At 51.5% G+C, this 57,671-nt stretch carries 45 protein-coding genes and 2 pseudogenes (2 of these 47 only partly in view); 30 read left to right on the top strand and 17 right to left on the bottom strand.

Annotated features, from left to right (window positions below; all coding sequences use genetic code 11):
• A protein-coding gene (locus B1H58_RS09435) for a DUF485 domain-containing protein (RefSeq protein WP_085069725.1) crosses the window boundary here: on the bottom strand, positions 1 to 190 show its 5' portion. The gene continues 119 nt to the left of window position 1, outside the view; the window shows 190 of its 309 coding nt (coding positions 1-190); it begins with the start codon at positions 188 to 190; its stop codon lies off the left edge, out of view.
• 130 nt (positions 191 to 320) lie between these two features.
• Complete coding sequence (acs, locus tag B1H58_RS09440) at positions 321 to 2,276, bottom strand: acetate--CoA ligase (protein WP_085069727.1); 1,956 nt, start codon at positions 2,274 to 2,276, stop codon at positions 321 to 323.
• Positions 2,277 to 2,787: 511 nt separating this feature from the next.
• Here acs and gltP point away from each other — a divergent pair.
• From gltP to B1H58_RS09460, 4 genes are all read left to right on the top strand, one after another.
• Positions 2,788 to 4,089, top strand: a complete 1,302-nt coding sequence (gltP, locus tag B1H58_RS09445) for a glutamate/aspartate:proton symporter GltP (RefSeq protein ID WP_085069728.1) — start codon at positions 2,788 to 2,790, stop codon at positions 4,087 to 4,089.
• 161 nt (positions 4,090 to 4,250) lie between these two features.
• Entirely contained in the window at positions 4,251 to 5,168 is a 918-nt protein-coding gene (gene murQ, locus B1H58_RS09450) for an N-acetylmuramic acid 6-phosphate etherase (RefSeq protein ID WP_085069730.1), read from the top strand.
• A 295-nt stretch (positions 5,169 to 5,463) separates the two neighbouring features.
• Complete coding sequence (locus B1H58_RS09455; RefSeq protein WP_085069732.1) at positions 5,464 to 7,008, top strand: methyl-accepting chemotaxis protein; 1,545 nt, start codon at positions 5,464 to 5,466, stop codon at positions 7,006 to 7,008.
• 159 nt (positions 7,009 to 7,167) lie between these two features.
• Complete coding sequence (locus B1H58_RS09460) at positions 7,168 to 8,805, top strand: dihydroxyacetone kinase subunit DhaK (protein WP_085069734.1); 1,638 nt, start codon at positions 7,168 to 7,170, stop codon at positions 8,803 to 8,805.
• Here the strand turns inward: B1H58_RS09460 and B1H58_RS21160 are convergent.
• Together B1H58_RS21160 and sbmA are read right to left on the bottom strand one after the other, a co-directional pair.
• On the bottom strand, positions 8,798 to 8,929 hold the full coding sequence (locus B1H58_RS21160; RefSeq protein ID WP_257788822.1) for a hypothetical protein: 132 nt from the start codon (positions 8,927 to 8,929) through the stop codon (positions 8,798 to 8,800). The genes B1H58_RS09460 and B1H58_RS21160 overlap by 8 nt on opposite strands.
• Before the next feature lie 54 nt (positions 8,930 to 8,983).
• Entirely contained in the window at positions 8,984 to 10,210 is a 1,227-nt protein-coding gene (sbmA, locus tag B1H58_RS09470) for a peptide antibiotic transporter SbmA (RefSeq protein WP_085069738.1), read from the bottom strand.
• Positions 10,211 to 10,522: 312 nt separating this feature from the next.
• On the opposite strand from sbmA, the gene B1H58_RS09475 reads away from it, so the two are divergent.
• Genes B1H58_RS09475 through B1H58_RS09485 form a run of 3 tightly spaced genes read left to right on the top strand, consistent with a single transcriptional unit; the run spans position 10,523 to position 14,384 of the window.
• Complete coding sequence (locus B1H58_RS09475; RefSeq protein ID WP_085069740.1) at positions 10,523 to 11,263, top strand: gluconate 2-dehydrogenase subunit 3 family protein; 741 nt, start codon at positions 10,523 to 10,525, stop codon at positions 11,261 to 11,263.
• A 2-nt stretch (positions 11,264 to 11,265) separates the two neighbouring features.
• Positions 11,266 to 13,047 (top strand): GMC family oxidoreductase, encoded by a 1,782-nt coding sequence (locus tag B1H58_RS09480; RefSeq protein ID WP_085069742.1) that lies wholly within the window; start codon positions 11,266 to 11,268, stop codon positions 13,045 to 13,047.
• A gap of 11 nt (positions 13,048 to 13,058) precedes the next feature.
• Complete coding sequence (locus tag B1H58_RS09485; RefSeq protein ID WP_085072274.1) at positions 13,059 to 14,384, top strand: c-type cytochrome; 1,326 nt, start codon at positions 13,059 to 13,061, stop codon at positions 14,382 to 14,384.
• 70 nt (positions 14,385 to 14,454) lie between these two features.
• Here the strand turns inward: B1H58_RS09485 and B1H58_RS09490 are convergent, their stop codons facing one another.
• Both B1H58_RS09490 and B1H58_RS09495 read right to left on the bottom strand, forming a co-directional pair.
• Positions 14,455 to 14,778, bottom strand: coding sequence for a cupin domain-containing protein (locus tag B1H58_RS09490; protein ID WP_085072275.1), 324 nt, complete (start codon positions 14,776 to 14,778; stop codon positions 14,455 to 14,457).
• 4 nt (positions 14,779 to 14,782) lie between these two features.
• Complete coding sequence (locus tag B1H58_RS09495; RefSeq protein WP_085069744.1) at positions 14,783 to 15,967, bottom strand: oligogalacturonate lyase family protein; 1,185 nt, start codon at positions 15,965 to 15,967, stop codon at positions 14,783 to 14,785.
• 325 nt (positions 15,968 to 16,292) lie between these two features.
• Here B1H58_RS09495 and B1H58_RS09500 point away from each other — a divergent pair, with 325 nt between their 5' ends.
• Entirely contained in the window at positions 16,293 to 16,931 is a 639-nt protein-coding gene (locus B1H58_RS09500) for an RpiB/LacA/LacB family sugar-phosphate isomerase (protein ID WP_085069746.1), read from the top strand.
• 90 nt (positions 16,932 to 17,021) lie between these two features.
• Here B1H58_RS09500 and B1H58_RS09505 read toward each other — a convergent pair whose 3' ends face one another.
• Complete coding sequence (locus B1H58_RS09505; RefSeq protein WP_085069748.1) at positions 17,022 to 17,891, bottom strand: nucleoside-specific channel-forming protein Tsx; 870 nt, start codon at positions 17,889 to 17,891, stop codon at positions 17,022 to 17,024.
• A 445-nt stretch (positions 17,892 to 18,336) separates the two neighbouring features.
• Between B1H58_RS09505 and B1H58_RS09510 the strand changes: the two genes are divergently transcribed.
• The 7 genes from B1H58_RS09510 (at position 18,337) to B1H58_RS09540 (ending at position 23,926) form a co-directional block, all read left to right on the top strand.
• Complete coding sequence (locus B1H58_RS09510; RefSeq protein WP_085069750.1) at positions 18,337 to 18,918, top strand: TetR family transcriptional regulator; 582 nt, start codon at positions 18,337 to 18,339, stop codon at positions 18,916 to 18,918.
• Positions 18,919 to 18,930: 12 nt separating this feature from the next.
• Positions 18,931 to 19,287 carry a helix-turn-helix domain-containing protein gene (locus B1H58_RS09515; protein ID WP_237172467.1) on the top strand — a complete coding sequence of 119 codons (357 nt, stop codon included), beginning with the start codon at positions 18,931 to 18,933 and terminating at the stop codon, positions 19,285 to 19,287.
• Between the two features lie 327 nt (positions 19,288 to 19,614).
• Positions 19,615 to 19,797, top strand: coding sequence for a con-10 family general stress protein (locus tag B1H58_RS09520; protein ID WP_085069752.1), 183 nt, complete (start codon positions 19,615 to 19,617; stop codon positions 19,795 to 19,797).
• A gap of 323 nt (positions 19,798 to 20,120) precedes the next feature.
• Positions 20,121 to 20,627: a ferritin-like domain-containing protein gene (locus B1H58_RS09525; protein ID WP_085069754.1), complete on the top strand. Its 507-nt coding sequence runs from the start codon at positions 20,121 to 20,123 to the stop codon at positions 20,625 to 20,627.
• 72 nt (positions 20,628 to 20,699) lie between these two features.
• Positions 20,700 to 21,599, top strand: a complete 900-nt coding sequence (locus B1H58_RS09530) for a manganese catalase family protein (protein WP_085069756.1) — start codon at positions 20,700 to 20,702, stop codon at positions 21,597 to 21,599.
• Positions 21,600 to 21,706: 107 nt separating this feature from the next.
• Complete coding sequence (locus tag B1H58_RS09535) at positions 21,707 to 22,615, top strand: LysR family transcriptional regulator (RefSeq protein WP_085072277.1); 909 nt, start codon at positions 21,707 to 21,709, stop codon at positions 22,613 to 22,615.
• 93 nt (positions 22,616 to 22,708) lie between these two features.
• Positions 22,709 to 23,926: an MFS transporter gene (locus tag B1H58_RS09540; protein ID WP_085069758.1), complete on the top strand. Its 1,218-nt coding sequence runs from the start codon at positions 22,709 to 22,711 to the stop codon at positions 23,924 to 23,926.
• A gap of 106 nt (positions 23,927 to 24,032) precedes the next feature.
• Here B1H58_RS09540 and B1H58_RS09545 read toward each other — a convergent pair whose 3' ends face one another.
• The 10 genes from B1H58_RS09545 to tssF all read right to left on the bottom strand — a co-directional run bounded on the left by B1H58_RS09545 (position 24,033) and on the right by tssF (position 35,949).
• Positions 24,033 to 26,426, bottom strand: a complete 2,394-nt coding sequence (locus B1H58_RS09545) for a glucose/quinate/shikimate family membrane-bound PQQ-dependent dehydrogenase (protein ID WP_085069760.1) — start codon at positions 26,424 to 26,426, stop codon at positions 24,033 to 24,035.
• Between the two features lie 350 nt (positions 26,427 to 26,776).
• Positions 26,777 to 27,181, bottom strand: coding sequence for a hypothetical protein (locus B1H58_RS09550; RefSeq protein WP_085069762.1), 405 nt, complete (start codon positions 27,179 to 27,181; stop codon positions 26,777 to 26,779).
• Positions 27,182 to 27,244: 63 nt separating this feature from the next.
• The gene (locus B1H58_RS09555) at positions 27,245 to 27,736 is read right to left on the bottom strand and encodes a DcrB-related protein (protein WP_085069764.1); all 492 of its coding nucleotides are present in this window, start codon (positions 27,734 to 27,736) and stop codon (positions 27,245 to 27,247) included.
• A gap of 20 nt (positions 27,737 to 27,756) precedes the next feature.
• On the bottom strand, positions 27,757 to 28,041 hold the full coding sequence (locus B1H58_RS21015) for an OmpA family protein (protein ID WP_335671929.1): 285 nt from the start codon (positions 28,039 to 28,041) through the stop codon (positions 27,757 to 27,759).
• The gene (locus B1H58_RS09560; protein WP_237172468.1) at positions 28,014 to 29,582 is read right to left on the bottom strand and encodes a DotU family type IV/VI secretion system protein; all 1,569 of its coding nucleotides are present in this window, start codon (positions 29,580 to 29,582) and stop codon (positions 28,014 to 28,016) included. The genes B1H58_RS21015 and B1H58_RS09560 overlap by 28 nt, the downstream gene beginning before the upstream one ends.
• Positions 29,576 to 30,940, bottom strand: coding sequence for a UDP-N-acetylglucosamine-transferase (locus tag B1H58_RS09565; protein WP_237172469.1), 1,365 nt, complete (start codon positions 30,938 to 30,940; stop codon positions 29,576 to 29,578). Before B1H58_RS09565 ends, B1H58_RS09560 begins: the two co-directional genes overlap by 7 nt.
• A 12-nt stretch (positions 30,941 to 30,952) precedes the next feature.
• Positions 30,953 to 31,939 (bottom strand): fimbrial protein, encoded by a 987-nt coding sequence (locus tag B1H58_RS09570; RefSeq protein WP_085069766.1) that lies wholly within the window; start codon positions 31,937 to 31,939, stop codon positions 30,953 to 30,955.
• A gap of 3 nt (positions 31,940 to 31,942) precedes the next feature.
• Entirely contained in the window at positions 31,943 to 33,019 is a 1,077-nt protein-coding gene (locus tag B1H58_RS09575; RefSeq protein ID WP_085069768.1) for a type VI secretion system protein TssA, read from the bottom strand.
• A 51-nt stretch (positions 33,020 to 33,070) separates the two neighbouring features.
• Positions 33,071 to 34,072, bottom strand: coding sequence for a type VI secretion system baseplate subunit TssG (tssG, locus tag B1H58_RS09580; protein ID WP_085069770.1), 1,002 nt, complete (start codon positions 34,070 to 34,072; stop codon positions 33,071 to 33,073).
• Positions 34,069 to 35,949, bottom strand: a complete 1,881-nt coding sequence (gene tssF / locus B1H58_RS09585; RefSeq protein WP_085069772.1) for a type VI secretion system baseplate subunit TssF — start codon at positions 35,947 to 35,949, stop codon at positions 34,069 to 34,071. Before tssF ends, tssG begins: the two co-directional genes overlap by 4 nt.
• 470 nt (positions 35,950 to 36,419) lie before the next feature.
• On the opposite strand from tssF, the pseudogene tssH reads away from it, so the two are divergent.
• The 15 genes and pseudogenes from tssH to B1H58_RS09660 all read left to right on the top strand — a co-directional run.
• Positions 36,420 to 39,005 (top strand): annotated as a pseudogene (gene tssH / locus B1H58_RS09590) (type VI secretion system ATPase TssH); the annotation flags it as partial.
• A gap of 199 nt (positions 39,006 to 39,204) precedes the next feature.
• Positions 39,205 to 39,759, top strand: coding sequence for a fimbrial protein (locus B1H58_RS09595; RefSeq protein WP_085069776.1), 555 nt, complete (start codon positions 39,205 to 39,207; stop codon positions 39,757 to 39,759).
• Positions 39,760 to 39,860: 101 nt separating this feature from the next.
• On the top strand, positions 39,861 to 40,634 hold the full coding sequence (locus tag B1H58_RS09600) for a fimbria/pilus periplasmic chaperone (protein ID WP_085069778.1): 774 nt from the start codon (positions 39,861 to 39,863) through the stop codon (positions 40,632 to 40,634).
• 163 nt (positions 40,635 to 40,797) lie between these two features.
• Positions 40,798 to 43,365 (top strand): fimbria/pilus outer membrane usher protein, encoded by a 2,568-nt coding sequence (locus tag B1H58_RS09605; RefSeq protein WP_237172470.1) that lies wholly within the window; start codon positions 40,798 to 40,800, stop codon positions 43,363 to 43,365.
• Positions 43,356 to 43,943 carry a fimbrial protein gene (locus B1H58_RS09610; RefSeq protein ID WP_085069782.1) on the top strand — a complete coding sequence of 196 codons (588 nt, stop codon included), beginning with the start codon at positions 43,356 to 43,358 and terminating at the stop codon, positions 43,941 to 43,943. Before B1H58_RS09605 ends, B1H58_RS09610 begins: the two co-directional genes overlap by 10 nt.
• Before the next feature lie 89 nt (positions 43,944 to 44,032).
• A complete protein-coding gene (tssB, locus tag B1H58_RS09615) occupies positions 44,033 to 44,560 on the top strand; it encodes a type VI secretion system contractile sheath small subunit (RefSeq protein WP_085069784.1) in 528 nt (175 codons plus the stop codon).
• 15 nt (positions 44,561 to 44,575) lie between these two features.
• The gene (gene tssC, locus B1H58_RS09620) at positions 44,576 to 46,075 is read left to right on the top strand and encodes a type VI secretion system contractile sheath large subunit (RefSeq protein WP_085069786.1); all 1,500 of its coding nucleotides are present in this window, start codon (positions 44,576 to 44,578) and stop codon (positions 46,073 to 46,075) included.
• 185 nt (positions 46,076 to 46,260) lie between these two features.
• Positions 46,261 to 46,746, top strand: a complete 486-nt coding sequence (locus B1H58_RS09625; RefSeq protein ID WP_085069788.1) for an Hcp family type VI secretion system effector — start codon at positions 46,261 to 46,263, stop codon at positions 46,744 to 46,746.
• Positions 46,747 to 46,913: 167 nt separating this feature from the next.
• On the top strand, positions 46,914 to 47,384 hold the full coding sequence (tssJ, locus tag B1H58_RS09630) for a type VI secretion system lipoprotein TssJ (RefSeq protein ID WP_237172471.1): 471 nt from the start codon (positions 46,914 to 46,916) through the stop codon (positions 47,382 to 47,384).
• 2 nt (positions 47,385 to 47,386) lie between these two features.
• Complete coding sequence (gene tssK / locus B1H58_RS09635; RefSeq protein ID WP_085069792.1) at positions 47,387 to 48,733, top strand: type VI secretion system baseplate subunit TssK; 1,347 nt, start codon at positions 47,387 to 47,389, stop codon at positions 48,731 to 48,733.
• A complete protein-coding gene (tssL, locus tag B1H58_RS09640) occupies positions 48,733 to 50,100 on the top strand; it encodes a type VI secretion system protein TssL, long form (protein WP_085069794.1) in 1,368 nt (455 codons plus the stop codon). The genes tssK and tssL overlap by 1 nt, the downstream gene beginning before the upstream one ends.
• Positions 50,101 to 50,147: 47 nt before the next feature.
• Positions 50,148 to 53,945, top strand: a complete 3,798-nt coding sequence (gene tssM, locus B1H58_RS09645; RefSeq protein ID WP_237172472.1) for a type VI secretion system membrane subunit TssM — start codon at positions 50,148 to 50,150, stop codon at positions 53,943 to 53,945.
• A 28-nt stretch (positions 53,946 to 53,973) separates the two neighbouring features.
• The gene (locus B1H58_RS09650) at positions 53,974 to 54,663 is read left to right on the top strand and encodes a T6SS protein Cts1T (RefSeq protein ID WP_085069798.1); all 690 of its coding nucleotides are present in this window, start codon (positions 53,974 to 53,976) and stop codon (positions 54,661 to 54,663) included.
• Positions 54,664 to 54,690: 27 nt separating this feature from the next.
• Positions 54,691 to 57,353, top strand: a pseudogene (locus B1H58_RS09655) (type VI secretion system Vgr family protein).
• 68 nt (positions 57,354 to 57,421) lie between these two features.
• Positions 57,422 to 57,671 carry the 5' portion of a PAAR domain-containing protein gene (locus B1H58_RS09660; protein ID WP_085069800.1) on the top strand. It continues 14 nt past the right edge of the window, so only the first 250 of its 264 coding nucleotides appear in the window; its start codon is at positions 57,422 to 57,424; the stop codon falls past the right edge of the window.

Consider the following 57,671-nt stretch of genomic DNA (forward strand, 5'->3'; position numbering starts at 1 on the left):
CGCGCGTGACGTTGGTGCCTTCATGCAGCGGGGTTCCCAGCCAGTCGGGCGCGAAGGCGATAAGCAGAATAAAGCCGACATACAGGATGAGCATGATAATGGTGAGAAGCAGCGCAAAACGCTGGCGCTTTTGCACCAGCAGTTTAAAGCGCGCACTCTTCTCTATTCGGGCATAGATAGCGTCGTTCATTACAGCGTCTCCAGAGGTAAGAAAAGCGCAAAGGATTTTTTATCGTGTTATGACGTCTGTTTTTTCCCGGCGGGCAGAACCCGCCGGGTCGCGTGCTGACTACGCCGGGCGGCCCTGAACCGCCCGCCGATTATGGCATGGTAATCCCCTGTTTTTCCTCGAGCAGTTTTTCCACGACGCCGGGATCGGCAAGCGTTGAGGTATCGCCCAGGTTACTGGTATCGCCCGTGGCGATTTTGCGCAGGATACGTCGCATAATCTTACCGGAGCGGGTTTTTGGCAGTGAATCAGTCCAGTGCAGGATGTCGGGCGTAGCGATAGGCCCAATCTCTTTACGCACCCAGTTGCGAACCTCCGCATAAAGCTCCGGCGTGGGTTCCTCACCGTGGTTCAGCGTGATATAGGCGTAAATCGCCTGTCCTTTAATTGAATGAGGAATACCCACCACGGCCGCTTCGGCGATTTTGGCATGGGATACCAGCGCCGATTCGATTTCAGCGGTGCCCAGACGATGCCCGGAAACATTCAGCACATCATCCACGCGACCGGTTATCCAGTAATAGCCATCTTCATCGCGTCGCGCGCCGTCGCCGCTGAAGTACATATTTTTAAAGGTAGAGAAGTAGGTTTGCTCGAAGCGTTCATGATCGCCGAACAGGGTGCGCGCCTGGCCTGGCCAGGAATCAACGATAACCAGGTTGCCCTCGCAGGCGCCTTCTTGTGAATGACCCTCGTTATCTACCAGCGCAGGCTGAACGCCAAAGAAAGGTCGGGTGGCCGATCCCGGTTTCAGTTCAGTAGCGCCGGGCAGGGGAGCGATCATAAAGCCACCGGTTTCGGTCTGCCACCAGGTATCCACTATCGGACAGCGGCTGTCGCCGATTTTTTTGTAATACCACTCCCAGGCTTCCGGGTTAATAGGTTCCCCCACCGATCCCATGATACGCAGCGAAGCGCGACTGGTACCGGCAATCGCCTTGTCGCCTTCCGCCATCAGGGCGCGGATCGCTGTTGGCGCGGTATAGAGTAGCGTGACCTTATGTTTATCAACCACCTCCGCCATGCGGCTTGGCTGCGGCCAGTTGGGCACGCCTTCAAACATCAGCGTCGTTGCGCCACAGGCCAGCGGACCGTAAAGCAGATAGCTGTGACCCGTGATCCAGCCGACGTCAGCGGTACACCAGTAAACATCGGTCGGATGATAATCAAACACATACTTAAAGGTCGTGGCGGCATAGACCAGATATCCGCCGGTGGTGTGCAGCACGCCTTTCGGCTTGCCGGTAGAGCCGGAGGTGTAAAGGATAAACAGCGGATCTTCAGCGTTCATCTCTTCCGGCTGATGGTGGGCGCAGGCGCTGTTCATCAACTCATGCCACCAGCAGTCACGGCCGTTTTGCCAGTTAATTTCATTACCGGTGCGCTTCATCACTACCACATGATTAATGGTGGTAACGCCCGGATTTTTTAGCGCGTCATCAACATTTCTCTTTAAAGGAATGGTGCGGCCTGCGCGCACACCCTCATCGGCAGTGATCACCAGTTTCGCGCTGGAGTCGATAATACGACCCGCCACCGCCTCTGGCGAAAAGCCACCGAAAATAACTGAATGCACCGCACCGATGCGCGCGCAGGCCAGCATCGCGATCGCCGCTTCGGGCACCATCGGCATATAGATAGCGACGACATCGCCTTTGTTAATGTTCAGTTCTTTAAGAACGTTAGAGAAGCGGCAAACCTCGCGATGTAGATCGCGATAGGTCAGGGTTTTACTTTCACTGGCGTCATCGCCTTCCCAGATAATCGCCGGATGATCGCCACGCTCATGCAGATGCCGGTCAAGGCAGTTGGCGGCCAAATTCAGCGTGCCGTCTTCGTACCAGCGAATACTGATATTTCCGGGGGCAAAAGAGGTATTTTTAATTTTGCTGTAGGGCTTTATCCAGTCCAGAATCTTGCCCTGTTCGGCCCAGAACGCGTCGGGGTCCTGCACCGATTGTTGGTACATTGCCTGGTACTGTTCCGCATTAATCAGGGTGTTTTCCGCAATATTGGCGGGAACGGGATGCTTAATTATTTGGCTCATGGCTGATCTCCTTGAAGTTGTTAATAATATGTCAATCAAAGGTTAATGACAGCGAGGAGCAGCGCTTTGTTTCCTTTTTGCGCGACAGATCACGGGAATAGTAAATGCGATGAAAAATGCAGGGTTTTTATCAGTCTGATGGCAAAACGATAAGGCTTCGCCTTCTGATTAAGTGTAGGTAATGGCGCGCCGAATTGTTGAAAAAAACAGCAAACGGTATCGCTGCGTTAATGCATAGCTATGCTAAAAGTGCAGCCTATATTACTTTTTATAACATAGAGTTAGTGTATCAATAACTTAAAGGCATTTATCCTGCCTTAGCATAATCAGACGAAACAGCGTGTCGGAAAGGTTGCTTTTCGCCCGTTGATAATGGTACTTATCAACGGCCCTTTTCCGGGCGATACCATCAATAACCCTCGATTTTACCGGACTTTGTCCCTTTCTCTTATATGTGTCAGCGTCCGCGCTTCCCAGGCGGGATCAGGGTTTGTTAAGGAAATGAAACACTATGAAAGGTTTTAAAATCAGCCTTGCCTGGCAAATACTGATTGCATTGGTGCTGGGTGTCATCGTTGGTGCGATTTTGCATAACCAGCCTGAGGATCGTGAATGGTTAATCACCAATATCCTCTCGCCCGCCGGTGATATCTTTATTCATCTGATCAAGATGATTGTTGTGCCTATTGTTATCTCTACCTTAGTGGTGGGTATTGCTGGTGTAGGCGACGCAAAGAAGCTTGGACGCATCGGCGTCAAAACGATTGTCTACTTTGAAGTGATTACCACCATTGCCATCGTGGTAGGGATTACCCTGGCGAACGTGTTTCAGCCTGGCACCGGCATTGATATGTCGACGCTGGCAACGGTGGATATCTCTAAATATGAAGCCACTACCGAACAGGTACAGAGTGGAGCGCACAGTCTTGTTGTCACCATTCTGTCACTGATCCCGCAGAATATTTTCGCTGCGATCGCCAAAGGCGATATGCTGCCGATTATCTTCTTCTCGGTGCTGTTTGGTCTGGGGCTTTCATCGCTGCCGTCCGAACATCGCGATCCGCTGGTGAAGGTGTTCCGTTCGGTTTCGGAGACCATGTTCAAAGTCACGCATATGATCATGCGCTATGCGCCGGTTGGCGTATTTGCGCTGATTGCCGTGACCATTGCTAACTTTGGTTTCTCCTCGCTCTGGCCGCTGGCGAAGCTGGTGCTGCTGGTGTATGCCGCTATCCTGTTTTTCGCCTTCGTGGTGCTGGGCACGGTAGCGCGTATGTGTAAGCTGAAAATCACCACGCTGATGCGTATCCTGAAGGATGAGCTGATCCTCTCTTACTCGACTTCCAGCTCGGAAACGGTGCTGCCGCGTATTATGGAGAAGATGGAAGCCTACGGCGCGCCGAAAGCCATTACCAGCTTTGTGGTGCCAACCGGTTACTCCTTCAATCTGGACGGCTCTACTCTGTATCAGAGCATCGCGGCGATTTTTATCGCCCAGCTCTACGGGATTGAGCTTTCGCTGATGGATGAGATTGTGCTGGTGCTGACGCTGATGGTGACTTCAAAAGGCATCGCTGGCGTACCGGGCGTCTCGTTTGTGGTACTGCTGGCGACGCTGGGCAGCGTTGGCATCCCGCTGGAAGGGCTGGCGTTTATCGCTGGTGTCGATCGCATCATGGATATGGCGCGTACCGCGCTGAACGTAGTGGGCAATGCGCTGGCGGTACTGGTTATCGCCAAGTGGGAAGATCAGTTTGATAGCGCCCAGGCGAAAGAATACGAACAGCAGTTGCGGATACAAACCGCACGCTAACACGCTGTTAGCCTCAACGCCGCCCCGGCATCATGCCCGGGCGGCGTTTTTTTTGCCCACAGCAAACCGTTCCGCCGTGCACAGTTTCATTCTGATGGCGAGTTGCTCATTATAGAGCGTCTAAACCGGTTTCCTGCATGAGCGTATACAAGGGAGTTGCAATGAGTCTCGATCTGTCACGTATGATCACCGAAAGCCGCAATCCGGCCAGTGAAAACATTGATGAACTGGCGACGGAGGCGATGCTGCGCGTTATTAATAATGAAGATAAAAAGGTGGCGCTGGCCGTCGAGGCGATCGTGCCGCAGATAGCGCAGGCGGTAGACGCCATCACCGCCGCCTTTCAGCGTGGAGGCCGCCTGATTTATAGCGGCGCGGGTACCTCAGGACGCCTGGGTATTCTGGATGCAAGTGAATGCCCGCCAACCTTTGGTACGCCGCGTGAGCAGGTTATCGGGCTGATTGCAGGTGGACATCAAGCCATTTTACAGGCGGTGGAAAACGCGGAAGATAATGCAGATATGGGCGCGGCGGATTTACAGGCCATTCAGTTTAGCGAACGGGATGTGCTGGTTGGCATTGCCGCCAGCGGGCGTACGCCTTATGTACTGGGTGCGCTGGATTACGCCAAACGTCAGGGGGCCGTTACCGTAGCGCTGACCTGCAACCCTGACAGCGAGATGGCACGTGTGTCGCAGATTGCCTTAACGCCGGTTGTCGGGCCGGAAGTGGTAACCGGCTCATCACGCATGAAGGCCGGGACAGCGCAGAAGCTGGTGCTGAATATGCTGACCACCGGCGCGATGATCCGCAGCGGAAAGGTCTTTGGTAATCTGATGGTGGATGTGGAAGCCACTAATCAGAAGCTGGTACAGCGTCAGATTAATATTGTCCGGCAGGCGACCGACTGTAGCGCTGAAGCGGCGCAGGTGGCACTGGCGGACTGTAACGGCCACTGTAAAACCGCTATCCTGATGGTGCTGGGCCAACTCTCAGCGGCGGAAGCCACCCACCTGCTGGCGCAGAATCAGGGCTTTATTCGTCAGGCGCTAAAACAGGCGCTTGCGCAAAACCTGTAATTTCCTACGGGCAGCTAACGCACAGGGTTTAACAGGTTAGCTGCTTCATCCTGCTTTTTTAGCCCTTTAATCACGCGCCTTCTCTTACCCTAAATAAAATCTTATGGATGAAATTAACCCCACTCTGCGCTGCTTTTTTTCAGCAGGTGCCTGCCGTCATGCCTGAAACGGGGCTGGTATTGGAGCGTAGCGCTTTTTTTTCCGCTAAAGATCCGCCTGCCAGATGCCGAAACTATAAAAAAACATAATCTATTCACTGTATCTGACTTTGTCCCCCGTTCAAGGAATTGATTTCATGCGTAACAACCAGCCCGTCACTCATCAGGAGTTTGCGTTTAGCAATGACGCAACGCTGATGTCCACCACCGACCTTAACAGCCACATAACCTATGCCAACGATGCGTTTATTGATGTTAGCGGCTTTACACCGGAAGAGATCAATGGTCAGCCGCATAACATGGTGCGGCATCCTGATATGCCGCCCGAAGCCTTTGCCGATATGTGGGCCACGCTGAAGCAGGGGCTGCCCTGGTCGGCGCTGGTAAAAAACCGGCGTAAAAACGGCGATCACTATTGGGTACGGGCCAATGCTATTCCGGTGATGCGCAATGATGCTGTGCATGGCTATATGTCGGTGCGTACTAAACCCTCAGCGGCGGAAATAAAGGAGGCGGAAACGCTGTACGGCGATTTTCGTAGCGGAAATCACAAGGGCCGTAAACTGCATCAGGGACTGCTGGTTTACCATGGCTGGCGACGCTGGCGTTCAATATTCAAGACCATGCCGCTGCGTTGGCGCATTCGCTCTGCGCTGCTGGCGCTGCTGCCGTTAACTGTCACTGGCGTCTGGGCGCTGGGCGTGACGGCAGGCGCGCTGGGAATATTCAGTATCGGCATGGCTTTGCTGCTTTTCCTTGCCAGCGTCTGGCTGGAGCAGCAAATTTCCCGTCCCCTTGAGCGGGTCTGTCAGCAGGCGCTCAACGTTGCCACCGGCAACAGCCATAAAGTTGATTTAATGGATCGGGTCGATGAGATCGGCACCACGCTGCGTGCTATCGGTCAGCTTGGTCTGATGTTTCGCTGGCTGGTCGATGATGTGAGTGGGCAGGCGATCAATGTCATGAGCGCCAGCGATGCGATGGCGCGCAGCAATGATGAGCTAAGCCAGCACACCGAACAGGCAGCGGCTAACGTCCAGCAAACCGCCGCCACCATGAACCAGATGACCTCCACGGTAAAAAGCAATAAAGAGAGCGCAGCAGAGGTAAACCAGCTTTCTATTAACACCCGTCAGGCGGCAGAAAAGGGCGGAGAGTCGATGCATGAAATGATAAACACCATGAGCGAAATTGCGGAAAGCGCGAAAAAAATCGCCAGTATTATCAGCGTTATCGACAGCATTGCCTTCCAGACCAATATTCTGGCACTGAATGCGGCAGTTGAGGCGGCGCGTGCTGGTGAACAGGGCAAAGGGTTTGCGGTAGTGGCCGGTGAAGTGCGGAATCTGGCAAGCCGTAGCGCCAAAGCCGCCAGTGAAATCAAAACGCTGGTGGCAGCCAGTGTGAAACGAGTGGAAACCGGCGCCGGGCAGGTCAATCAAACCGGCAGCACCATGCAGGAAATTGTTGCGCGGGTGCAGGATGTTTCAACGCTGATTGGGCAGATTAGCGCCGCCACGGCGGAGCAGGCGACCGCTCTGAGCGAGGTAAGCCAGGCGGTAGAAAATCTGGACGATATTACGCATCAAAACGCCGCGCGTGTTCTGGAAGGGGCTGAAGCATCAGGCCGCATGACGCGCCAGGCCACGCGACTGGTCGAAGCGATCAGCGTTTTTCGCTAACCCTTTCGCCGGGCGATGAGCCCGGCAATTCATGTTTTCCCATAATTAATCTCCGCATGCGCCTGCGTAACTGATATTCGCTATCGAATCTCTGACAGCTTCAACTACAGTTAAGCTTTGCGCCGCTGCGTCTGGGCGAAACAACACAGAGAGGAAACCATGAGTCAGTTTTTCATGAACGAAAAAAGCGAACTGGTGAACGAAGCGATCGAAGGTGCGTTAATCACCTCGCCTTTCCATAACCTGAGCCGGCTTGATGCCGGAGAAGGTATTCGTGTGGTAGTGCGCAGCGACTGGGATAAGCGCAAGGTGGCGCTGATTTCCGGCGGTGGCTCCGGTCATGAGCCTGCGCACGTAGGCTTTGTGGGCAAAGGCATGCTGACCGCCGCCGTATGCGGCGATGTTTTCGCCTCGCCCAGCGTCGATGCTGTGCTTAGCGCGATTATTAATGTTACTGGCGAAGCGGGCTGTTTGCTGATCGTAAAAAACTATACCGGTGACCGCCTGAATTTTGGTCTGGCAGCCGAGAAAGCGCGTGCGCTGTGCTACAAAGTCGAACTGGCTATCGTTAAAGACGACATTGCGCTACCCGACAATCCTCAGCCGCGCGGCCTGGCCGGAACCGTGTTGATTCATAAGCTGGCCGGTTACTACGCTGAACAGGGTGCTTCGCTGGAAGAGGTCACGCAGCGCGCTCAACAGGCTATTGCGGATACTGCCAGCATAGGGCTGGCGTTTGCCACCTGCCATATTCCCGGTGAGCCGCAGGACAATCGCGTAGCGGAAGGGGAAAGCGAACTGGGCATGGGCATTCATGGCGAACCAGGTGTAACAACGCTCAAAACGCAGAACAGTCGTGAAATCGTGCAGATCATGATGGAAAAACTGGCAGAAAAGGTGCCGAACGAGAAACAGGCGCTGCTGCTGATCAACAACCTCGGCGGTTTCTCGATGCTGGAGTCAGGCGTACTGGCGAGGGAGGCGCTACGGTCACCGCTGGCAAACCGGCTGAGTCACCTGATTGGCCCGGCAACGCTGGTCAGCTCGCTGGATATGAAGGGTTTTTCCCTGACCACGCTGTTGCTGGATGAGGAACGGCTGCGCGCGCTGCAGGCGCCGGTAGAAGCCAGCGGCTGGCAGCCGCTGCAACAGGTAGCTACGCCGTCAACAATAAAGGGCGAAGAGATTAAACGTCCGCCGCAGGCACAGCCCTCTGCAAACGCCACCGTACAGCGCGTGGTGGACAACGTGTGTCAAACGCTGGTGGATCTCGAAAGCGAGCTGAATAAGCTGGATGCCAAAGTGGGCGATGGCGACACCGGTTCTACTTTCGCAGCAGGCGCACGTAAGATCCTGCAGGCCAGCCAGCAACAGATATTACCTTTTAATGAACCTGCACGTTTGCTGACGCTGGTGGGTGAACAGCTGGCGGTGGTGATGGGCGGTTCCAGCGGCGTGCTGATGTCGATTATGTTCACTGCCGCCGGACAGCAGCTGGAAGAGGGCAAACCTTTGCCGCAGGCGCTGATGGCCGGGCTGGAGCGTATGAAACATTATGGTGGTGCCCGCATTGGCGATCGCACGTTAATTGATGCGCTGGAACCGGCGTTACAGGCGCTGGTAGAGGGCAAAGGGCTGAGCGAGGCCGCCGCTGCCGCACATCAGGGCGCAGAATCAACGGCCAGCATGAGCGCGGCGAAAGCGGGACGCTCTTCCTATCTGAATCAGGAGAGTTTGAACGGCGTTAAAGACCCGGGCGCATACGCCGTTGAGCGCGTGTTCGCTGCGTTTAATTAACGCTGCGTGGTTCGGTGCGCTCTGCCAGGCGTGCCGCCACTTGAGTAACATACTGGCGCTGCGGCGTGGCCCGTAGCGCCAGTGCCAGATTGATATTTTCCATGTCCTGAGCGTTTTCTGCCATTTCAACGCTGAGCCTGCCATTTTCGTACAGCCAGCGATAGCGCTGAGCACGCAATCACTCCGTGAGTTTTGCCTCTATGGTTTCGCCTTCGATAATGTGCTCGAAGCTACGCAGCCGTTTGTAAATGGACATCAGGGATACCAGCGTCGACCAGGAGGTAATCAGATACTGGAAAGAGGCGCGCACCTGATCGAAAACATTGGTGATTTGCTGCAGCAAACCCAACGTCAGGGTGCCAGCAATAATCGCCGGAAACAGAATGAATACGCCAAAAACATTATCAACCTGCAGATAAAGAATGCGGATAACATTGAAATAAAGGTAATGAAACCACAGGCGAAAATAGTTATAGCGTACCCGGCTAAACAACTCTTTCACCGTGGGTGGGGCGGCACGTTGAGGATCGTCCTCGCCATAAACCAGCTCTTTACGCCAGGCGGCTTCCACTCGTTGATTACGAAATTCCAGACCCGGCAGCTTGATCCCCACCAGTGCCAGCAATACGGTGCCAAACAGCGACCACATTAACGCCGCTACCACCAGTCCCCAGGGCATTGCGCCCAGCAGCGGAACGCTTTTGACATGCTTCGACAGGGTGACCAGCACCGGTAAAAATGCTACCAGCGTCATAATGGCCTGAATCAGGCCCACACCCCAGGATTCCAGCGTGCCGGAAAAGCGCATGGTGTCATCCTGTACGCGCTGTGCGGCCCCCTCAACGTGACGCAGCTGCGACCAGTGTGCCATATAGCGGTTGTTCATCGCGGTGCGCCAGCGGAATACCCAGTGGCTGATAAAAAAAGCATTAAGCACGCCGATGACCACCGCTATCAGCGCAATGCTAAGGAAAGCGCTAATTTGTTGATAAAAAGCCGCAAGCGATACCGATCCCGCCTTGCTCAGAGCGCGCTGAATTAAATCATAAAACGGGCCGTACCAGGCGTTAATCGCCACGCCAACCTGCACATCAAACCAGGTCATAAACAGAATCAGCGCTGAACCCAACACTGACCAGCGCTGCCATGGATGAGGGCTAAAAATAAACCAGCCTGCGGCAAACAGCGCCGTTGTCAGGGCGAAATAGAGATAAAACCACAGCTCACCGGGCTGAACAAAGCGCCAGGCATTATCCGGCAGCGGCTGACTGGCATAAGCGGCGAACGTCGCCAGATGAAATACCAGCTGACTGGCCTCGGTAAACCAGAACACGATCGCTATCAGGCTGAACAGCGTCGCGGTGCTGAAAAACAGCACAGGTCGGGGGAAAAAACAGCTAAACATAAGCACTCCACAGTAAGGATGGCTCTGTTATAGCCTGCGCAATGTTAATCGTCTGTGGAGGGTTGTGACCAGCCGTTACAGAGGGGCTTTTACTGAGCGCGGCAGCGCAAGCGAGATGTCAGCTTAATGTTAAAAAAATTGTGGTGTTTTGTTTTTTGAAGCTAAAGATTTTACAAAATAACTGTTACAATGCGCGCCTTTGTTACCGGTAACAAAGCATTTACTGCCGGAAAAACCCTTCAGTTACTGATAATTAAAATAACGACCAGGATCAACAGTTGCGCCGTTAGCAACGAGCGCTAAGGCAATGTCATGTCGCAAAACAAAACAAGCACTTCAAGGAGAGATTTTCTCCTGAAAACCATCACCCTGGCGCCTGCCGTGGCGATGGGCACCACCGGGATCGCATCACTTGGACTCAGCAACAGCGCGCAGGCTACCGATAGTGCGCCGCTGGCCGGGCCGCAAACCGCTCGTGATTATCAGCCCGTCTGGTTTTCTGCTGAGGAGTTTGCCTTTATTAAGGCGGCGGTCGCCCGGCTAATTCCGGCTGACGAACGGGGCCCCGGCGCGCTGGAAGCTGGCGTTCCAGAATTCATTGATCGACAAATGAACACGCCATATGCCACCGGCAATAACTGGTATATGCAGGGACCGTTCGATCCTGATGCGCCGAAAGAGCTGGGCTATCAGCTGCCGCTGGTACCGCAACAGATTTATCGCCTTGGCATTGCAGAAGCGGACGCCTGGGCGAAACAGCAGCATGGCAAAGCCTTTGCCGCACTGTCGCCAGCGCAGCAGGACGCGCTGCTGAGCGACTTTGAAAGCAACAAGGCCAGCTTTAAACAGCTGCCAGCAAAAATTTTCTTTGCTTATCTTCTGCAAAATACCCGCGAAGGCTTTTTCTGCGATCCGCTGCACGGCGGCAATCAGCACATGGTGGGCTGGAAGCTGATCGGCTTCCCGGGCGCACGCGCTGACTTTATGGACTGGGTGGAGCGCGGCGAGCGTTATCCCTTCCCGGCGGTATCGATTCGTGGAGAAAGAGCATAAGCATGGCAAACCAGATGAAAAAAGTAGACGCGGTGATTGTCGGCTTCGGCTGGGCCGGGTCGATTATGGCGAAAGAACTCACGGAAGCAGGATTGCAGGTCGTGGCGCTGGAACGCGGTCCGCACCGCGATACTTACCCGGATGGCGCTTACCCGCAGGTAATTGATGAACTGACCTATAACGTTCGTAAAAAGCTGTTCCAGGATCTGTCGAAAAGCACCGTGACCATTCGTCACAACCCTTCCCAGACCGCACAGCCCTATCGTCAGCTGGCGGCGTTTTTACCCGGCACCGGCACCGGCGGCGCTGGCCTTCACTGGTCGGGCGTGCATTTCCGCGTCGATCCCATGGAACTGCGGATGCGCAGCCACTATGAAGAGCGTTACGGCAAGAACTTTATTCCGGAAGGGATGACGATTCAGGACTTCGGCGTAAGTTACGACGAACTGGAACCGTTCTTCGATAAGGCGGAAAAAGTGTTTGGTACCTCCGGCTCGGCCTGGAGTATCAAAGGCAAAGTGGTCGGACAGGGCCGTGGTAACCCGTTTGCCCCCGATCGCTCGGACGATTTCCCGCTGCCGCCGCAGAAACGCACTTATTCCGCGCAGCTGTTTGCTAAAGCGGCTGAGTCTGTGGGCTATCACCCTTACGATCTGCCTTCGGCGAATACCTCCGCGCCTTACACCAATCCCTACGGCGCACAGATGGGCCCGTGTAACTTCTGCGGTTACTGTAGCGGCTACGCCTGCTACATGTATTCCAAGGCTTCGCCGAACGTCAACATCTGGCCAGCGCTGCGTCAGGAGCCAAAGTTTGAGCTGCGTGATAATTCGCATGTGTTGCGCGTTAATCTGACTGACGATAAAAAACGTGCCACCGGCGTAACCTATGTCGATGCACAGGGCCGCGAGGTTGAGCAGCCGGCAGATCTGGTGATCCTTTCCGCCTTCCAGTTCCATAACGTGCACCTGATGCTGCTTTCCGGCATCGGTAAGCCGTACAACCCGATCACCAACGAAGGCGTGGTGGGACGTAACTTTGCCTATCAGAACATCTCTACCATCAAAGCGTTCTTCGGCAAGGATGTACATACCAATAACTTTATCGGTGCAGGCGGTGCGGGCGTCGGCGTGGACGATTTCAACGCCGATAACTTTGACCATGGTAAATATGGCTTTGTCGGCGGATCGCCTTTCTGGGTTAACCAGGCGGGCGTGAAGCCGATTTCCGGCTTGCCGGTGCCGCAGGGCACGCCTGGCTGGGGCAGCAAGTGGAAAGCGGCAGTGGCCGATCACTATACGCACCACGTTTCTATGGATGCGCACGGCGCGCATCAGTCTTACCGCACCAACTATCTCGATCTGGACCCGAACTATAAGGATGCCTTTGGTCAGCCGCTGCTGCGCATGACCTTTGACTGGCAGGACAACGACATCAAAATGTCGCAGTTTATGCATGGCAAAATGCGCAAAATTGCCGAGGCGATGAATCCAAAAGAGATCATCGGCGCGCCAAAAGTGCAGGGCACTCATTTCGATACCACGGTTTATCAGACCACGCATATGAACGGCGGCGCCATCATGGGCGAAGATCCGCAAACCAGCGCGGTGAACCGCTATCTGCAAAGCTGGGATGTGCCGAACGTTTTTGTGCCGGGCGCGTCCGCTTTCCCGCAGGGGCTGGGCTATAACCCAACCGGCATGGTCGCCGCGCTGACTTACTGGTCAGCCAGGGCGATTCGTGAACAGTATCTGAAAAACCCCGGACCGCTGGTGCAGGCATAAGGATGATGGCGATGAAAAAGGTATTACTGGCGCTGTGCCTGATGACGGCGGCTGCTGGCGCAATGGCGGCTGATAACCAGGGCGGGGATTTGATCAAACGCGGCGAGTATCTGGCGCGCGCAGGCGACTGTGTCGCCTGTCACACCAGCAAAGATGGCAAACCCTTTGCGGGTGGCCTGCCGATGGAAACGCCGATCGGCACCATTTATTCCACCAATATCACGCCCGATAAGGAAAGCGGTATCGGCAGCTACAGCTATGACGATTTCCAGAAAGCGGTACGTCACGGCATCGCGAAAAATGGCGATACGCTCTACCCGGCCATGCCTTATCCCTCCTACGCGGTGGTAAGCGATGAGGATATGCAGGCGCTGTACGCTTACTTTATGCATGGCGTGGCGCCGGTGGTGCAGCAGAATAAAGAGAGCGATATTCCCTGGCCGCTGTCTATGCGCTGGCCGCTCTCTGTGTGGCGTACGCTTTTCGCGCCGGACGTGAAGGCGTTCCAGCCGAAATCGGGCGAAGATCGGGAACTGGCGCGCGGACGTTATCTGGTGGAGGGGCTGGGGCACTGCGGCGCCTGCCACACGCCGCGCAGCATTACCATGCAGGAGAAAGCGCTGAGCGATGAGAAAGGCAGCGATTACCTTGCCGGCAGCAACGCGCCGATTGATGGCTGGACCGCCAGCAACCTGCGTGGCGATAACCGTGACGGCCTGGGGCGCTGGAGTGAGGACGATCTGGTGCAATTCCTGCGCACCGGTCGCAATGACGATACGGCGGCCTTCGGTGGCATGACGGAAGTGGTAGAGCATAGCCTGCAGTATCTGAGCGACGAAGATATCAGGGCGATAGCGCGCTATCTGAAATCGTTAGGCGCGAAAGATCCTTCGCAAACCGGCTTCCAGCCGGATGACGCGGTGGCACAGGCGCTGTGGAAAGGCGACGACAGCAAAGCGGGCGCGGCGGAATATGTTGATAGCTGTGCCGCCTGTCACCGTACCGATGGCCGTGGCTATAAGCGTTTCTTCCCGGCGCTGCGCGGCAATCCGGTGGTGCTGGCGGACGATCCGACCTCGCTGATCCACATCGTACTGACCGGCAGCACCTTGCCGGGCGTACAGGGTGCACCAAGTACGGTAGTGATGCCGGGCTTTGGCTGGCGTCTGAACGATCGGCAGGTGGCCGACGTGGTGAACTTTATTCGCACCAGCTGGGGCAACCAGGCCGCGAAGCCGGTCACCGCACAGGATGTGGCCGACGTACGGAAAACGTCATTTGTTTCCGGGCAGCAGGGCAATATTGATATTGAAAAACTGCCGCAGGCTGAACATTAAGCCTGAGCAGTAATCGCACGGCGGCGCATCTTTAACCGGATCCGCCGCCGTTATTTTTTGCAGCGCGTGATTACGAAAGGAAATCTTCCCGCTGTGGCGTAAAGGTATCCAGCAGCACGCCCGGCTCCAGGCAGACGCAGCCATGCACCACATCCGGCTTTTTATAGAGCGTATCGCCAGCGCTGACCTCATGAGTTTCGCCATCAATGGTAAACGCGAAGCGGCCTGACAGCACGTAGGTGAGCTGCTCATGCGGGTGATGATGCAGCGGGCCAACCGCATCTTTTTCAAATGTCACTTCCACCGCCATCATGCCGCCGCCATGCGCCAGGATGCGCCGCGTCACGCCATTGCCCAGATCTTCAATCTGAGTCTGCTCTCTGAAAATAAACATACCGTTATCCATTATCTGCGGGTTGATCGAAAAAATCGTCGCGGATGGCAGCCAGGTAAAGCGCGGGCTGCCCTTCATAATCAGAGGTAAACAGCACCTGACGATTGTCCGGGGTGAACGATGGATGCGGGTGGGTCACCTGACGATCGCCGTCCAGCACGCGCCACGAACTGTTATGCGCTGCCAGCGCACGATGGCGGCGCGTTTCCACATCAAACAGCCACAGCATCGGATCGTTTTCAATGGTGTAGCCTTTGGTATCCTGCACATCCACCGGTGTACCTGAACCGTCTCCTACCAGCAGCGTGCCGTTGTGATTACTCATCAAATGCGAGCAGGCGGGCATGGTCATTAAAACTTCATTATGCTGCGTTACCGGATCGTAGCGGCAGATCTCACGATCGGGACGATCTTTATGATAGGAGACATAGATCAGCGCTGATCCATCGGGCACCCAAAACTCATGGGTACAGCTTTCGCCAGGCGCATGAGCTTTTACCTTGCGCATGTTGTCGCCATCCTCGTCAATCAGCCACATACGGGCATCAACCCGATCGTGCGGCCCTTCATGGCAAAAGGCGACGGTATGGTCATCGTAAGGACGATAGATAGGATGGCCCAGCCACAGACGCTGCTCCAGAATGGTTTCCGCTTCACCGGTGCGTAAATCGACGCGCAGCAGGCGGCAGTGCGGATTTTTTTCAAAAAAGGTTTTAAACACCTGCCAGTCGCTGAGCGGTTCCCAGTCTTTGCGATCGATTTCAATGCCAACCAGGCTGGTACAATCGCTATTGGCAACCCAGGTGCCATAGCCTACCCACGCCTGTGGCACGGTGTAAATGGTGACCTCTTGATAGGTGTCCAGATCGACACGGCATAGCTGGCGCTCGTTTTTAACGTAGAAAAGATAGCGATCGTCGGGCGAGAGAAAGCCGCCAAAGGTATTATCGCCAGCACCTTCCGTGAGCTGAGTGGCCTGCTGCTGCTTTAAATCAAGCAGGTAGTAGTTGCGATGACCATCAAACTCACCGGCAAACAGCAGCTTGCTGCCGTCATTGAAAAAGCACTTCTGGTAGAAATAGTTGCGGTGGCATAACACCTCTGGCGGCGTTAAGCGCACCATTTCCGCACCGGTCTTCTCATCCTGAAAACGATAGAAGGGCAGATGTAGCCGACTCCCCTTTGCCATAGCTTTTTCCTCCCGCCAGGGGTTAATAGAAAATGAAACGCTGTTTCACATTCGTGAGAGCATACCCGGTTCGTGGCGGTTGCCGAGCGCAGCCTGAAGAAAATGTAAGAAAGATCACACAATTTTTCTGGCGGCAGCTAAATGCGCGTGGGTTCGCAAAAGTAAGTGAAAAAGGGACCTGAACCCAGGAATGTGAAAACCGTCACAGCAAAAAGTTAAAGCGATCTTTATAAGGAACAGCTAATATTAAATTATGAAACACTGTTTCATAATTATGAATACATACCACCGGCAGATAACCAGCCAGGTAATAAGAGGATAAACGATGAAAATTGCTCTGATGATGGAGAACAGCCAGGCGGCGAAAAACGCCGTGGTGCTAAAAGAACTGCAGCAGGTTGCTAACGGTCTGGATTACCCGGTATTTAACGTGGGCATGAGCGATGAGCAGGATCATCATCTGACCTATATTCACCTGGGTATTATGGCCAGCATTCTGCTGAACTCAAAAGCTGTGGATTTTGTTATCGCTGGTTGTGGTACTGGCCAGGGAGCACTGATGTCGCTGAATATTCATCCAGGCGTCGCCTGTGGTTACTGTATCGATCCGGCGGATGCCTATCTGTTTGCCCAGATTAATAACGGTAACGCGCTGGCGCTGCCTTTCGCCAAGGGTTTCGGCTGGGGTGCGGAACTTAACCTGCGCTTTATCTTTGAAAAAGCCTTTAGCGGCGAAAAAGGCCAGGGCTATCCGCCGGAGCGTAAAGAGCCACAGGTGCGCAACGCCGGTATCCTTAATCAGGTCAAAGCGGCAGTGGTGAAAGATAACTACCTTGATACGCTGCGCGCGATCGATCCTGAACTGGTGAAAACAGCGGTCAGCGGTCAGCGTTTCCAGCAGTGTTTCTTTGAGAACTGCCAGGATAAAGAGATTGAAAACTTTGTCCGTGAAATGCTGGGCTAAGTAAGCAAAAAGCCAGCCTCCGTAAAGATGGCTGGCTTTTTTGTCTTTCAGGCGACAGGGCCAGAGATTCAACTCCGGCCCTGCTTGCTATCAGAAGTTATAACCCACGACCAGATAGTAGCCCCAGCCGGTAGATTTCACTTCAAACGGACCGTCGCCAAAGTTCAGATTGGCACCATCCGCCCACTGACCGCCGTTATGGAAGTAACGCGCCACCACCGAGTAGTGCCAGTGATCGTAGCCCAGCGCCAGAATATGGCTGGAGGCGATAGAGTTGCTGGCGCGGGAAGCGCCCGGCGTTTTATCAGCCAGATCGGAGCCCCAGTCAAAGTTGGTAAAGCCGATATAGCTCAGGTTGCCGCCCCACAGCGTGGTGATCGGCAGGAAGTATTTCACCTTGAAGCGGTAGCCGTCCCAGCTGTTTTCATTCGCCGCACCATAGTTTTCCCACTGATATTTGGCGTAGACGTTAAGCGACAGGCCCAGTTTGGTATGGGTATCGATATCCGTTCCCAGACCCATATACCAGGTGTTCTGACGGTTATTGCTGTCCCGGCCCATGTCGTAAACGTAGTTATTGGCAAAATACCACTCTTTGAAAGGACCGAAGCTCAGGTCGGTGCCGGTCAGCTTATCAATAGAAAAGCGTGGTTCAATTTCCAGGAACAGCGGCGAACCGTTGTCCCAAATGCCTTGCTGATAGCTGTTTGCCGCGCCGAAGAAATTAGGAATATCCAGGTAGCCATAAAAATCAAACCAGTCTTTATGGGCAAAGGCTTCATATTCCAGATAGACGTCGTTATTCAGATGCGGCCCAAAGCGGGTGTGATTGCTGCCCACTACGTTAACGCTCTGATGCCACCAGTCAGAAACATAGGTTGCATCGCTGGTTTGCGCCTGAGAAGTGACGCTGTATGACGCTGCCAACAGCGCGCCTGCCATCAACATTTTATTTTTCATTGGTTACCACATGCTTAATGGCCTCTCTGCTGAGTCAGAGAAGGCCGCGAATCAGTGCCCATTGCTGGACGGAAAGGTGTTGTTATATGCCACTCCGGGGAAGACGTACGGGTACGTCGCGGCAGCCCGCATAGGTTGCCTGTATCCTGCGGATAGAAAATAGATATTGCTCACGTTTGTCAAAGTTTGTTTCATTTTGGTTCAGCTGTTTTGTGATGCAGATCACGAACAAACGTTGTATGTTTAAAAATTCCGTCATACAGAGCGTTTTCAATAGTAAGCAATCGCTTTCGTATGGCACGCAAACGATTAGCTGTAATGTGGTTGTTGTAAGAGATATGTAAGGATATGTCATATTGTTTTGAACGCATGTTCAGGAAAATTATTGAACGTGTGTTCAAAAAGATGCACACTGGCCGCCAGCTAAACATTGCAGGACAAAGGAATGGGATATTTAAAAGCGGACGTGCGGGCAGAACTGTTACTGAATGCCGCCATAAAAGTGATGAAAAGCGAAGGATACGCTGCGGTTACCGCACGCAAAGTTGCGCAAGCGAGCGGGGCAGCTGTAGGGCATATCAACCGTCATTTCGCTTCGTTGAGTCAGCTAAAGTGTCAGGCATTCCTGGCCATTGTGCATGAGAAATCCACGGAGCATAAAGCAGCTAGCGAAGCATCAAGTGGTATCGACGCCGTACTCGCGCTACTGGGTGCCTGTAATAAAAAAACGCGCGATATAGAAATCTGGCGTGAAGTGTCGGTACTGGCGCATCAGGATCGCGCACTGCACGAAATCTTTGTCTATGCGCTAAACCTGTGGCACAGCATGCTCAGCAATGTCATCGAACATAACCATTTGCGTTGCCATGATACGTCATCTGCTACCGCCTGGCGTTTGATTGCGCTGGTTCTGGGACAGGATTTACTGGCTATGCACAACGTCATTGATGGTGATGAAGAGGTGCTACGCTGCAATTTGCTTCACCTTATTCGGCTGGAATTGCAGCCAGATGCGTCCGCACGGTAAAGGGAGAGAAACATGAGCGTAAGCGCGGCAAGTGAAAAGATGTTCACCTATGGCGTTATTCGTGAACTGATGCGCTGGATTGAGAGCAATCCCCATCGACGCATTACCGTAGATGACTGCGCTGAAAAAACGGGCTATTCAAAATGGTATCTTCAGCGTTACTTTCATGCGGTAACCGGGAAAACGCTGGCAGCGTTCTGCCGCGAAAAGCGCCTGGTCGCCTCAGCTCGCATGCTGGTAGAGGCGAATGTCACCATTGAATATGTCGCGGTACAGCATGGTTTTTCTTCACATGATACTTTTCACAAAACCTTTGTTCGTCACTACGGCATGACGCCTGGCGAGTTCCGTCAAAAGTGCCGCGAATAACTCAGGTCAGTAGAGACTGGCCTGCACGAAAATTACGTTCCGGTTTACTTATCTTCCATAAGACTACAGCAGAGCAGGTTCTTATTACCGCTTCGCCTGTTTACGTCTCACGTTTATTTAATATTTGCATCCGATTGTAATTAAATCTTTCAAATCCGACGATTCACAGGGCCGTTCTTTTTCTTTTCAACCATTTATTACCGCTGCGCTTACCATTTGCGTTCCGCAATGTGTTGACTAAATTTATAACCGTAGTCACGAATATTCTTTTCCATTACCCGGGTAGTGGATAAGAATATTATTTATGAAATAACGAGGAGGAATATTATGACTGAACATCGTGGCAATCCTGGTAATTTCGCAGAAGATCGTGAGAAAGCATCAGAAGCCGGTAAAAAAGGCGGTCAGCATAGCGGCGGTAATTTCAAAAATGACCGTGAAAAAGCTTCCGAAGCCGGTAAAAAAGGCGGCCAAAACAGCCATGGCGGTGGTCGTCCCTCTGGCAGCTAACCGGTTATCTGGCTGATCCCATCATTTTCAACCCCCGACACGTTTTCTATAACTGTCGGGGGTTTCTCATTTTCCGATCTTTATTTATAGCACTAATCTGAATATCGCCAGTTTCTGCTTTATAGCGCATTAACAAAAACATAACGCAAATTTTTTTTGCGTTAGGGTTGTTAATTGCTGTTTCGCTGCCTACGCTTTTTAAGTATGGATTTTAAGGTTCTCCGAACTTTTATCGGTGAACAATATGAAAGAGATAATTCTGACGTTACGTTTATTGTTTACGTTGGGCTTATTTTCTGACTCACTTATCATGAGGTGAAAGTATGACTTATCAGGAAAACTATCTCAGCTGGTTGCGTGACGCGCATGCAATGGAAAAACAAGCAGAAGAAATGCTGGAAAAAATGACTTCGCGCCTGGAGCATTATCCCGATCTTAAAGCACGTCTTCAGCAACATATCGAAGAAACACGTCAGCAGCAGCAAATGCTGCAACAGGTTATCGATCGCCAGGATACCTCTAACTCCACCATGAAAGACATGATGGGGAAAGTGGCGGCGATGGGCCAGGCGGTAGGCGGCATGTTCGCCTCTGATGAAGTTGTGAAAGGCGCAATCAGCGGCTACGTCTTCGAACAGTTTGAAATTGCCTGCTACACCTCACTGATTGCCGCCGCTGAACTGGCTGGCGATAGCGAAGGTGCACGCGTATTTGAGCAAATCCGCGAGCAGGAAAAAGCAATGGCTGACTGGGCACTGAACCATCTGCCTGATGTTACCGAGCAGTTTATGGTGCGTTCTGCACAGCCAGATACCGAAGCAAAAAAATAATATCAAAGCCAGCAATGGCATTTCACTGCATCGAGGTTGCCAGCGTTGGCAACCTCTATAAAGGAGTGAGCAATGTTTAGACATGTCAAACAATTGCAGTACACGGTACGTGTAGCTGAACCTAACCCAGGGTTGGCAAACCTGCTGCTTGAACAGTTTGGTGGTCCCCAGGGTGAGCTTGCCGCCGCCTGCCGTTATTTTACCCAGGGTCTGGGCGATGACGATGCCGGACGCAAAGATATGCTCCTGGATATCGCAACGGAAGAGCTGAGCCATCTTGAGATTATCGGTTCTCTGGTAGGGATGCTGAACAAAGGCGCAAAAGGCGCGCTGGCTGAAGGAACCGAACAGGAAGCTGAGCTTTATCGTTCATTAACCGGCAACGGTAACGATAGTCATATCACTGCGTTGTTATACGGTGGTGGGCCGCCGCTGACAAACTCTGCTGGCGTACCCTGGACCGCAGCCTATATTGATACCATCGGCGAAGTCACCGCCGACCTGCGCTCCAATATCGCCGCAGAAGCGCGTGCAAAAATCATCTATGAACGACTGATCAACCTGACGGACGATCCAGGCGTAAAAGATGCGCTGGGCTTCCTGATGACGCGCGAAGTGGCGCACCAGATCTCTTTTGAGAAAGCGCTCTATTCGATTCGTAACAACTTCCCGCCAGGCAAACTGCCGCCGATTGAGAAGTATGCCAATACTTACTTCAATATGTCTGAAGGCGGTGATGTACGCGGTAGCTGGAACTCGGATGAGAACTTTGATTACGTCGCGAATCCTCAGCCAGCGGTTGACGGCGGCGACGGTCTGGCATCAGTGATGCTGTCGGAGCAGGAAAAAGCCATGCTTGAAAGCATGGCGCTGCGTACCCGTTCTAACCCGGACATTGATCCTACCACCGGGGCAGAACTGGGGTCACAGCAATTAACTGACGACGCGCAAAACCTTACGCCGAAACAGTAAGCCTCTCCTGAGCCGCCTGCGGGCGGCTTAATTTTACTTGTTTTCTCCCACTGGTATTTTCCCCTTCTTTTTGTCAGGCTGTCCGTCACATGCTGACGGGGAACCTTATGCAACCGCTTGAAAATATTACCGCAATGATGGTGTTTGCCCGTGTGGTGGAAACCCAGAGTTTCACCGAGGCGGCAAATAGCCTTGGCCTGTCAAAATCTTTTATCAGCAAAGAGATCGCGCAACTGGAAATCCGGCTTGGCGTTAAGCTACTGGAGCGGACAACCCGGCGTATGGTGGTCACCGAAGTGGGACGCGCCTGGTATCAATTTTGCGCACGCGCCCTGCAGGAAGTGCAGGGCGCCGATGCGTTTATTCGCGATTATCATCAACAGCCCGCCGGTAATCTCAGCATTATTGCGCCAGTTAACTTTGGCCGACGCTGTATCGTGCCGTCGCTCAATGCGTTTGTTGCGCAGCATATTCATGTGCAGGTCGATCTTGATCTGACCGATCGGCCCGTGGATTTGCAACAGGAACGCTACGATTTGGCGGTTGTCGTCGGGCAGACGCCGCCGGCTGCGAATTTTCATCAGCTTACGCAAATTGAATGGGGACTGTTCGCCGCCCCCGATTATCCTGTAGCGCAAACGCCTGTCAGCCATCCGCAGCAGCTGCCGCGCCATGACTATCTGCTTTTTCGTGGTGCAGCGCATACTCTCTCTTTGCCGTTTCGCCAGGGCAAGCAGAAGCTCAATATTGATGTTCATAGCCGTTTTCGCATCAATAACAGCGAGGCGCTGCTCAGCGCAGCCATTGCCGGAGCCGGTATTGCTTATCTTCCCTGCTATATCACTCACGAAGCGCAACAGCAGCGGCAGCTGGTTCGCCTGCTGCCTGACTGGCAGATGGATGATTATTACAGCTACCTGGTGGTACGTCAGTCTGCACGCCCGCGCGCGCTGGTAGCAATGTTTTGTCAGCAACTACAGGCCGCGCTGGCATCTGATCATTGTTTCTCAGCGTAGACAAAAACAGGCGACTGGAGAACTCTCTGCGCTACCGTCGGGATAATGCCTGGGCTTTGCTAGCATGGCTGCCTGACGATAAGGAGAAGAAAAATGGGCAGTTCTCAATGTAATGAGCCAGAGGCGGCGCAATACTGGCGACGTAATTTGTGGGTATGTATGGTCGGTTCTTTTACCACGCTGGTGGCGATGACGCTGCTGCTGCCTTTTCTGCCGCTCTATGTAGCGGAGCTGGGCGTGAGCGATCCGGCGGCGATTGCCCGTTGGTCTGGTCTGGCGTATGGCGCAACGTTTTTTACCGCTGCGCTGACCGCACCGCTGTGGGGGCGGCTGGCAGATCGCTACGGGCGCAAGCTGATGCTGATCCGCGCCAGCTTAGGGATGGCGGTGGCAATGGCGCTAATTGGAATGGCGGAAGCGCCCTGGCAACTGGTGGCGCTGCGTCTGTTGGCGGGATTGCTGGGCGGCTATGCTTCTGGCTCGACCATTCTTATTGCCTCACAAACGCCAAAGGCTCATACCGGCTGGGCGCTGGGCATGCTCTCATCAGGCATTATGGCGGGCAACGTGACTGGACCGTTAATCGGTGGTTTTTTACCGCCGCTGATTGGCATCCGTGCAACCTTCTGGCTGGCGGGAGCAGTGATCTTTTTTGCTTTTCTTGCCACCTGTCTGTTATTGAAAGAGGCACCGCGACCAGCGATATCGCAGCGCTCGCAGACAGCTGGCGGGTTTACTCTGCGCAGCGGCATTCTTCCGCTGATGCTGCTGACCGGGATGCTGTTGATCTTCGCTAATATGTCCGTGGAGCCGATCATCACGCTTTACGTAGCGCAATTTGTTGATCAGGCTGAGCGGGTCACGTGGGTGGCGGGCGTCGTGATGGCGATGGCAGCGTTAGGCAGCATTATTTCAGCGGCCTGGCTGGGGCGGTTAGCGGATCGCATCGGCCACTGGCCAGTGCTGATTGGCGGGCTGTTTGCCGCCGCATTACTGTTGATCCCGCAGGCGTTTATTACCAGCGCCTGGCAGTTAGTGGTGTTGCGCTTTTTGATGGGCATAGCGCTGGGCGGGCTGTTGCCCTGCATTGCCAGCCTGATACGGCATCATGTCGCTAATGAGCAGGTGGGCAGAACGCTGGGCTGGTCCACTTCGGCGCAATATGTGGGGCAGGTTTGCGGGCCATTGTTCGGCGGCATGGTCGGCGGCTGGCTGGGCATGCGGGTGGTTTTTCTGGCTACCGGCGCGATTATGGCCGCAGGCGCGCTCTGTAACCTGTACCAGATGCGCAGGGCAGGAAGAAAAGCATAAGCGTTTGCGGCGCGCTATAGATTGCTATGGCTTTTCTGGCGATCGTGCCGCAGGCATAAAAAAACCCCGGCGTCAGGCCGGGGTTTTGTCAGCGTTGCGGGGCAGATTATTTCTGATCCGGCAGCGCGTAGGCAATGATGTAATCACCCAGTTTGGTGCCAAAAGAACCGTGGCCACCAGCAGAAATCACCACGTACTGTTTGCCGTTGGCTTCATAGGTCATTGGCGTTGCCTGACCACCAGCCGGCAGACGGCCTTCCCACAGTTTCTCACCGGTATTGGTGCTGAAAGCGCGCAGGTAGTTATCCGCTGTCGCTGCGATGAAGAATACGTGACCTGCCGTGGTTACCGGGCCGCCCAACATCGGCATACCCATTTTGAACGGCAGAGGAACCGGCGCGCTATCGCGAACGGTACCGATACGTTTTTTCCACACCACTTCGTTGGTTTTCAGATCCAGCGCGGAGATATAACCCCAGGCTGGCTGTTTGCACGGCAGGCCAATCGGAGAAAGGAACGGATTCAGTTCCACACCAAAAGGTACGCCATACTGCGGCTGAATACCGGTTTCGGTGCCTGAACCGCCTTTACCATCGGCTGGCGGCTCCATCGGGTTACCTGGACCACGTGGAATCAGCTTAGAAACAAACGGCAGCGCCATTGGGTTAGCAATCGCGATCTGACGGTTAGGATCGACGGCGATACCACCCCATTCAAACATGCCAAGGTTGCCCGGGAATACCAGGGTACCCTGTTCAGACGGCGGCGTGAACGGGCCTTCATAGCGCAGACGATGGAAGATAACGCGGCACACCAGCTGATCGAACATGGTGGCGCCCCACATATCTTTGCCCGACAGGTTATCTTTCGGACGGAACGTCAGCTCTGAGTAAGGCTGGGTTGGCGACAGGCGATCGCCTTTAGCCGGACCTTGCGGAACCGGGGTTTCCGGCGCAGGCACAACCAGCTCACCGTTGCGGCGATCCAGCACAAAGATGTTACCGGTCTTGGCAGGCGCGTAAATAACCGGAACGGTATTGCCATCTTTATCGGTAATGTCAGCCAGCGTCGGCTGGGACGGCAGATCCATATCCCACAGGTCATGGTGAACGGTCTGATAAGACCATGCCAGCTTACCGGTAGTGGCGTTCAGAGCCAGAACGGTGTTGGCGTAACGCTCCTGTTCCGGCGTACGGTGACCACCCCAGATATCCGGCGTGGAGACGCCCATCGGCAGGTAAACCAGATCCAGTTTGGCGTCATAAACCGCAGGCGCCCAGGAGTTAGGTGAGTTCGGTACGAAGGTTTTACCGTCTGCCGGGATGGCATTAGGATCTTTCGCGCCCGGATCGAACACCCAGAGCAGCGCGCCGGTATTCACGTCAAAGCCGCGGATAACGCCTGACGCTTCATGCGTGGAGTAGTTATCGGTTACCGCGCCCGCGACCACAATGACTTTATCAGTGATAACTGGCGGAGAGGTTGGCTCATAGGAACCCGGCGTAGAGACTGACTGTTTGTGCTGCAGATCCAGCTCGCCGTTGTTAGCGAAGTCCGGACAGCGTTTGCCAGTTTCAGCATCCAGCGCGAACAGACGACCATCGTTTACCGGCAGGATAATGCGGCGTGCGCACAGTGCAGGCGCAGCAGTACCCGCATCAGCAGCAGCAGGGGTTTCATGATAAGAAACGCCACGGCAGGTGATGTGCTGGAAAGTTGGGTTTGACTTCAAACCTGGATCAAATTTCCATTTCTCTTTACCGGTCGTAGCATCCAGAGCAAACAGGATCTGGTGTGCAGTACACAGGTAAAGGGTGTCGCGGACTTTAATCGGCGTCACTTCATTGGTGATTTCACCCGGATCGTTCGGCGTTTTCAGGTCGCCGGTACGGAAGGTCCAGGCTACCTGCAGATCTTTTACGTTCTTCTCGTTGATTTGGGTCAGCGGAGAATAACGGGTACCTGCCTGATCGCGGCCATAGGCCGGCCAGTCGCCCGGTGGGATCGAGGTATCAGCCGCAGCCGGTGCAGTTTGTGCGGAGGCTGGCAGGGTGCCGTTGATCTCCTGCGGATCGTTAAACACCGCCCATGCCAGCACAATAACGCTGACAGCCAGGCTCAGACCCATCAGGGAAGCGCCTGCTTTGCTACCGTGAGTCGGCGTAATGCCGCGATAGACAAACGGCAACAGCAGCCAGATACCAAAAATAACCCAAACATCGGTACGCGGTGCCAGGGCCCAGAAGTCGAAACCGGCTTCCCATACTGACCAGGCTACCGTACCGAGCAGCAGCAGCGCGTAAACCACCAGCGCGGCGCTGTGACGGCGATATAACAGAAAGGCCGTTACCAGCATCGCAATACCGCTAATAACGTAGTACCAGCTACCACCTATTGTGGAGAGCCAAAGCCCGCCAATCAGCAAATACGCGCCGCAAAGCACAGCGAATAATACGGTGAGAAGCCGTATCACGCGTAAAGATGAGGAGTCTTTCCCCATAATTTAGTCCTCTTGAGTGTTGCCATAAACCTAAGTAAACAACCAGCCTGGTTGTATACCAGCAGATAAAGTACGGGTGTTCAGTGTTCCTGATAGCGCTCTTCTGTGAGCTAAATGTTCCTGATGCGTTAAATTTTATATGAATAAGCGTTACAAGTTTCGACTTTTTTGGCAGAAATTATGATCCGCTGCTTTTTATATAGCAGCTGCTACTGATCCTGGGGCAAAAAATAGCCACGAGAATCTACTTATGGCGTAAAAAACGCGCTATTCCCGCCACCGGATAACGATTAACCGCATAGTGCCAGGCCACGCCGGAATAAACTGCGGCGGTAAGGAAAAAACGTTATTTATTCTTCATGAGGCGAGTAGAGCGCCAACTGATAAATGAGCGCTGATCGGAAGATAAAATGGCCCTCCAGCCAGTCAGGGCGGCTGCGGGCAAGACTGACTATTTGTAGCTCGTTCCCCTGACGACGCGCCAAACGCGACTGTACCAGGTAGTGATAATAAACATCGCTAATAAACAGGCTGAAATTGCGACGATAGCCGTGAAAAAACAGCCTCAGACATAGACTGCCCGGCACAATATCCTCATGCAGGGTCATGCCGGCGCGTAATGATAATTTCGCGTTAGGCTTATGACGCGGGCCTGATATCGCGGCGAGAAGCGCTGCGGTAATCTCAGGCGGAAAGAGTGATTGAAAGTGATAAATATAAAAACTCTCCAAGAACAACGTTTTCACCAGGAACAAGGAAAACCAGAACTTCGGACGAAATTCTGGTTTTAGAGGCGGGATTGTTACAATGGGGCTGCGTTAGCTTTCCGCAGCAAGAGGGGCGTCAGCCGGAATAAAGCTATTAATAATGCGAACATAATGTTTACGCTGCGCTTCGGTGAAATCATTATTGGTAGCGAGAGTGAAGACTATCAGTTTACGTGAGTGCGGATTAAGTCGCGGATGCCAGGGCAGCGTCACAATTGACGATACCTGCCGAACCCATGCACCATCTTCAAGAAATTTATTGGCGGTTTGCAGTACAGGCAGCTTTGCCGGGCCAATCTCATGTTTCAGGTTTTTCCCCTCCACCTCAAAACCAGGGACAAATCGTTTCATTTTATCCCATTGCTTTTCGCAAAAATCATCTACTGTCTGATCCTGTTCCAGCGTGGCGCGGTTAATCAAAATATTATAGGGATTATGATCGTCGTCCATAAAGCGAAGGATATTAATTGACTGATCCTCCTGTGGGTCGAATGTCATGAAACTCCCTTCGTTAAGCGGATAGGTCACAGGTTTTGTGCTCATAGGTGACTCTCTCTTATTCCTTAATGGTGTTGTACAGGTAGCGGAATGATTTCAACGCGGCGGTTCTGTGCGCGTCCTTCCTGGGTATCGTTACTGGCTACTGGACGGGAGTTACCCGCGCCTTCAATAATAAAATGGCTGGCGGGCAAACCGGTCTGCTCTGTCAGCCAGTCCCGAATCTTCCTGGCGCGTTCGGTTGATAACGACAGGTTTATGGCGGCGGATCCGGTATCGTCCGAGTGACCGATGATGAGGTACTTCTGTTGCGGCGCGTCCTTTATTTTGGGAACCAGCCCTGCCAGTATTTCTTCATGCCCGGCCTCAAATTGCTGCTGCCGCTTTCAAACAGCGGCGCTGTGCCGGAAAGGGTGAATAATGCTGCGTCAGCACTCTCTTCATGCTCCCTCATTAACGTTTTTAACGGCGTTATCCGGCTGAGGTGAGCCAGAATGTCGACGATGTTCCGTTTGCCATAGTAATAAAAACCCGTCATCAGGCAGGCAAGGATCGCCAGTAGCGCGACAATACCGGGCCACTTTCTACGGACCGGCGATAGTGCGATCGCTGGTGGACGTTCAGGCGCAGCTTCTGGTTCTTGTTCCTGTTCGATGAGCGGTAGCAACGGAATTGCGGGTAGCGGCGGCATGGAAATGGATGTCGACAAACCCGGCAGGATCCCGTATTTCTCCGCGAGCCAGATCCACCAGGCACCATGGCGAGTGAATCCTTGTCCATGGTCGGCAAGGAGGACGCCTGCCAGATCGATCTGCGTGCTGTCGAACAGGTTTTGCAACACACTCATGATTCGCTTTTCCGCCAGCCAGGCGATGAGTGTGCAGGCCAGGGCATGGCGCTGAATCGCGTAGAGATCGCTGCCGTCATCGCGGGCGTCAAGCTCGGTAATCAGGTTAACAAGACGCGATTCCAGCTTGAGGTGGCAGTCAGGCGACGCTGTCAGTCCGCCTGTCCAGATAGCCCTGTCCGGATCATGAGGATAACGTTGCTGGCTTAGTCGTGTATAAAGCCCAAGCAGACAAGGTAAATGCTCCGGCAATCGGTTTGATGAAAAAGCGTATTGCCACGCCGTGATTTGTTCAATCATGACGCTGCTGTTTTCTAAACCATCCGCCAGTAGCGGAAAGAAGGCCAGCGTTGTTACCGTATCGTGGCTTTTTTTCACATGCTCCAGTCGGCTGCTCAGCGTGCTGACGTGTTCAGCAACAACCCAGACGATACTGTTGTCGCTACTGGAAGAGAGATTGGCCTGGCTAAACCACTTCCCGGCGAACGGTCCAATAATAAAGACCATCAAGCGGGGAGAACCTGCATCGCCGTGTTGTACGATCCACGACCCTGGTTCTTCTGCTGATGAGCGTAATGGAACGCGCGCGCGCGAAAAATAGCGAGCCCGCCAGGCGGTACGCAATGCAATGAGCGTTTCGGTTCGTCCTTCCATTTGTATCAGCAGCATTAACAGCTTCCACGCGTAACGAAATATCACATCGCTGTCAGTATTGAGCAGAGCGTCCAGCTGGGCGGAGAGCGTGAGGTTTTCTTCACTTTCGGTGTAACCGTAAAAGTAATGCACCAGTGAATAACGTTGCCAGGAAAGAGAGTTATGTTGCTCATTACTGGTGAGCCGTTTATCGAAATAACAACATAGCGCGCGGCAGAGCGATTCACTCTCTGCTTGTGTCTGGCCTTCCGTCAGTAGCGCCTTATTAAATTGCTCGATGAGCAAGATCAGTTTGAGCTGAAAGTCCGCAGCGGAGGGGATGATCCCGTCAAAGGAGAGAAGTGTATCGATGCCCGTCAGCCTGCAAAAAAGGGTTTCGCTTTTCACCATGTTTTCTCCGTGACGTTGCCCCAGCCCGAGGTATCTGACCACGGGCATATTCGAATAACAGCAGGCCTGTCAATGCTGGCGGTTTTAAACTCAAGTAAAAGCGTAGGGACATTATCGGCCGATTCGGTGCGTAACGTTTCCAGCTCCCGGGGTTCCAGCGTGCGCTTATACAGCAGAATATTCTGCGTGTTATAAACACTGAGATGCAGATTGCTCATCCCGGTTTCATCGGTCTCATAATCTGACGCGTTCAGCGTGATGGATTTTTTGTAGTAGGCGTACTGCCGGTTAAGCCATTCCGTTTCGTCGGCAGGCGGCGTAGCAAAGAAATTAATTTTTTCGCTATCCATGACTTCAGGCAAAACCGTTCTTCTTTGCAGGCAGATACCAGCCTGATATTCAAACTGTCGCAGGGTTCTCTGATTGCCAGGCGTGTAAGGGGCGAGGCTGGCGACAGATTCTTTCTCTTCAAGTCCTAACAGGGTCCTGACCCGTTTTTTCGAAATCAGGTCTCTTTCCCACCATGCTTTTTCGACTTTGCCCTGATCCTTTGCCTGATTATTGTGATCGCCCCAGACTTTGCTGTGTTCTTTACGCTGGTAGTAATGCCAGAGCAGCGGCTTATGGGGATGATAAACGTCGTAACCGTGAGTGAATGCACGGACCGCCATGGCTATCTCTTCTCCGGCGAAGAATATCTGTGGATCGTTGGGTACCGTCTTTACAAAATCGCCGAGAGTGAAGATGAACCCGCCAGCCAGATAGCTACCGCGTACCGGTACCCCGGCCTGAAACGGCGTAGAGCTAAACATCGGAATGCCTTGCGCGTCGTATTCACGGAAAATCAGACGGCTGACATAGGTCTTTTTACTGGCCTCTTCGTCATCCCCTGGCTTGTAAGCCGGGGGGTAAGAGGAGATGACCGGGCGGGGAGACTCCGCCTGGAGCTGGCGCAGCATGGAGATCATTTCATTATCCCAGTCAGGAATAAAACGGCAGTGAGAATCTATCTGCAGGAAATAGCGCTCATTTTCGAACAGCGTCTCCGCCAGGCTGCGCGCCCAGCATGCCCCCTGGCTGGTATAATAGTGGACGCTGATCACATCAATGCGGGCCTGGTTATGGCGAAACATCAATACTTCGCGTCCTTTGACGACCCGGCTTCCCAGTGGCGTAAATCCGGCCTGTTCGAAAACCTCAGGCATTTCGTTGTCCTGCCAGCAAATCGCAATATGCAGATTTTCCGGATGTGCAGCATGGCGCAACATATCCCTGAGTGTCGGCAACAGTTCCGGGTCGCGATAGCTGGCGATGCTGATAAAAATTGTCGCTGGGTTATCCATATTTCCCTGATCCATTAATTATTCCGTTTACTGAATATCAAAAACGATTTCTGCTTTCGCGGTGAAAACGCCGCCAGCGGGCTTGGCGGTATTACCTGGAATTAACGTGGCTTCCCATGAGAATTCGGCAGGGCCCTGGCTGGTGATATTGCTCTTTTGCTCGTAAGTGGTGCCGTCGACTTTCATTAACTGCTTGTTACCGTCGGTAATGCGGATCCTCAGCCTGTCTTTATTGCCGGCCGCATCTTCGACCCGGATATAGCTGCCGTCTGAAGAGGGGGTGTCGGTGATTATTGAGGCTTTGGCTGAATAGGTGCCATAGTCGCTCTTACACACAATGGCGAAATCTATATTGCGGGTCACGCCTGCGCTTAGCAGCGTGGGCGTCACGGTATTAAAATCGACGGTTTTGGCATTATCGGTAGTACACGCCGGGGTGCTGATTATTTTCATCTCGCCAATAGTCAGACTGGTGGTGAAATTGGCTAGATTGTCATTCAGCATGTAGCTGTAGGCGATTAGACCTGGAGGTAGCACGGTATCGCCCGTTGGGTTATTCAGGCGTATTCTGCCGGTTTTAAAAAACTGGATGCGGTAGAACGTTTGCTCGGGAACATCCAGTGTGCCTACTGTCGCACCGTTATTAAAATGCAGATGACTGGTGGACGGAAAGTTACCAAAGGCCGAGCCATTGCTGAATAATAGCTTAATGCCAATACCGGAAATATTGGTCTGGTAGATCTTGGTGGTCGGATCCTGACCCAACAGATTCACTACGCGCTTTCCATATTCTGTATTTTCAATACAGTCCTTGTAGCTAATTTTGCTTCCTACCGTCGGGCTGTCGTACTGAGCGATAGGCTTCGTGGTATTGATCTCTTCATCAGAGGATATGGTGATCACCTTTGAGGTAATAGCGAGCGGCGTCGGCTGACCGAGGTAAAGCGTACAGACGGCCTGGGCGCCAGGCGATATCAATATCGTGGAAAGCAGAGCGATAGCGAGCCTTATCATCTTTTATTCCTTCTCTTGACTCAGAATGGTGACGATTTCAGGGGGATACATCTTTAAGAGTTCGGCGAAATTTTTCCCAATGCTCTCCTCTGCGTACCTCAAAACCGGAATGAGCGGGCTACTGGGTTCGGTCATTGCGAACCAGCTGCGAACTTCTTGCAGCCGGTGTAGCGCATCGGTGCGGTTGTTAATGCCCTTGCGGGTTTCCGGGGACGCCGAAGGAAGATCACAACTGACCGGTAGGGTCTCAACGGGAGGTGGCACGACATGGGGTACAGGAGCAGAAAGTCCCTCTTGTGTGGGGATTTCCGGTAAGGTATCCGCACTGAGATCTGCCGCCGGCGCTGTGCTGCCGAATTCACTGGAAAACATGGCAAGAATATTTTCCAGCACGTTCAGTTCTGGCACTTCATCCTCAAGCGTTGCGGCAAGTATTTTTTTTATCTCCTGCAAGAAGAAATGCGCCTGAGTAAGTGGGCGAATGGCGTCCCGTGCGTTGAGATGCCATTCGTGCACTAATGCGGCGATTGTCGCATCCGACAGAGCGCCTTCTTCCCGGGGAACCTGATGCGCCTTTTCAAACTCCTTTACGCTGATTTGTAAGCCGGCGGCTCTCGGAAGCGGCTGGTTGCGTAAATCCGCCAGCAGTCCATTAATATCCTCCAGTTCGGCGAATGCGTTCGCCCGCAATATAGGGGCGAACTCTCCCTCGTCCAGCAGTTGGGGATGGAGATCGTCTGGCCAGGTCTTCAGCAGGGCGTGGAGGACTTCAGTACCTTCCGCCAGCGCAGGCAGGCCAATCTTACGCAATCGACAGCGCATCAGGATAACCAGCAGTCTGATATCCTTGCTTTTTTGCAGCAGGGCAAGGCAGCTTTGCTCTATTTCCGTCCAGTTAATGGGTTCTGCCGCTTCGACGAAGCTGCCATATTCGGCTCCCAGTTTTGGTTGGATCCGGGATTGCAGCATGATAAATGCTGGATCGTAATCCAGACTTTCGCCGCAGGGGGCATCCTCTGTGATTGGCTGCATGACATGCTGGTAATAATCTGAACAGCTCAGGCCTGGTATATGATTCATCACGTTTTATTTTTTATCCCTGTTGTCGGTATCCTTAATTCGGCGCGATTGTTAGCGATGATACGTTTCCGGTTCAAAGCTCATACCGTAAACCGGCGAATCGCACGTCTCTCGCTCTAGCCAACTGGCGTAACCAAGCTGATGATTACCATCGAGCGTGGCGCGCGGTACTTGATCGGGTGCCAGGATTAACTGGACATCCCAGGCATACTCGAAACCGATAAAGCTGCGCACCAGTTCACGAAGTACAGACATGTCGCGACCCCATGGGCTGAAAAGCATGTACTGAGAGAGGGAAAGCGGTCCCATTAACAATTTGAATTTGTGCTGCCTGTCGAGCACGGTACTGCCGAGGATTGCGCCGTCGCCCAGTAAAGATGCGTAGCAGTCATCGCCAAGCGCGGTTTGATCTTTGCTTTCCAGGAAAATCCATTGCAGTTCAAACTCTTTCATTTGAACAGGAACGTTGAAGTAGTACTGCATAGCGCCCAGCAGGCCGTCCGGATTACGGGCTTCACGAACCAAATGCGCAGAAGAGGCCAGCCTGGCATGAACCGGAAGCGGTTCTGGATCCAGCTCAGCGGGATCCAGCCCTACCAGGCTACCGACATAAAATGAAAAACGTTCGTCGTCTTTACGATCCAGCGAGGCAGTATCCTGCGATAAAAACCAGGCACGATAGAACAGGCTAAGCGCCCGATGGTGAAAGATATCCACGAAGTCGATTAGCGTGTGGTCGTGTTGTTCATAGCGTGAGTAGGCCAGCTCAGAAAGATGAAGCGGCATCGCCCCTTGCGCGCCCCAAACCCCCAATCCGAACAACTGAAGCTTAATGTTGTCATCCTGCTGGCTGATGGCGGCTATCTCGCGCGGCGAGAAGACCATGCTTGCTACCTGCCCAAGGCGGAAGCGCTCCTGAGAAGGCAACGTGGCCTTACCCGGCGGTGGCAAAGTCGGTGTACGGGCGGCAATTGTTCGCATGATGCTGATGAAACCTGCCTCCCATGGAACCTGAGTATCAAACCAGGCTTCCAGCCCATCAGGTTTTGTCATAACGCCCCCCGTCTGCCCGGGCGCGCTTTCCAGCGCGCGATCAACCCGCGTTGCATGGAATGCAGTTCAGTTTCCGTAAACACGTTAATGGAGGCATGGCGCGCCAGATAGTTTTCCATCACCAGGCCAAATAAATAGGGACTTATGCCGGAGAAACCCTCTTCGTCCACGGTCAGGCTACAGTTTACTCCGCGTCCGTAGACCAGCAATCCATCGTCCGCCAGGCGGCGTACTACTGGCTTGGTCTGGCATCCTACCAGGCTGTTAATTTGTTCGATGGGTTCAGGATCAGCGGCGCTGGTGAACAGCATTAGCATATTACGCAGCGACTCGCCGCCCTGAGCGTGTTCCATATCCGAGAGCGGCAGATAATTAAAGCTCAGCTGGCGGATCAGCCTCCATGCGGACTCACCCACGGATAAGGGAGGTTGTGGAGCGCTGGGCGCGCTGACAAAACGCGCGCCATGAATAGGGACGGAATCCGACATGGTGAGATCGAAGTTGCCGGTATTGGTGAGAAGACGAGGCAAATCGCGGTTAGTGACCATCGCATCGACCAACAGATAGCGGATATGTTCGCCATAGGGCGCTTCTTGCTGGTCAACCAGCGAGATGAAAATTTCGGTGCCGCTGTAAGGTGTTCGGGTGTCATATTTGCGGCCGGTGGTCTCTTTCGCGCGCATCTCTCGCTTAACCGAGAAGTAACGCCCAAAATTGCCCATATCGCTATGACGAGTTTGATAAAGCGGATTAAATACTAACTCTTCGCTGGTTTCCGCCTGCAGACCCAATACTTTGTTTACGGAAAAAACTTCATAGTCGAGAGAACGGCTGCGATCGGGAACAATATGGAAATAATTCAATGCCCGATTGATCTCAATGCGGTCCACTCGTTTTGGAAACAGGTTAATGACCGGGGTACAAAAAAGTAAAAAACGCGAAGCGTCGAGGTGAACGGTAAGATCCTGCGGCAATTTAGTTAGCAGAATAATGACTTCTACTTCGTTAGTGTTGTTTTGTTCCAGCGCAGCGGAGAGCTGAGTGAGAGAGAAAAAATAAAAACGCGCACGGCATGCAATATACTCCTGAATTAATGTATGACCGTGAAACATATTCCATTGCAGCGGTAACAGGCTTTGATCAGGCGCCAGACCTTCGAATTTTAACGGTTGATGGCTGATGACATGGTGCTGTAGTTTATTTTGTTCTCCGCTACGTACTACCGTTGCGATATGGCTGCCGTGAAGCAGCTCAAAGGTATGTGAAACAATACGTTCATCTCCCTGAATATAAACTGGAAGTTCATCCAGACCTTTCAGGCTGGAGAACAGCAGATCACCCTGCAGTTTCAATTTCATGCGTAGTGCGCCTTTTAACTGGTGGCGCTTGATACGATAATGTTCAAGGTCAGGTATATCAGGAGGAACCGAGGTTAGTCTGACTTCTGTCAGCTCCAGCGGCCATAATGTCACATCCTGGTTATTTCTAAATTCGCAGCGAGTCATTTCACCGGGCAGTATACGGCTGTAAAATGCACTCTGTTTAGGAATGAGATAGCCATTCGTTAAATCGCCTTCACTCAGATCTGGCTTTAGTTGCACGACCCCCATTGAGGGTGTTGGCGAGTTATAGTTGGGATAGACGATATCAAGCAAGCGCTGGGTAAATTTGGGGAATTCAGCGTCGAGCTTTATCTGCGTCCTGGCAGATAAAAAGCAAAAAGCTTCTATTAACCGTTCAACATAAGGATCGGCAATATCGATGCCGTTCATTCCCAGGCGCCCGGCAATCTTAGGGTGGCGAGCAGCAAACTCGTGCGCCATTTCCCTAATGAAAGTCAGTTCCCGATTGTAGTAGTCCAGAAAATTGTGTTCCACTTGGCATCCTGTAATTATCGGAGAGTTAAATCTAACTGAAGATAATGCTTAGAAGCGGGAGAAGCGGGAATATCATGCGGTTCTCATCGAGCTTCTTTTCCTCTCTTTATTAACGTCATTCTAAAAGTAAAAATTATTTTTTTGACATGCATATTAATTGCTTTTGCTAATTTAGGAATATTTCTCGGGCTGCATTCTTAAAAATAGATATTTTTGTTATGAAAATCTTTTCTGTGCCGGTCAAATGATAGGAATGTCTCTCGAGCAATATTCTTAAAAAACAGGTTTTCTGTGTTTGGGGGTTTTATTTACCAGTAAAATAAATAAAATGACTAACAGTTGGCCTGGTAGTCGAGTTATTCATCTTATTTATTAATATATAAAAGTAGGGTGTTCTTATCCCTTATCCATGAGGGCAGGTGGATGAGCACGGCAATCAAATTTCGAATTAAAACAGGGCAGATTTTATTGTGGCAATAACCAGAAAAAATCTATTTAACAAGCTCAACACTATCTTGTTTAAAAGTGTAGAAAGTGCAACAACACTGTGTAAATTACGTGGCAATCCTTATGTTGAGCTGGTGCATTGGTTAAATCAATTATATCAGCAGCAAGACAGTGATGTTAAGCATATTATTCGATATTTCGAAATCGACGCTGAAATGCTGGAACGCGATTTTGCGCAGGCATTAACTCGCCTGCCAACAGGAGCCAGTTCAATATCTGATTTTTCTTATCATATAGAATTAGCGATTGAACGCTCCTGGGTATTCGCCAGCCTTGAATGCCATGCTGGTTGCATTCGCAGCAGCCATTTGTTGATGGCGATGCTTACCACAATGGAATTACGGCGCGCGCTTTTCGCTATATCTCCGTTATTTGAAAAAATCCCGCTGGAACAATTAAATAAAGACCTTGGCTATATCGTCCGCGATTCTGCTGAACAAAGCGACCTGGCAGGCGATGCGGTGATAACTGGTGAAACGGGGATCCCCGGCGAGGCCAGTAATGCCATGGGATCCTCTCTGAATGGCGGTGGTTTGGCCCAATTTTCGACAGATCTCACCGCGCTGGCGCGGGAAGGAAAAATCGATCCCGTACTGGGACGCGATAAAGAGATCAATACCATGGTAGATATCCTGTTGCGTCGCCGGCAGAACAATCCATTACTGACGGGGGAGGCCGGGGTAGGTAAGACCGCTGTAGTCGAAGGGCTGGCGTTGGCTATCGCGGCGGGCGAGGTTCCTCCCTCTCTGCAGAAAGTTCGTTTGTTGACGCTTGATGTGGTGGCGCTCTCGGCGGGTGCCAGTATGAAAGGCGAATTTGAGGCGCGCCTTAAGTCAGTCCTGGAAGAGGCTGTCGGCTCCGCAGAACCGGTAATTCTGTTTATTGATGAAATCCATACATTAGTGGGCGCGGGCGGCAATGCCGGAACGGGCGATGCGGCGAATTTGATGAAACCCATGCTGGCGCGTGGTCAATTGCGCACCATCGGCGCGACGACCTGGGGTGAATTCAAACGCCATATTGAAAAGGATCCGGCCTTGACCCGCCGCTTTCAGGTGTTGCAGGTAGAAGAACCTTCAGAAGAGCTGGCTATCGCAATGGTGCGCGGTTTGCTGCCGGTACTTGAGAAACACCATGGCGTCTGGATCATGGATGAGGCCGTCCGGGCTGCTGTCCGGCTTTCTCATCGCTATATTCCGGCTCGTCAATTGCCTGATAAAGCGATAAGTCTGCTGGATACTGCCTGTGCCAGGGTAGCGGTAGCACAGCACACGCCTCCGACGGAGCTACAAATGCTGAAGTTCCGCAGTCAGTCCGCACAGGCTGAACTATCGCTCCTTGAAAAGGCGATAGGTTTCGGAAAAGAGGACGAGCAGCGCCTTACGCCAATCCAGAGCATGATTACGGAACATGCGGAAGAGGCGAAAATCCTCGAGCGTCGTTGGACGCAAGAGTCTGAACTGGTTGCCAGTATTAATGATACGCGTCGGCAACTTCTGTCCGCCACGACAGAAGAATCAGGTGTACCAGAGCAAGAGACCGTGGCCTCTTTACAGACCCGACTTAACGAACTTGAGGCGACACTGAGCGAAATACGCGGCGAACAGCCGCTGGTTCAGGCGGAGGTTAATGCCGCAGTAGTAGCCTCAATTGTGGCTAACTGGACGGGTATACCTGTAGGGCAGGTACTGAAAGATGATGTCAGCACAGTCATGGAGCTGCCGCAGCGCCTGTCAGAACGGGTCATTGGCCAGCCGTATGCATTGACCTGTTTAAGTCAGAGTATTCAGACTGCGCGCGCTGGCCTTGCCGACCCGCAAAAACCGTTTGGCGTCTTTTTGCTGGTGGGGCCGTCCGGCGTTGGTAAAACCGAAACCGCGCTGGCGATTGCAGATCAGCTTTATGGCGGCGAACAGAATCTTATCACCATCAACATGAGTGAATATCAGGAAGCGCATACGGTTTCTTCACTGAAAGGTTCTCCACCGGGTTATGTAGGTTACGGTGAAGGTGGTGTTTTAACCGAGGCGGTACGCCGTAAACCTTATAGTGTGATTTTGCTGGATGAAGTGGAAAAAGCGCATCCGGATGTTCATGAACTCTTTTTCCAGGTCTTTGATAAAGGAACGATGGAAGATGGCGAAGGCAGGCAGATAGATTTCCGTAACACCATTATTCTGCTTACCAGTAATACCGGCAGCGATATTATTAGCAGTGCTTGTGCTGATCCTGAAACCATGCCGGATGAAGAGAGCTTATTAACGATATTACAGCCTTCATTGTTAAAAGTTTTTCCGGCAGCATTTTTGGGGAGGGTGACGGTAATACCTTATTTGCCGTTATCTGTTTCTTCATTGCAACATATTGTGAATATTCATTTGAGTCGTATCGCAGCACGTGCGAAGGTCAATTATGACATTGCGCTAACGTTTAGCGATGAGTTGGTTCAGCATATTGTAGAGCAATGTCCAGTAGCAGAAACAGGTGCAAGAATGCTGATTAGGTTTATTGAGAAAAATATTCTTCCTGAAATCGGCAGGACTGTTCTTAATATGGCAGGAGAAAATTTTTCTAAAAATAAAAATTTTGCTATGCATGTAGTCCTGTCACATAGCAAGGATGTCGTAATTATTAGAAACACGGAGGAAATGGCAACAGACTAATTGTTAAGAACACAGGGCATAAATGGAGATGATAGCAGTCTCCTTTTACTTAACGTTAAATAAAAAGCATATAAGGAATTATCACATGCGTAATATAAAACTGACACTATGTGCAATGGCGTTGGCGGCTACATCTGCTTCTGCGCTGGCTGAAGGTGAAGCAACCACGGCAGTGACTCAGGGTACCGTAACCTTTAATGGTGAGTTGATTTCTGAAACCTGCAATATTGCCACTGACTCCCGTAACCGTGAGGTACAGCTGCCGAAAATATCCACTCAGACTTTGAAGATTGCTGGCGCGACCGCAGGTTCAAAAGGTTTCGACCTGAATGTTACCGATTGCCCGCAGGGTATCAGCAGGGTGGCAGCGCATTTCGAAGCGATCGGTTCTAGTGGTGTGAATAGCGCTACCGGTAACCTGACTAATCAATACAACGGAACCGAAACTAAGGCGAGAAATGTAGAGGTTCGTTTGTACAACTCTGACGAACAGCCCCTGAAACTGGGCGAAACGGGTCAAGCGTTCCCCGTCAACAGCGGCAATGCGACCATGCGTTACTATGGCGGTTACTACGCGACAGATGCCACCACTGCGGGTAGGGTAACCGCGCAGGCGAAATATACTCTGGCTTATCCATAATTGTTGGTTTTTAGCTTAAAGCAGGGCGAGTAATCGCCCTTTTATTAAAAAACTTTGTTGCTATTTAATCTGATGGGATGTCATACATGCAGGGTAGCGCTATGAAATATCAATATGCGATTATTTTAAAATTAATCACTGCTTTTGTTTCTCTGGTATTTATAACACAGAGCGCTTTTGCTGGCATGACGATTTCCGGAACCCGTATTATTTTCCCAGGGAATGTGCGCGAAAAAAACGTAAGAACAACCAATAAAGACTCTGTACCATTGCTGGTCCAGGTATGGGTTGATGATGGCGGCAAAAATGATGATATCAATAGCATAAAAGCACCGTTTACTGTCACACCTCCGATTTACCGCGTCGAGCCAGGTAAAGGGCAGAGTGTTCGCCTTATTTATAATGGTATGAGTCTTCCTCAAGACCGTGAATCCGTGTTTTGGTTTAATTTACTGGAAATACCGCCGGAAAATGAAACAGTGAAGGATTTTGATCGTCTTGAACTGGCATTCAGAACGCGTATTAAAATTTTCTATCGCCCGTCAGCACTGAAAAGCGGCAGTATTCAGGAAGTTGAAAAGCTGAAATGGGAATTTATTCGTCCTGCCAGGGGAATTAAAGTCATCAATCCGACGCCTTATTATATTTCATTCTATTCGGCTTATATTACATCAGGTAGTACAAAGTCTCCGCTGGCTGTCGATATGATTCCTCCTTTTGGCAGCAAAGAAATGTTAGTTGATAGTAAGACATCTCGACCAGCAACTATTGACAGCGTCACGGTTCGCCTGATTAGCGATTATGGCAGCATTGCAGAATATCAACTGGTTCCGAAGTCAGCCAGCGAATTAATGATAAGTACGCTACCCAAATAAACGCACCAGAAATTTTTTGCAGGCTGAAATAGCTTTTATTTGAGGTCAGGAAACGGAGTTTTTTGCTCAGGGAGGCGGGAAAGTGAAACCAAAAGAAACCAGGAAATACGCACAGCGAGTAATACGCGAATCGAAGATTACGTACGCTATCCGACGTACCTTCATGGCTTCTTTAGTTTTAATCGCGAGATTTTCGATATTCGCTTACGGCAGCGCCAACGCTTTACCTGTCAGGACAGACCCGGGCATACGTACAGAAACTGTAAAATTTAATAGTTCTTTTATTCATGGACAGAGTGTGGACGTTTCCCGCTTCTATAACGGCAATCCAGCGCCTGTTGGCAAGTATGCGATACAGGTTTCCGTTAACGGAGAGAGTCGTGGACAACACAACGTGTTGTTCAGATCGGTAGAGAATGACATTAGCGCACAACCCTGCTTTACGAAGAACGAACTGACCAGCCTGGGTATAAAGTATTCCGTCGAACCATCATCGACGGTACCTGAAAAGCAAGAGCAAAATAAAGAAGAAAATATTCAATGCGCCACGATTGATAAATGGATTGCGGGTGCCAGGGCTAACTATATGGCCGGCGATTTTTACCTTGATCTGATTGTTCCTCAGGCCTGGCTTATACGGTATCCACGCGGTTATACCGATCCCAACTCCTGGGATTCAGGCATAACAGCGGCATTGTTCGACTATAACGGAAACTTTTATGTCCAGCAGAATTCAGGCAGCTTTTTCAGTAATGAAGACCGCTCCGTCAACGGCAACTTTGCAATGATGGCCGGGCTAAATTTTTACGACTGGCGTCTGCGTAAGCGGCTTAATACTAACTGGAGCAGCGGTAGCTCGAAGCATACAGAGTCGTTGTTTACCTATCTTCAGCGTGATGTTCCGACGCTGAGAAGTCAGTTGACCCTGGGTGACAGCACAACCAGCGGCGCTCTCTTCGACAGCCTGACCGTACGCGGCATTCAGTTGCAGTCAGACGATCGTATGTTGCCAGACGGGCTTCGCTATTACACTCCGCTGATACGCGGCATCGCTGAAACGAATGCCAGGGTTCAGGTCACGCAACGTGGAAAGATCCTCTATGAAACCACCGTTCCGGCAGGGCCATTTGAACTGAGCGATATTGGTGCGATGGGCTATGGCGGCGACTTGCAGGCGACGATTATTGAGGCGGATGGCCGCCAGCGAACACACGTTGTGCCTTTCTCGGCGCCGCCCATGTTGCTGCATGATGGTGTTTCCCGTTTTGGCGTTACTGTGGGTAAAGTGCAGGACAGTTCGTTGTCTGAAAAGCCGAGCCTGGCGCAGCTCTTCTGGCAGTATGGTTTGGGTAATATGTACACGCTATATGGCGGTGGGCAGTTGTCCGAAAATTACACCGCCGCTGGAATAGGTAACGCTTTCAACACACCGTTAGGTGGCGTATCGATGGATGTTATCCGTGCGTATAGCGAACCGGGGAAGGGGAAATCCTCCTCAGGAAACAGCTACAACATTAGTTTCAGTAAGTATCTCGATACAACCGCGACAGATGTCACGCTGGCCGCCTGGCGTTATTCCTCTAAGGGGTTTTTCAGTCTGAGGGATGCGATGCTGGAGCGTTATGGCGCAAGAGCCGACGATTATATGGTGGACTATCGGACCCGCCAGCGCTTTACCGTCAGCGTAGGTCAGCCGCTCTGGAATGGCGGAAGAGTGAATTTTTCCGGTAATTTTTACCAGTACTGGAAAGATCGTTCGGCGACCAGCCAATATATGCTCTCCTATAACAAATCCGAGCGCAATTTTTCCTGGTCGGTTGCCGCTTCGCGGGCCTATAACGGCAACGGACACAATGTAAACAGCGTTATGTTCTCCATCAGCGTACCTCTTGACCGCAGCAATATGATTGATAAACCGGTTTTTAACACGATGTATTCTACCGTTTATCATGATAACGACGGTCGCAGCGCGTTGCAGGTTAACGCTATTGGCAGCCAGGGCGAGCAGAATGAGTTGAGCTACGGCGTTGGTAGCGCAGTAAGCAAATCGAAGAATAACGTAACGAACAGCACTTTTAACGGCAACATCAACTATAGCTCGCCGGTCGGGCAGTTTGGTTCGACAGTAGCGGTGGGCAACAAATCGAGCCAGTTATCGTTTTCAGCAAACGGCAGCCTGGTGGCGCACAATGGCGGCATCACCGCCGGGCCGCGATTGGGGGATAATCCCTTTGCGTTAGTGGAGGCGCCGGGTGCCGAAGGTGCCAGGATGTTGAATGGTTATGGCTCGCAAATCGATGCTAATGGTTATGCCATCGTGCCGTCGCTGACGCCATATCGTAAGAATACCATTGCGGTGAACACACAGGGCCTTCCGGACACAGTTGATGTTCTGGAGAACGAAAGCTCTGTTATCCCTCGCACGGGTGCGGCGATTAAGGTCAATGTAAAAACGCAGGTGGGCGAACCTGTTGTGTTAATTGTCAAAGATTCGAAGGGTAAACCGTTACCGATTGGCTCGGATATCTACGATGAACGCAATAACAGTCTTGGTATTATTGGCCAGGGTGGAATGGCGTTTATTCGTGGATGGCAGGCAGAGAAAAATAACCTGTATGTTAAAAACGCCAACGGTCAGCGCCTCTGTACTATTTATTCTAATGCTAATGTTACCCGGAAAATTATGGAAGCAATGGGGCTTGTTACTCAGGTAGGAGTGTTATGTCAATAATTACAGTCACCACGGCGAACTATAAATATCTTCGTACCTTATTATATGCAACCCTGGCTAGCGGCATATTCATTTTCTCGTCCCAGGCTTGTATAACCGATTGCTCGATAGATTTGAATTTTACCGGTATCTATACAGATGAAACCTGCGAAGTTATGATAAATAATGACAGCAATAATGAGATAATAATGTTACCCCGAATGTCAACCGCATCGCTGCAAAATAATGGCAGTGAAGCTGGCAGTGTACCGTTTGATATTACGCTAAAGAATTGCCCTGCAAGCCGCACAGTGACTGTTTTCTTCGATAGCAGCGTCACTGCTGCGGATAATGAAACAGGTAATTTAGTGAACCGTACCGGAGTAACTTATAGCGACAATGTGCAGATCAGATTAAGAAAGGAAAATAGTTCGCAGGTTATTATTGATGATGCCAGTTCAGGGCAGGATTATGTTATTTCTTCTGCGGCTGATCCAATAAGTCACAAATTTACAGCGAGCTATTATGCAAAAGGGGACGCGGCCGTAACTGCCGGGAAGGTTTATGCGATAGCAGGCGTCGAGCTTGTTTATAAATAAAGGGGGGCTGGGCTGGCTGATTATATTAAGTTAACCATCAAACGAACAACAATTTATCCATGAACGGTTATTAAAGAGTATTGACTACTATGAGCAAAAGCAATTCACAGAAATTTATCGCACGTAATCGTGCTCCGCGCGTACAAATTGAGTACGACGTGGAAATTTATGGCAGTGAAAAGAAAATTGAACTGCCATTTGTCATGGGGGTTCTGGCCGATCTGTCGGGTAAACCGTTAGAGCCATTGCCGCCGATTGCTGACAGAAAATTCCTTAGCATCGATATCGATAACTTTGATGAGCGTATGAAAGCGATGCGTCCGCGCGTGGCATTTGCAGTACCCAACACGCTAACAGGAGAAGGTCAGCTAATGGTCGATATGACTTTTGAAAGTATGGATGATTTTTCTCCAGACGCTATCGCGCGCAAAGTCGATTCTTTAGCGCAGATGCTGGAGGCCCGTACTCAACTGGCTAACCTCCAGACCTATATGGATGGTAAAGCTGGTGCGGAAAGTCTGGTCATGAAAGTACTGAATGACAAATCGCTGCTGAATACGTTGGCTTCAGCGCCGAAGCCGAAACAGGCTGATGAAGCCACGTCCCAAAAAAATTGATGTAGAGAGAGAACTATGGCTACCCAAGCAGAAACTTCAAAACAGACAGCCATGAAGGAAGCGTCGCATAGCGATTTCAATGCGCTGTTAACCCGTGAGTTTAAGCCGAAATCCGAACAGGCGAAAACGGCGGTTGAACTTGCGGTTAAAACCCTGGCGGAACAGGCGTTAACCACGTCGATCACCATGGCTGACGATGCGTATAAGAACATCGCGGCAATTATCGCGGAGATCGATCTTAAGCTCTCCGAGCAAATTAACCTGATTCTGCATCACGAAGAGTTCCAGCGTCTGGAAAGTGCGTGGCGCGGTCTGCACTATCTGGTCTACAACACAGAGACTGATGAAAAGCTGAAGCTGCGCTTTATGGATATCTCCAAAGATGATCTGCGTCGCTGCATGAAGCGTTATAAAGGCATCGCCTGGGATCAGAGTCCGCTGTTTAAGCAAATTTATGAGGAAGAGTATGGTCAACTCGGCGGCGAGCCTTACGGGTGCCTGGTTGCGGATTACTATTTCGATCATAGCGCGCCGGATGTGGATCTCCTCTCGTCTATTGGCAAAGTCGCCGCTTCCGCTCATATGCCATTTATCACCGGGGCCGCGCCGTCCGTGATGCAGATGGATTCCTGGCAGGAACTGGCTAATCCTCGCGATCTGACGAAAATCTTCACCCAAAACCTGGAGTATGCGGCATGGAATTCGTTGCGTCAGTCTGAAGATTCCCGTTATATCGGCCTGGCGATGCCGCGTTTCCTCGCTCGCCTCCCATATGGCATCAACACCAACCCGGTGGATGATTTCAACTTTGAGGAAACCACTGACGGTGCCGATCATAGCAAATACGCCTGGGCTAATGCCGCGTATGCGATGGCGGTAAATATTAACCGTTCGTTCAAGTATTATGGCTGGTGCACCATGATTCGCGGCGTTGAGAGTGGCGGTGTGGTGGAAAACCTCCCTTGCCACACTTTCCCGACTGATGACGGCGGCGTAGATATGAAGTGTCCGACAGAGATCGCAATTTCTGACCGTCGTGAATCCGAACTGGCGAAAAATGGTTTTATCCCGCTGGTGCATCGTAAAAATACGGATTATGCGGCGTTCATTGGTGCGCAATCGCTGCAAAAGCCAGCTGAGTACTACGATCCGGACGCCACGGCAAATGCCAATCTGTCTGCCCGTTTACCGTACCTGTTCGCTTGTTCACGCTTTGCACATTATCTGAAGTGTATCGTGCGCGATAAAATTGGCTCCTTTAAAGAGCGTGAAGATATGCAGCGATGGCTGAATAACTGGATAATGAATTATGTGGATGGAGACCCTGCTAACTCTTCTCAGGAAACCAAAGCACGTCGCCCACTGGCGGCAGCGGAAGTGGTAGTGGAAGATGTTGAAGGTAATCCGGGTTATTACCAGGCGAAATTCTTCCTGCGTCCACATTTCCAGCTGGAGGGGCTGACCGTTTCTTTACGTATGGTCGCGAAATTACCTTCACTGAAAAATGTTGCCTGATATGGGAAATTAAACCAAAGAATAATTACCTTATTATTCTTTAAAGATGCGGATGCGTCGGGGATTATTGCGCTCCGCGAAAAAGTCAGGAATTAATTTTTCATTAATTAAGTTATATTTCTGACGAAACTTTACCGTTGCACATTGTGTAACTTTATCCAATGAGAGCTGAAAAAGGAAATATTATGGCTCAAGATATGTTTATTAAAATTGATGGCATCGAAGGCGAATCTCTGGATGCTACCCATAAAAATGAAATCGAAGTGCTTTCATGGCATTGGGCCAGCAGCCAGCACGCTAATATGCACAGTGGTTCTGGTGGCGGTTCTGGTAAAGCGACCGTTGAAGATTTCTGCTTTGAGCATTACGTTGATAAAGCCAGTACCAACCTTTTAAGCTACTGTTTGTCTGGTAAGCATATCAAGGATGTTCAATTTGTTATGCGTAAAGCGGGTGGCGATCCTCTGGAATACCTGACCATTAAATTCACCGATGTCATTATCACTCGTGTTGAAACCGCAGGCTCCAGCGCAGATGAAACACGTCCGCGTGAGAGAGTAACCTTTGCATTCACCAAAGTGACTCAGGACTATGTCATGCAGAATGCCGAAGGCGCTAAATCTGGCGTTATCTCAACAAGCTACGATGTTAAAGCTAACCTGCGCAGTTAATCCTGCCCGGTAAGTAATGAATTTTGCCGCTTCGGCGGCAAAATTCTCATCAGCTACATCGAAAAAACCGTTTCATATTATGAAAAAATAGCGTGGTCAGGGATATGTTTTGCAGAACAGAAATCAACCAATATCGGCCGAGGATGCTACAGAGGCTGGCAGCAATTGTGTTGGCAGTGGTTCTGGTTTCCTGTAGCAGCAATAATGAGAAGAAAACAGCGGCCAGTGAAATAAAAATAAATCTAATTGCAGACAAAGATATTAACCCGAACGCCAGTGGTCATCCGGCCCCGCTAAGTATTTTTATTTATAACATCAAGGAAGCGGACGTTTTCAGTAATGCTGATTTTTTTGAAATTATTGATGGTAACAGCAAATCTTTGTTGTCCGCTTCATCAAAAATCTATGAAGCGATATTACAACCTGGGGAAGCACGCACTATTTTTATTGATCTCAATAACGATACGCGAACCCTGGGGTTTATTAGCGCATATCGCAATCTCAACGATTCGGTCTGGTTAGCTACGTGGGATTTACCAAAGAAGACATCGTGGTGGGAAAAAGTCTTTAGCGACGATTCGCTTGAGTTGAATGCGCACTTTCATAAAACAGCAATGACAATTAAAAAAGTGGATTAACCATGAGAACAAACAAAGTCGTCTGGAGCGAAGGATTGTTCCTGCGTCCTCAGCTTTTTCAGCAGCAAGAACGTTACTTTGAATATTATGCGCATAAGCGAGCGTCGACATTGAGTCCATTTTTCTGGGGATTCTCGCAGTACGAAATCGACCACGAAGCGCTGACTTACGGCAAACTTGTACTCCGTACCGCCCGCGGCGTTCTGCCGGACGGCACGCCGTTTGACGTACCCGACCACGCCGACTTACCGGAACCGCTGACTATTTTGCCTGAACATCTTGGCAAGATGCTTTATCTGGCGGTTCCGCTGCGTCTTGATAACAGCGATGAAACCATCTTTAGCCAGCACGATGCCAGTTCACTGGCGCGTTTTCGCGCCCAGGAAGCGGAGCTTTGCGATACCAATGCTATTCGCCAGGGGCCGAAGCCGGTTCAACTGGCGATGCTTCGGCTGAAGTTGGTTTCGGAAACTGAGATGACAGAATCATGGATCGGTCTGCCCCTGGCCCGGGTAAAGGCTATTCAGCCGGACGGCAGCATACTCTTGCATACGGATGATTATATTCCGCCTGTGACCGGATATGCCGCAAGCCTGCTGCTCAGAGAGTGGCTGACCCACCTTAACGGCCTTGTAAAAATGCGTGCTGAGATGCTGGCGAACCGCCTCTCTACCTCGGATGGCAAAGCCAGCGCCAGCGCGGAAGTCGTGGACTATCTGCTGCTGCAAATTTTCAATAAATATGAGCCGATTCTGGACCATTTACGGCATATCCCTGAAATGCCGCCGATCGTTTTGTATGAAGAACTGGCAAAACTGGCGGGTGAGCTTTCAACATTTGTCCGTACCAAAACGCGTCGTCCGAAAACGGCGCCCGGCTATGACCACGCCAGGCTGTATCCCTCAATTCGCCCGCTGGTGGATGACGTTCATGATTTGCTTAACCAGATCCTGGTACGGGCAGGGCAGCTTATCGACCTGCACGCGAAAGGTAATGGCGTCTGGTCCGCTTCGATTCTGCCCCATGAACTGCAGTCGTTTTCAAACCTGGTGCTGGCGGTGCATGCTCAGCTGCCAATGGATGTCCTGCACCAGCAGTTTCAGGCTCAGACCAAAATCAGCGCTCCGCAACAACTCCATGAACTGGTTCGCTCGCACTTGCCGGGGCTGATATTGCAGGGACTGCCGGTACCGCCGCGCCAGATCCCTTACAGCACGGGTTATGTCTATTACGAACTGCTTAAGAGCGGTCCTTTTTGGGATAAAATTTCGACGACCGGAGCGCTGGCATTACACGTTGCCGGTGAGTTCCCGGGCCTGAAAATGGAACTTTGGGGTATCCGGAGCTGATGAAAGACGATATCAACCCGCAGGGAGCGAATGCTTCAGAGAATGCTCACGACGAGAATGCTTCGCCGCAGGCGATGGGGAAATTTCTGCTGGATGATCAGGGCGACTGGATACAGGATCCTGAAGCAGCGCCCGGCAGTCGTAGCGATATGGCCGGTATGCACCAGCAGCCATTTAAAGATGACCGCTCCCTGCGAAGCGAAAGCGTACAGCAACGTGTATTAAGGGTAAAAGCCGCCAGGAACCCATTACTGGAAGCCGCTCAGCCGTTATTGCGCGCGCTGAGTGATATGCCTGAACAGATTAGCGACATTTCCCAGGTTGAACTCCTGAAAAACATGCTTAAAAGCCAGATTAATCTTTTCAGCATTGTCTGCGATGAGGTCAATATTCCCTGGAAAAAAATGGCTATTGTTCGCTATTGCCTTTGTACCGCGCTTGATGAAGCCGCTCACGCAACCCCATGGGGTCTTGAGGCTGGCTGGTCACAGAGCAACCTGTTGAACTACTTTGAAGGAGACAACGACGGCGGAAATAAATTCTTCCTGTTGATTGGGCGTCTATCGATGAATCCCAATGAGTTCGCTGACGTGCTGGAGGTGCTGTTACGCATTCTCGGCCTTGGTTTTGAGGGACGCTACAGCATTATTGAAGACGGCGACCGACAGCTAACCAAAATTCGTCAACGTTTACTGACGCTGATTCAAAGTACGCGCAATACCACGCAATCGATCTTATCACCGCATGGGCTACAGCCGCCAGGTCCGGTGCTACGTGAAAAAAACATCATCCCGGTTCGGCTGACAGCCCTGTGTGCGGGCGTGCTGATTGCATCTACTTTTATCTGGTTTAAGTACTCACTATTGAAACGCCTCGACGGTATCACCAGTGAGATCTACGCCATGCACAATATCAAAGTCACCACGCCACAGCTCAAAATACGTCTCAGACTGGCTGTCTTGCTACGCAATGAAATCAAGAAACAACTGCTCAGCGTTGATGAAAACCAGAAGCAAAGCAAAGTGGTACTAAACGGAGATTCGTTGTTCCTCTCCGGCTCCACCTCGGTGCAACCAGAGATGGCGAAGATCATTAAACGTGTCGCCCACGAAGTTCGCCGCGTGAATGGTGAAGTACTGATTGTTGGCCATACCGATGCTACGCCTATTCATCGTCCGGGATTGCCCAATAATATAGTACTGTCGCAAAAACGTGCAGCAGAAGTGGCTCGCTATTTTATTGCCGCAGGCCTGCCAGAGGACAAAGTAAAAGTCGAAGGGGCGGGCAGCAGTCAGCCGCTGGCATCTAATAATACTGCTCAGGGACGGGCGAAGAATCGCCGCGTAGAGTTTTTTGTCACGTATTAACGAGAACAACAATGCCTTATTTTAATAGAATCTTTGCGGCACGATTTTTGAAAACGCTGCTGATTGTATGTTGTATCGGGTTATTAATCGCCGCTATCTGGTTTCTTGGACCCTTTTTTGGTTTTGGCGATTCTCGTCCATTACAGAGCGTTGAATCGCGTGTGGTTTTTATCCTGCTGGCCGTGCTGTGTTTGGTTATTTTCTGGTTACGCTGGCCACTATTTATCGCGATAACCGCAACGCTGTGCGTGATGGTTTGGGTCTTTGGCCCGTTCCTGCTGGCGGGTGAAAACCATCCTCTGGCACCGGTGAGCGTCAGGCTGGCGATTATTGCGATTTTTCTGGCCGGTGCACTACTGTATGGCCTGTGGTTGCTTCTGCTGGCATTAAAAGATAATCCGGCGCTGTTGGATAAGTTTGCTCGCCGCAAGGCCCCTGCTGCGGAAAGCGATACGTCCGAAATCTCTGCGGTTATTGCCAGCGCTATAGATTATGTGAATAAAAGCTGCAGCAATCTCTCTTTCTTTCAGCGTGTGATTTTAGCGCGTAAGCCCCTGGATCTTTTGCCGTGGTATATGGTTCTCGGTACACAAGGTGCGGGTAAGACTTCTGCAATTCTGGGGGCAGGGCAGAATTTCCCGATGCCCGAGCAACTGAATCAGGTTGGAAAGCCGGCGCAGCAAACACGTAACTGCGAATGCTGGTTTACTAATGACGCGGTCTATGTTGATACCTCCGGAAAATACGTTAGCGAGCCGGAAGCAAATATCAACGAATGGCACGCAATACTCAAAGCCCTGAAAAAATATCGTCCTGTCAAAGCGATAAACGGAGCGGTAGTGACATTTACTGCTGCTGATGTGCTGGAGCGAAGCCAGGCTGAGTTGTTTGAACTGGCAGCAAGCCTGCGTGCCAGAGTGGATGAACTGCGCCAGACGCTGGGCGTACGTTTCCCTGTGTATGTCATGGTGACCAAGCTGGACCAACTGCCGGGATTTGCTGAGTATTTCAGGATATTAACTGAGCAGGAACGCGAACAGGTCTGGGGAGTAACTTTTCCATATGGCGATGCCAGAACGGCGTCAGTCGGTGAACTGAACGATCAGATAAAAGAAGAATTTTCTTTGCTTGAGGATCGTATTGAGCGGGACATGATCGTTCGCCTGCAGGAAGAGTATGACAACCGCGATCGCAAGAAGATGTATGCACTGCCGCAGGATTTCCTTCTGTTGTCAGAGCGGGTAGCTGAGGTTGTTCACAATATCTTTTTTGCTTCCCGCTACGATGAAACGCAAAGCTATACACTGTTGCGCGGCATCTATTTTTCCAGCAGCCATCAGCCTGTAGGATTAAGTCTGCTGAATAACCAGAGCATCATGCATAAATGGTCAAACTACGTTGAGGGCAAAACGCCAACGGCGGTGGCTTCGTTAACTGCCCAGCCGGAAGAGAGTAATTTTTTAATCAATAACGTGTCGTACGGTCGTCAGTATTTCCTCAAACAGCTGTTTAGCGAAGTGATCGTTAAAGATCTGGGGCTGGCGCGGTATAACCTGGCGAATGAATCGAAATATCGCCTGCAGCGTTTTTTGGGGCATACGTTCTCTGTTTTACTGGCTTTCATACTACTGAACGGTTTCTGGAATAGTTACCAGTATAACAACGATTATCTGGACGCAGTGGATACGAAAGTCATTACGCTGGGTAGCGAAGTAAAACGTTTTGTCGATACCACAGCGGACAACTTGCTGCCGCGCCTGCTTACACTTTCGCAATACCTGCCGGAATATCGCTCGCTGGATGTATTTAATCCGCCGCTCAATTGGCGCTACGGCCTTTATACCGGTGACGAAGTCGCCAGGGCTTCTGATTCGTTATATCAGTTTTTCCTGCAACGACTGCTATTGCCGCAGATTGAACACCAGGTGGCTCTGGCGCTTCAGGAGACGATTGATAACGGTAATTCCGAACAAATTTATCGTCAATTGAAGATCTATCTGCAGGTATACGGGCAGGGTGAATTCGATAAGCAGTACATGATCGACAGTATTACCCATTTGTGGGAAATAACGAATAAGCTTCAGCCCTACGAAGAGCGCCGAATTTTTATCTCACACCTGAATAATCTTTTTGATTCTCCTGAGTGGAGACGCTTCGGGCAGGAGCCGGATGAAGGGTTAGTGAAGTACGCTCGAGCCATGCTCGAACGTGAGGATCTGGCCAGCCGTTTGTACGAACGCATTAAAGACTCGGTGGCGCAGGATGTGCCTGCTGATTTGACGTTAAGTGCGATGGCCAAATCACGCGGCGGAGAGTTATTTTCGCCGCTTGACGAAAATGGAACAACGGTTATTCCCGGTCTTTTTACCCATGCCGGTTATTACGAGGTGTTTAAAAAAAAAATGGGTCCCAACCTGATTCCGCTGGTTCGTGAGGATGCGTGGGTGTTGGGTAAAACGGAGGCTGACAACGCTGTCGCGCCCGTTATGCAGGTCAAAATGACTAACAGCGGCGCCCTGGTTAATCCCGTACAACAAAAGATCCTGACGCTCTATTTGAATGAATATACGCGGCACTGGCAGGATTTTCTGGGCAATATCCGCATCAAAATGCATGCGTTGTCTTTAGACTATGGTCATGCAGGTATGACGGCAGATATCTATATGCTGCGACAGTTGAGCGCCTCGGACTCGCCGCTGGTTAACTTCATTACCCGCGCAGTGAGCGAAACCACGCTGATTAGTAAAGAGAATAAAACGCTGCTCGATAATGTCAGCAACAAGGGGCAAATCTTAAATGCGGCCGCCAAAGTGAATCTGGCCTATGCGGCGATGGAAAAGAAACTGCTTCATGAACGGGTAGATAAACATTTTGCCCCGCTGCGTGAGTTTGTGACCGGAGCCCGCGAGTCGGCGGGCGAAGCCTCTCCAGTGGGGGGCGGCGCGGAGCTGAGCAAGCTGATGGGTGCGCTGAGCGAGCAATACACCTTGTTCGTTATCTATAACGATGCGCTGAAAAATGGCAATGCGATAGCACTTTCCGATTCCGTGCGTCAGCTAAGTGCAGAATCACAAACCTGGCCCGATCCGCTGCCAAACTTGATTGCGCCATTACTGGAAGGCGTGTGGCATCGGGCGAGTGAGGAAGCCGTTGTCAGAAGTAATCAAGATATTGAAGAGAATATTGGCCGGGTATGTCACGCTACTTTGCAGGGGCGCTATCCCTTTGCGAATAGCCAGCGAGATGTGAAGCTCGCTGATTTCGAACGTTTCTTTGCCACTGGCGGACTGGTGGACGAGTACTTCAAAACTAATCTGGCGAACATCGTGGATACTTCATCACGGCCATGGCGCTATAAAGGCGATGTGGCGGATAGCGCAAGCACCCTGGATATGTTCGAAAGAGCAGCGGAAATTCGTAATGCTTTTTTTCAGGACGAAGGTGGGCGTCGTCTTTCGCTCACTTTTGATGTTTCGGTGCCTTATTTAGAGCCAGCAATTACGCAGTTGAATATGAATTTCGACGGTAAGCAAGTGAATTATGCGCACTGGCCTGTTTCACCAGTTTCGGTTATTTGGCCTACGTCGCATATGACCTCAAGAGTGACACTTAATGCCACGCCACGTGTTGCATCAGGAGGTTCATCGTTAATGTTCACCGGCCCGTGGTCCCTGTTTCGCTGGATAGACAGCGCCAGTGATATTGTGGCAACCCATTCCGGCGAGATGCAGTTGGTATTTGATTTGGATTCACGACGGGCAAATATCGAAGTCACAGGGTTGACCTATAAAGACCGGCCTGTAATGGAATTGCTGAAAAATTTCCGCTGCCCCAGCGATTATTAAAAATTGGCGGCTATACACAGAGGGAACTATGTCGATACGCCTGTGTTTACTTGTCGATGAGTCGTGTGCAGGGCAATTTCGCAGGTTGAGTAAAACGCAGCGCGAAGTGCGCTCGATTATTACGCAACAAATACTGCCAGGCATCGGATCCTCAATACTGGATAAATATTTGCCGGAGCATTATCCGTGGTGCTTTGTTATTTCTGCTGCCTCGCTTCGAAAAAGGCATTACTGCGTCGGCGCGTTTATGGTACTGCCGGATAAACACGGGAAAAAGTTACTTGTTGTTGTTTATAGTCCGGTCTCTTATTCATGGTTGAAAAAAAATATGCATGTTGAATTTCCGCTGACATTCTGGGCTTCAAGGATCTTAAATATGGCACCGAAAAATAATCTGGTGAAAAAAGACTGGCAGCTATTATGGCAATGGGTGAAGGCACTCGGACGGAGTTATTCCCCATGGCGGGAAAGAGTGTTGACATCAGCGTGGCAATTTAAAAGTCAATCTCAGATGTTACTCAGGGAGGGGTCGCAGGAAGACTATTGCATTCGAAATAACGATGGTGTCGAGATTATGCCGTGGAAAAACTGGCCTGACTGTATTCAACAGGATGCAGGCATCTGGGTTTGGCGGCAAAGCCGACACGGGAAAATATTGGATTCTCGGAAAATTTCGTTACGGCGTGCTGAGGCTAAATTGCCTGAGGCATCATTTTAAGCTACTCACAACGCATCAGGTGATCATATGTCACGAACAATTAAATTAAGTAGCCCGGCGATGCCACTGCTGCTTGGAGAGCCAGCGTTGATAATTTCAAAGCTGGATGGTGAAGAATCGCTTTCTTCGCTCTATTCTTACCTGATTACTGTCAGGACACCTTCTAATCCGCTTATTCCCTGGCAGGAAGCGTCGAATGTCGATTTGAAATCCTTAATCGGCAAAGAGATGACTGTTGAAATTGAGCTTGATGGTAATGGGCTTGGGGATATTACTGGCATTGGCAAAGGTATCCGTGAAATATCCGGTATAGTGCAAAGAGCGCGCTATATTGGTCGCGATGGCTATCAGGCTCTTTATGAAATTATCCTGCGTCCCTGGCTTCATCTTGCGGAATTAACTACTGACTTTAAGATTTTTCAGCAGAAATCGGTGGTAAATATTATCGATGAGGTATTAGGCGATTATAACTTCCCCTTTGAGAAACGCCTGTCAGGAAGCTATCCGCTGCTTGATTTTCAAGTGCAGTATGGAGAGACGGATTTCGATTTTATTGAAAGACTGATGGAAGAGTGGGGGATTTACTGGTTCTTTGAACACAGTAAAAAAGTCACAAGCTAATTCTGGTGGACAATGTCGGTGCGCATAAGCGTTTTCCAGGCGAAGCCTACCACGTTATTCAATATGCTTCCGACAATCCGAAGATGGATGAAGAATACATTAATCAATTCCATTTACAGGAAACGATTACTTCTGGGAAGTGGGTAACTAATGATTATGACTTTACTAAATCCCGTGCCGATATTATGGCGCTCGACAGTAAACCGCGGAAGACCAGTTTTAATCAGATGGAAATCTTCCACTGGCCGGGAGACTACGAGCAACCTGCTGTTGGCGAGCACCTGGCAAGAGTACGCATGGAAGAGCGCGGAGCGTTAGGTTCGCGCTGCGAAGGTTCTGGTGAGTTACGAGGTATAGCCTGCGGTTGCAGTTTTGAACTCGTGAATTACCCCGTCGAAAAAGCGAACCGTGAATATCTGATAATGCGCAGTCATCTGTTGGTGGAGGAAATTAACCAGCTTTCTTCGCAGGATGAATTCCGCTACAGCTGTGATTTTACCGTTCAGCCAATGAACAAGATTTACCGTCATCCCGTGACTGTGGCAAAACCAAAAACCAGTGGCCCACAGACGGCAATCGTTGTTGGGCCTCCGGGCGAAGAGATCTGGACAGATAAATATGGTCGCGTGAAAGTCCGTTTTCTTTGGGATCGCTACGGTAAGAATCGCGAATTTGATTCCTGCTGGCTGCGCGTCAGCCAGGCATGGGCAGGGAATAACTTTGGCGCAATCTATATTCCTCGTATTGGTCACGAAGTAATTGTCGACTTTATTAATGGCGATCCTGACAGGCCCTTAATCACAGGCAGCCTTTATAACAACGTAACGATGCCGCCGTGGGACTTGCCAGCTAACGCGACGCAAAGCGGGCTTATCAGTCGTACCGTTGGCGGTGGGCTTAGTAATTACAATGGCATTCGCTTCGAAGATAAAACGGGTCTGGAGCATTACTGGGAGCAGGCTGAACGGAATATGTCACGTCTGACCAAGCAAAACGAAGTACAGACCATTGGGATGAACTCTGATGTCAATGTCGGCCTGTCGCGCAATCTGTTTGTTGGCGGTAACTATATGTCTGAAGTTGTCGGTAATAGCAGCGCCATAATTGGCGCTGCGTTGGCGATTCAGGTTGGTGGAAACCAGAGCGACAATGTTGCAGGAGCGAAAGGGATTAATGTCGGTGGTGCCTTTATGAATACCGTCGGAGGATATCACTCGCTTTCCGTCGGCGGTGCTCATCAGGTGAACGTGGGAGGCTATCACTCCCTTGCCGTAGGCGGTGCGAGCACCATGGTCGCAGGCGGTGCAATGACACTCACTGCGGGAGGGGAACTGGTTATTGCAGCGAATAAAATAAAAATTATCGGCTCCAGCCAGGTGATCATCGAGGGAGGAGAAGTCGATATTAATCCCGGTGATAGCGGCGGCGGCGGCGGTGGCGGCGGTGGCGGCGGCATGATCGGTTTACCGGGATTGCCGGTCATTCCTACGCTGTTTGGCGTGATTATCCCATTACCGCCTATACCAATACCAACTCCGACCGTGACGCCGACCGAGACGCCAACCGTGACGCCAACGGAGACGCCAACGGAGACGCCAACCGTGACGCCAACAGAGACGCCAACGGAGACGCCAACGGAGACGCCAACGGAGACGCCGACGGAGACGCCGACCGAGACGCCAACGGAGACGCCAACCGAGACGCCGACCGAAACGCCAACGGAGACGCCAACGGAGACGCCAACGGAGACGCCGACCGAGACGCCAACGGAGACGCCGACGGAGACGCCGACCGAGACGCCAACGGAGACGCCAACCGAGACGCCGACCGAGACGCCAACGGAGACGCCAACCGAGACACCAACGGAGACGCCGACCGAGACGCCAACGGAGACGCCAACGGAGACGCCAACGGAGACGCCAACGGAGACGCCAACGGAGACGCCGACCGAGACGCCAACGGAGACGCCGACGGAGACGCCAACCGAGACGCCGACGGAGACGCCAACCGAAACGCCAACGGAGACGCCGACCGAAACGCCGACCGGTAGTGAAACCATTGAACCTTAATTGTTTATTGAACTCAGTGGCGAGTCGCTTGCGCCCTCGCCATATTATTCCAACAAGGAGAATTAATAATGCAAAACGCAGGACGAGTAGGTGATGCCACCTCGCATGGTGGCGCGTTATGTTCTGGATCTAGAAATGTCTATATTAATGGCCTGCCCGCCGCAATTGCCGGAGCAAGCGTAGCCCCTTGCGCGCTGGGACACGGAGCCGCGCCCGTCGCGTCAGGATCTGGCTCGGTTTTTATTAATGGTTTACCGGCAGCTCGTCTTGGTGATGTGACGGGTTGCGGTGCCGTTGTTGTGTCGGGGTCTGCTGATG

This window comes from Pantoea alhagi, assembly GCF_002101395.1.
GTDB lineage: Bacteria > Pseudomonadota > Gammaproteobacteria > Enterobacterales > Enterobacteriaceae > Mixta > Mixta alhagi.

Excerpts from the sequence above, each read along its gene's own strand:
- B1H58_RS09565 (WP_237172469.1), bottom strand. The coding sequence starts at position 30,940 with ATGGATCAGGGAAATATGGATAACCCAGCGACAATTTTTATCAGCATC.
- B1H58_RS09555 (WP_085069764.1), bottom strand. The coding sequence starts at position 27,736 with ATGAGCACAAAACCTGTGACCTATCCGCTTAACGAAGGGAGTTTCATG.
- B1H58_RS09490 (WP_085072275.1), bottom strand. The coding sequence starts at position 14,778 with ATGTTTATTTTCAGAGAGCAGACTCAGATTGAAGATCTGGGCAATGGC.
- B1H58_RS09510 (WP_085069750.1), top strand. The coding sequence starts at position 18,337 with ATGGGATATTTAAAAGCGGACGTGCGGGCAGAACTGTTACTGAATGCC.
- B1H58_RS09570 (WP_085069766.1), bottom strand. The coding sequence starts at position 31,939 with ATGATAAGGCTCGCTATCGCTCTGCTTTCCACGATATTGATATCGCCT.
- B1H58_RS09505 (WP_085069748.1), bottom strand. The coding sequence starts at position 17,891 with ATGAAAAATAAAATGTTGATGGCAGGCGCGCTGTTGGCAGCGTCATAC.
- B1H58_RS09495 (WP_085069744.1), bottom strand. The coding sequence starts at position 15,967 with ATGGCAAAGGGGAGTCGGCTACATCTGCCCTTCTATCGTTTTCAGGAT.
- B1H58_RS09460 (WP_085069734.1), top strand. The coding sequence starts at position 7,168 with ATGAGTCAGTTTTTCATGAACGAAAAAAGCGAACTGGTGAACGAAGCG.
- B1H58_RS09525 (WP_085069754.1), top strand. The coding sequence starts at position 20,121 with ATGACTTATCAGGAAAACTATCTCAGCTGGTTGCGTGACGCGCATGCA.
- B1H58_RS09485 (WP_085072274.1), top strand. The coding sequence starts at position 13,059 with ATGAAAAAGGTATTACTGGCGCTGTGCCTGATGACGGCGGCTGCTGGC.
- B1H58_RS09600 (WP_085069778.1), top strand. The coding sequence starts at position 39,861 with ATGAAATATCAATATGCGATTATTTTAAAATTAATCACTGCTTTTGTT.
- B1H58_RS09535 (WP_085072277.1), top strand. The coding sequence starts at position 21,707 with ATGCAACCGCTTGAAAATATTACCGCAATGATGGTGTTTGCCCGTGTG.
- B1H58_RS09650 (WP_085069798.1), top strand. The coding sequence starts at position 53,974 with ATGTCGATACGCCTGTGTTTACTTGTCGATGAGTCGTGTGCAGGGCAA.
- tssC (WP_085069786.1), top strand. The coding sequence starts at position 44,576 with ATGGCTACCCAAGCAGAAACTTCAAAACAGACAGCCATGAAGGAAGCG.
- B1H58_RS09475 (WP_085069740.1), top strand. The coding sequence starts at position 10,523 with ATGTCGCAAAACAAAACAAGCACTTCAAGGAGAGATTTTCTCCTGAAA.
- sbmA (WP_085069738.1), bottom strand. The coding sequence starts at position 10,210 with ATGTTTAGCTGTTTTTTCCCCCGACCTGTGCTGTTTTTCAGCACCGCG.
- B1H58_RS09575 (WP_085069768.1), bottom strand. The coding sequence starts at position 33,019 with ATGAATCATATACCAGGCCTGAGCTGTTCAGATTATTACCAGCATGTC.
- B1H58_RS09520 (WP_085069752.1), top strand. The coding sequence starts at position 19,615 with ATGACTGAACATCGTGGCAATCCTGGTAATTTCGCAGAAGATCGTGAG.
- tssB (WP_085069784.1), top strand. The coding sequence starts at position 44,033 with ATGAGCAAAAGCAATTCACAGAAATTTATCGCACGTAATCGTGCTCCG.
- murQ (WP_085069730.1), top strand. The coding sequence starts at position 4,251 with ATGAGTCTCGATCTGTCACGTATGATCACCGAAAGCCGCAATCCGGCC.
- B1H58_RS09545 (WP_085069760.1), bottom strand. The coding sequence starts at position 26,426 with ATGGGGAAAGACTCCTCATCTTTACGCGTGATACGGCTTCTCACCGTA.
- B1H58_RS21160 (WP_257788822.1), bottom strand. The coding sequence starts at position 8,929 with ATGGCAGAAAACGCTCAGGACATGGAAAATATCAATCTGGCACTGGCG.
- B1H58_RS09455 (WP_085069732.1), top strand. The coding sequence starts at position 5,464 with ATGCGTAACAACCAGCCCGTCACTCATCAGGAGTTTGCGTTTAGCAAT.
- tssL (WP_085069794.1), top strand. The coding sequence starts at position 48,733 with ATGAAAGACGATATCAACCCGCAGGGAGCGAATGCTTCAGAGAATGCT.
- B1H58_RS09500 (WP_085069746.1), top strand. The coding sequence starts at position 16,293 with ATGAAAATTGCTCTGATGATGGAGAACAGCCAGGCGGCGAAAAACGCC.
- gltP (WP_085069728.1), top strand. The coding sequence starts at position 2,788 with ATGAAAGGTTTTAAAATCAGCCTTGCCTGGCAAATACTGATTGCATTG.
- B1H58_RS09595 (WP_085069776.1), top strand. The coding sequence starts at position 39,205 with ATGCGTAATATAAAACTGACACTATGTGCAATGGCGTTGGCGGCTACA.
- B1H58_RS09530 (WP_085069756.1), top strand. The coding sequence starts at position 20,700 with ATGTTTAGACATGTCAAACAATTGCAGTACACGGTACGTGTAGCTGAA.
- B1H58_RS09610 (WP_085069782.1), top strand. The coding sequence starts at position 43,356 with ATGTCAATAATTACAGTCACCACGGCGAACTATAAATATCTTCGTACC.
- B1H58_RS09515 (WP_237172467.1), top strand. The coding sequence starts at position 18,931 with ATGAGCGTAAGCGCGGCAAGTGAAAAGATGTTCACCTATGGCGTTATT.
- B1H58_RS09605 (WP_237172470.1), top strand. The coding sequence starts at position 40,798 with ATGGCTTCTTTAGTTTTAATCGCGAGATTTTCGATATTCGCTTACGGC.
- tssK (WP_085069792.1), top strand. The coding sequence starts at position 47,387 with ATGAGAACAAACAAAGTCGTCTGGAGCGAAGGATTGTTCCTGCGTCCT.
- tssG (WP_085069770.1), bottom strand. The coding sequence starts at position 34,072 with ATGACAAAACCTGATGGGCTGGAAGCCTGGTTTGATACTCAGGTTCCA.
- B1H58_RS09625 (WP_085069788.1), top strand. The coding sequence starts at position 46,261 with ATGGCTCAAGATATGTTTATTAAAATTGATGGCATCGAAGGCGAATCT.
- B1H58_RS09540 (WP_085069758.1), top strand. The coding sequence starts at position 22,709 with ATGGGCAGTTCTCAATGTAATGAGCCAGAGGCGGCGCAATACTGGCGA.
- B1H58_RS09560 (WP_237172468.1), bottom strand. The coding sequence starts at position 29,582 with ATGGTGAAAAGCGAAACCCTTTTTTGCAGGCTGACGGGCATCGATACA.
- acs (WP_085069727.1), bottom strand. The coding sequence starts at position 2,276 with ATGAGCCAAATAATTAAGCATCCCGTTCCCGCCAATATTGCGGAAAAC.
- B1H58_RS09480 (WP_085069742.1), top strand. The coding sequence starts at position 11,266 with ATGGCAAACCAGATGAAAAAAGTAGACGCGGTGATTGTCGGCTTCGGC.